General features: G+C 63.4%; 38 protein-coding genes, 1 tRNA gene and 2 pseudogenes. 17 read left to right on the forward strand and 24 right to left on the reverse strand.

The annotated features are described in order from the left end of the window. Both QRN59_RS23405 and glgC read left to right on the forward strand, forming a co-directional pair. Positions 1 to 821: pseudogene (locus QRN59_RS23405) on the forward strand (DUF3417 domain-containing protein); the annotation flags it as partial. Between the two features lie 106 nt (positions 822 to 927). Further along, a pseudogene (gene glgC / locus QRN59_RS23410) lies at positions 928 to 2,226 on the forward strand (glucose-1-phosphate adenylyltransferase); the annotation flags it as partial. A 16-nt stretch (positions 2,227 to 2,242) separates the two neighbouring features. Here the strand turns inward: glgC and QRN59_RS23415 are convergent. The 7 genes from QRN59_RS23415 to QRN59_RS23445 all read right to left on the reverse strand — a co-directional run bounded on the left by QRN59_RS23415 (position 2,243) and on the right by QRN59_RS23445 (position 13,075). After that, a complete protein-coding gene (locus QRN59_RS23415) occupies positions 2,243 to 5,674 on the reverse strand; it encodes an error-prone DNA polymerase (RefSeq protein ID WP_284984820.1) in 3,432 nt (1,143 codons plus the stop codon). A gap of 42 nt (positions 5,675 to 5,716) precedes the next feature. Further along, positions 5,717 to 7,333, reverse strand: a complete 1,617-nt coding sequence (locus QRN59_RS23420) for a DNA polymerase Y family protein (RefSeq protein ID WP_284984821.1) — start codon at positions 7,331 to 7,333, stop codon at positions 5,717 to 5,719. Continuing rightward, positions 7,330 to 7,986: a DnaE2-dependent mutagenesis accessory factor ImuA' gene (imuA', locus tag QRN59_RS23425; protein WP_284984822.1), complete on the reverse strand. Its 657-nt coding sequence runs from the start codon at positions 7,984 to 7,986 to the stop codon at positions 7,330 to 7,332. The genes QRN59_RS23420 and imuA' overlap by 4 nt, the downstream gene beginning before the upstream one ends. Positions 7,987 to 8,062: 76 nt before the next feature. Next, complete coding sequence (locus QRN59_RS23430) at positions 8,063 to 9,895, reverse strand: ABC transporter permease subunit (RefSeq protein ID WP_284984823.1); 1,833 nt, start codon at positions 9,893 to 9,895, stop codon at positions 8,063 to 8,065. Further along, the gene (locus tag QRN59_RS23435) at positions 9,895 to 11,424 is read right to left on the reverse strand and encodes an ABC transporter substrate-binding protein (RefSeq protein ID WP_502871108.1); all 1,530 of its coding nucleotides are present in this window, start codon (positions 11,422 to 11,424) and stop codon (positions 9,895 to 9,897) included. The genes QRN59_RS23430 and QRN59_RS23435 overlap by 1 nt, the downstream gene beginning before the upstream one ends. A gap of 35 nt (positions 11,425 to 11,459) precedes the next feature. Continuing rightward, positions 11,460 to 12,266, reverse strand: coding sequence for an ABC transporter ATP-binding protein (locus QRN59_RS23440; RefSeq protein WP_284984825.1), 807 nt, complete (start codon positions 12,264 to 12,266; stop codon positions 11,460 to 11,462). Continuing rightward, positions 12,263 to 13,075, reverse strand: coding sequence for an ATP-binding cassette domain-containing protein (locus QRN59_RS23445; RefSeq protein WP_284984826.1), 813 nt, complete (start codon positions 13,073 to 13,075; stop codon positions 12,263 to 12,265). Before QRN59_RS23445 ends, QRN59_RS23440 begins: the two co-directional genes overlap by 4 nt. A 134-nt stretch (positions 13,076 to 13,209) precedes the next feature. On the opposite strand from QRN59_RS23445, the gene QRN59_RS23450 reads away from it, so the two are divergent. Further along, positions 13,210 to 13,998 (forward strand): alpha/beta fold hydrolase, encoded by a 789-nt coding sequence (locus tag QRN59_RS23450; protein ID WP_284984827.1) that lies wholly within the window; start codon positions 13,210 to 13,212, stop codon positions 13,996 to 13,998. Between the two features lie 7 nt (positions 13,999 to 14,005). Here QRN59_RS23450 and QRN59_RS23455 read toward each other — a convergent pair whose 3' ends face one another. Continuing rightward, complete coding sequence (locus QRN59_RS23455; protein WP_284984828.1) at positions 14,006 to 14,851, reverse strand: phosphotransferase; 846 nt, start codon at positions 14,849 to 14,851, stop codon at positions 14,006 to 14,008. 158 nt (positions 14,852 to 15,009) lie between these two features. Between QRN59_RS23455 and QRN59_RS23460 the strand changes: the two genes are divergently transcribed. Then, the gene (locus QRN59_RS23460; protein WP_284984829.1) at positions 15,010 to 15,564 is read left to right on the forward strand and encodes a hypothetical protein; all 555 of its coding nucleotides are present in this window, start codon (positions 15,010 to 15,012) and stop codon (positions 15,562 to 15,564) included. 61 nt (positions 15,565 to 15,625) lie between these two features. Continuing rightward, positions 15,626 to 15,985, forward strand: a complete 360-nt coding sequence (locus QRN59_RS23465) for a twin-arginine translocase TatA/TatE family subunit (protein ID WP_284984830.1) — start codon at positions 15,626 to 15,628, stop codon at positions 15,983 to 15,985. A 4-nt stretch (positions 15,986 to 15,989) separates the two neighbouring features. Here QRN59_RS23465 and QRN59_RS23470 read toward each other — a convergent pair whose 3' ends face one another. Together QRN59_RS23470 and QRN59_RS23475 are read right to left on the reverse strand one after the other, a co-directional pair. Then, entirely contained in the window at positions 15,990 to 17,711 is a 1,722-nt protein-coding gene (locus QRN59_RS23470) for an amidase (RefSeq protein ID WP_284984831.1), read from the reverse strand. Beyond that, the gene (locus tag QRN59_RS23475; RefSeq protein WP_284984832.1) at positions 17,708 to 18,754 is read right to left on the reverse strand and encodes an agmatine deiminase family protein; all 1,047 of its coding nucleotides are present in this window, start codon (positions 18,752 to 18,754) and stop codon (positions 17,708 to 17,710) included. Before QRN59_RS23475 ends, QRN59_RS23470 begins: the two co-directional genes overlap by 4 nt. Positions 18,755 to 18,896: 142 nt before the next feature. On the opposite strand from QRN59_RS23475, the gene QRN59_RS23480 reads away from it, so the two are divergent. Then, positions 18,897 to 19,562, forward strand: a complete 666-nt coding sequence (locus QRN59_RS23480; protein ID WP_284984833.1) for a TetR/AcrR family transcriptional regulator — start codon at positions 18,897 to 18,899, stop codon at positions 19,560 to 19,562. Between the two features lie 67 nt (positions 19,563 to 19,629). Here QRN59_RS23480 and QRN59_RS23485 read toward each other — a convergent pair whose 3' ends face one another. Genes QRN59_RS23485 through QRN59_RS23500 form a run of 4 tightly spaced genes read right to left on the reverse strand, consistent with a single transcriptional unit; the run spans position 19,630 to position 23,494 of the window. Next, on the reverse strand, positions 19,630 to 20,466 hold the full coding sequence (locus QRN59_RS23485) for a ribokinase (RefSeq protein ID WP_284984834.1): 837 nt from the start codon (positions 20,464 to 20,466) through the stop codon (positions 19,630 to 19,632). A gap of 46 nt (positions 20,467 to 20,512) precedes the next feature. Continuing rightward, positions 20,513 to 21,022: a nucleoside deaminase gene (locus QRN59_RS23490; RefSeq protein ID WP_284984835.1), complete on the reverse strand. Its 510-nt coding sequence runs from the start codon at positions 21,020 to 21,022 to the stop codon at positions 20,513 to 20,515. Between the two features lie 11 nt (positions 21,023 to 21,033). Then, positions 21,034 to 22,011, reverse strand: a complete 978-nt coding sequence (locus QRN59_RS23495; protein ID WP_284984836.1) for a nucleoside hydrolase — start codon at positions 22,009 to 22,011, stop codon at positions 21,034 to 21,036. Positions 22,012 to 22,060: 49 nt separating this feature from the next. After that, entirely contained in the window at positions 22,061 to 23,494 is a 1,434-nt protein-coding gene (locus QRN59_RS23500) for an MFS transporter (RefSeq protein WP_284984837.1), read from the reverse strand. A gap of 158 nt (positions 23,495 to 23,652) precedes the next feature. Here QRN59_RS23500 and QRN59_RS23505 point away from each other — a divergent pair, with 158 nt between their 5' ends. Further along, positions 23,653 to 24,441, forward strand: a complete 789-nt coding sequence (locus QRN59_RS23505; protein WP_284984838.1) for a GntR family transcriptional regulator — start codon at positions 23,653 to 23,655, stop codon at positions 24,439 to 24,441. A 67-nt stretch (positions 24,442 to 24,508) separates the two neighbouring features. Here the strand turns inward: QRN59_RS23505 and QRN59_RS23510 are convergent, their stop codons facing one another. Together QRN59_RS23510 and QRN59_RS23515 are read right to left on the reverse strand one after the other, a co-directional pair. After that, the gene (locus tag QRN59_RS23510) at positions 24,509 to 25,288 is read right to left on the reverse strand and encodes an SDR family NAD(P)-dependent oxidoreductase (RefSeq protein ID WP_284984839.1); all 780 of its coding nucleotides are present in this window, start codon (positions 25,286 to 25,288) and stop codon (positions 24,509 to 24,511) included. 76 nt (positions 25,289 to 25,364) lie between these two features. Continuing rightward, positions 25,365 to 25,982, reverse strand: a complete 618-nt coding sequence (locus QRN59_RS23515) for a TetR family transcriptional regulator (protein WP_284984840.1) — start codon at positions 25,980 to 25,982, stop codon at positions 25,365 to 25,367. 162 nt (positions 25,983 to 26,144) lie between these two features. On the opposite strand from QRN59_RS23515, the gene QRN59_RS23520 reads away from it, so the two are divergent. Next, positions 26,145 to 27,032 carry a ScbA/BarX family gamma-butyrolactone biosynthesis protein gene (locus tag QRN59_RS23520; RefSeq protein WP_284984841.1) on the forward strand — a complete coding sequence of 296 codons (888 nt, stop codon included), beginning with the start codon at positions 26,145 to 26,147 and terminating at the stop codon, positions 27,030 to 27,032. Between the two features lies 1 nt (position 27,033). On the opposite strand, the gene QRN59_RS23525 is transcribed toward QRN59_RS23520, so the two are convergent. Then, positions 27,034 to 27,690, reverse strand: coding sequence for a ScbR family autoregulator-binding transcription factor (locus tag QRN59_RS23525; RefSeq protein ID WP_284984842.1), 657 nt, complete (start codon positions 27,688 to 27,690; stop codon positions 27,034 to 27,036). 33 nt (positions 27,691 to 27,723) lie between these two features. On the opposite strand from QRN59_RS23525, the gene QRN59_RS23530 reads away from it, so the two are divergent. The 8 genes from QRN59_RS23530 (at position 27,724) to QRN59_RS23565 (ending at position 37,489) form a co-directional block, all read left to right on the forward strand. Beyond that, positions 27,724 to 28,674 (forward strand): NAD-dependent epimerase/dehydratase family protein, encoded by a 951-nt coding sequence (locus QRN59_RS23530; protein ID WP_284984843.1) that lies wholly within the window; start codon positions 27,724 to 27,726, stop codon positions 28,672 to 28,674. A 233-nt stretch (positions 28,675 to 28,907) separates the two neighbouring features. After that, positions 28,908 to 28,980 (forward strand) — tRNA-Ala (locus tag QRN59_RS23535). A gap of 556 nt (positions 28,981 to 29,536) precedes the next feature. Beyond that, the gene (locus tag QRN59_RS23540; RefSeq protein WP_284984844.1) at positions 29,537 to 31,084 is read left to right on the forward strand and encodes a sugar transferase; all 1,548 of its coding nucleotides are present in this window, start codon (positions 29,537 to 29,539) and stop codon (positions 31,082 to 31,084) included. A 247-nt stretch (positions 31,085 to 31,331) separates the two neighbouring features. Then, positions 31,332 to 32,402, forward strand: a complete 1,071-nt coding sequence (locus QRN59_RS23545) for a glycosyltransferase family 2 protein (protein ID WP_284984845.1) — start codon at positions 31,332 to 31,334, stop codon at positions 32,400 to 32,402. After that, positions 32,399 to 33,907 carry an oligosaccharide flippase family protein gene (locus QRN59_RS23550; protein ID WP_284984846.1) on the forward strand — a complete coding sequence of 503 codons (1,509 nt, stop codon included), beginning with the start codon at positions 32,399 to 32,401 and terminating at the stop codon, positions 33,905 to 33,907. The genes QRN59_RS23545 and QRN59_RS23550 overlap by 4 nt, the downstream gene beginning before the upstream one ends. A 140-nt stretch (positions 33,908 to 34,047) precedes the next feature. Next, a complete protein-coding gene (locus QRN59_RS23555) occupies positions 34,048 to 35,154 on the forward strand; it encodes a rhamnosyltransferase WsaF family glycosyltransferase (protein WP_284984847.1) in 1,107 nt (368 codons plus the stop codon). Next, the gene (locus QRN59_RS23560; RefSeq protein WP_284984848.1) at positions 35,151 to 36,644 is read left to right on the forward strand and encodes an O-antigen ligase family protein; all 1,494 of its coding nucleotides are present in this window, start codon (positions 35,151 to 35,153) and stop codon (positions 36,642 to 36,644) included. Before QRN59_RS23555 ends, QRN59_RS23560 begins: the two co-directional genes overlap by 4 nt. Beyond that, positions 36,632 to 37,489 carry a GumC domain-containing protein gene (locus QRN59_RS23565; protein ID WP_284984849.1) on the forward strand — a complete coding sequence of 286 codons (858 nt, stop codon included), beginning with the start codon at positions 36,632 to 36,634 and terminating at the stop codon, positions 37,487 to 37,489. The genes QRN59_RS23560 and QRN59_RS23565 overlap by 13 nt, the downstream gene beginning before the upstream one ends. A gap of 89 nt (positions 37,490 to 37,578) precedes the next feature. Here the strand turns inward: QRN59_RS23565 and QRN59_RS23570 are convergent, their stop codons facing one another. Genes QRN59_RS23570 through QRN59_RS23590 form a run of 5 tightly spaced genes read right to left on the reverse strand, consistent with a single transcriptional unit; the run spans position 37,579 to position 42,594 of the window. After that, positions 37,579 to 38,697 (reverse strand): DegT/DnrJ/EryC1/StrS family aminotransferase, encoded by a 1,119-nt coding sequence (locus QRN59_RS23570; protein ID WP_284984850.1) that lies wholly within the window; start codon positions 38,695 to 38,697, stop codon positions 37,579 to 37,581. Positions 38,698 to 38,720: 23 nt separating this feature from the next. After that, the gene (locus QRN59_RS23575; RefSeq protein ID WP_284984851.1) at positions 38,721 to 39,386 is read right to left on the reverse strand and encodes an acetyltransferase; all 666 of its coding nucleotides are present in this window, start codon (positions 39,384 to 39,386) and stop codon (positions 38,721 to 38,723) included. Positions 39,387 to 39,389: 3 nt separating this feature from the next. Further along, positions 39,390 to 40,535: a DegT/DnrJ/EryC1/StrS family aminotransferase gene (locus tag QRN59_RS23580; RefSeq protein WP_284984852.1), complete on the reverse strand. Its 1,146-nt coding sequence runs from the start codon at positions 40,533 to 40,535 to the stop codon at positions 39,390 to 39,392. After that, positions 40,532 to 41,530, reverse strand: a complete 999-nt coding sequence (locus QRN59_RS23585; RefSeq protein WP_284984853.1) for an NAD-dependent epimerase/dehydratase family protein — start codon at positions 41,528 to 41,530, stop codon at positions 40,532 to 40,534. Before QRN59_RS23585 ends, QRN59_RS23580 begins: the two co-directional genes overlap by 4 nt. Then, positions 41,527 to 42,594, reverse strand: coding sequence for a Gfo/Idh/MocA family protein (locus tag QRN59_RS23590; RefSeq protein WP_284984854.1), 1,068 nt, complete (start codon positions 42,592 to 42,594; stop codon positions 41,527 to 41,529). The genes QRN59_RS23585 and QRN59_RS23590 overlap by 4 nt, the downstream gene beginning before the upstream one ends. Before the next feature lie 294 nt (positions 42,595 to 42,888). Between QRN59_RS23590 and QRN59_RS23595 the strand changes: the two genes are divergently transcribed. Next, positions 42,889 to 44,241 (forward strand): hypothetical protein, encoded by a 1,353-nt coding sequence (locus QRN59_RS23595; RefSeq protein ID WP_284984855.1) that lies wholly within the window; start codon positions 42,889 to 42,891, stop codon positions 44,239 to 44,241. Between the two features lie 20 nt (positions 44,242 to 44,261). Here the strand turns inward: QRN59_RS23595 and QRN59_RS23600 are convergent, their stop codons facing one another. Further along, the gene (locus QRN59_RS23600; RefSeq protein ID WP_284984856.1) at positions 44,262 to 47,117 is read right to left on the reverse strand and encodes a WecB/TagA/CpsF family glycosyltransferase; all 2,856 of its coding nucleotides are present in this window, start codon (positions 47,115 to 47,117) and stop codon (positions 44,262 to 44,264) included. 38 nt (positions 47,118 to 47,155) lie between these two features. Then, the coding region (locus QRN59_RS23605) for a DUF4082 domain-containing protein (protein WP_284984857.1) at positions 47,156 to 47,705 on the reverse strand (550 nt) is incomplete at its 5' end.

Here is a 47,705-nt window from a genome sequence, read left to right on the forward strand (position 1 = left end):
CGCTCCGGCCCCTGGAGGCCTGCGGGACCTCCGGGATGAAGGCCGCGATCAACGGTTCCCTGAACCTCTCGGTCCTGGACGGCTGGTGGGACGAGATGTACGACGGCGAGAACGGCTGGGCGATCCCGACCGCGAACAACGACGCGTCCCCGACCGAACGCGATGACATCGAAGCCGCCGCGCTCTATGAGCTCCTGGAGACCCAGGTGGCCCCGCGCTTCTACGGCTCCACGGTCTCCCCGGAAGCCGGCGCCGCCGGGCCTTCACAGTCCGGCCCGGAAACCATCCCGACGCACTGGGTCTCGATGATCAAGCACACCCTGGCCCACCTCGGCCCGGCAGTCTCGGCCGACCGCATGCTCCAGGACTACGTCAACACCCTCTACCGCCCGGCAGCTGTCGCCGGCAGGCAGGCGGGAACGGCATCGTTCAAGGAAGCGAAGGAACTGGCGGCCTGGACCACCAAGGTCCGCAACGCCTGGCCGCAGCTGATCGTGGAGCACGTCGATTCCGTCGGCGTCTCCGAAGAGCCACAGATCGGGGACACCCTCCAGGTCAACGCCTACATCGCCCTGCACGAACTCACGCCCGAGGACGTGTCGGTTGAGGTGGCGTATGGCCGGGCCCAGGACGGAGACGAACTGGAGGAGGTGGCTCTGGTCGAGCTGACCGAAACGGAGGACCTCGGCAACGGGCGCCACCTGTTCACCGGGTCCATCCTGATCAACCGCTCCGGATCCTTCGGCTACACCGTCCGGGTCTTCCCGAAGCACCCCTCCCTCGCCTCGAAGGCCGAACTGGGGCTCATCGCCAACGCCTGACAGTGCGCGCCCCCGCTGCCGGTCGGGCAGCGGGGGCGCGTTCCACCCTGAGCTTCATCGCTAACGCGCGGTGATCAGATCCATAGCCAACATCAAACACAAGGGAGTGACGATGGCTTCGAAGAAAGTCTTGGCGATTGTGCTGGCCGGCGGTGAGGGAAAACGACTCATGCCGCTGACCGGAGATCGCGCCAAACCAGCGGTCCCGTTCGCAGGGAGTTACCGGCTGATCGACTTCGCCCTGTCCAACCTCACCAACTCGGGCTATTGGCAGATTGTGGTGCTGACCCAATACAAGTCCCACAGTCTGGACCGGCACATTTCAGAAACGTGGCGGATGTCTGCACAATTGGGCAACTATGTCGCGTCGGTGCCGGCCCAACAGCGCGTCAGTAAAAGCTGGTTCCTAGGCAGCGCCAATGCGATCTACCAGTCGCTCAACCTCATCGAAGACGCCCGTCCTGACATCGTCGTCGTAGTGGGTGCTGACCATGTCTACCGGATGGATTTCGAGCACATGGTGCGCAGCCACATCAGCTCCGGCGCAAAGGCCACTGTGGCAGGCGTGCGTCAACCTCTGGCCATGGCCGACCAATTCGGCGTGATCGAGGTGGAGCAGTCCGCTAGTTCCGATAACGCGAGCGACGGCACGGCCAAGAGGATCGCAGCATTTGTGGAAAAGCCAGCTTCGACGCGCGGACTTCCTGAAGACCCTTCCCAGTTCCTGGCGTCGATGGGGAACTACGTTTTCGACGCCGATGCCTTGGTGGGGGCGCTTGAGCACGACGCCACGCGGCAAGACACGAAGCACGACATGGGCGGTGACATCATCCCCTATTTCGTTTCCCGTGGCGAAGCGTTCGCCTATGATTTTTCAAGCAATGACGTCCCCGGGGCCACGGATCGTGACCGCAACTACTGGCGCGATGTCGGTACCATCGACTCATACTTCGAGGCACACCTCGACTTGATCTCGCCGGAACCGGTGTTCAATCTCTACAACTCCGATTGGCCGATCTACACCCGGCAAAGCGCATCGCCCCCGGCCAAGATGGTTCGCGGGGAAGGCGGCACCGTCGGCACGGCCCTAGACTCAATCGTTTCCAACGGCGTCATCGTATCGGGCGGTCTCGTGGAGAATTCGGTGGTTTCCAACGATGCGTTCATTTCCAGTGGTGCTCGCGTTATCGACTCGGTGCTGCTGGACAACGTCACCATCGGCGAAGGGGCGGTGGTCAGGCGGGCCATCCTGGACAAGAACATCAGGGTTCCAGCCGGCGCAACCATCGGCCTGGATCCAGACCAGGACCGACGGCGCGGCTACAACGTCACGGATTCTGGCATCACGGTCCTGAGCAAAGGTCAACACGTACCCCTCCCGGATGAACACGACCGGGAACTCGCTCGTGCGGCACTCCTGACTACCTGAAATCGCGGGAGTTGGATTTCACTGTCAGGACCAAGGGTTCCAGCTTGTCCGCCACGAGATTGGTGACTCCTTCCGGCGATCGTTCAAGGAAACCCCGGACGATCAGTGCGGATGACTCCCGGGCTACGCGCCGATGCCTCTTCCAGAGGCCAACGCTGCAGATGACGTTGAGGATGCCGCTCTCGTCCTCCAGATTGACGAAGGTGATCCCTTGCGCCGTCTGGGGGCGTTGGCGGTGGGTCACGACCCCGGCCACTTCAACACGCGTGCCGGACTCGACCTGGGAAAGCCGGTCCACCCGCAGCACCCCTCTGGAATCCAGGTCCCTGCGGGCATGGCGCATCGGGTGGTCATCGGTACTGATTCCTGTGGCCCACATGTCGTAGGCAACATTTTCCAGGGGGGAGAGCTCGGGCAGCAGTGGCGGCTGGACGGCGACATGGGTCCCTGGCAATTGTCCTTCCCGCTCGAGCGCGGCATCCCCGGCCTGCCACAGTGCTTCGCGGCGGTTCATCCCCAGCGAATCCAGTGCGCCGGCTGACGCGAGTGCCTCCAACTGGTCCGCGCTGAGATTCGCGCGGCGGGACAGATCCGCCATGTCCCTGTAGGCGCCGTGCTCCTCACGTTCGGTGACGATACGCTTCGCCACTTCGGTCCCGATGGACGTGACCCCGTCGAGTCCCAACCGCACCGCATGTGAGCCATCCCGCCGGTGCAGGTGGTCCTCGCGTGGCCGATCCTGCTGGAAGAGGCCGATCTCCGGCTGGTGGAAGTCCAGGCAGGAATCCATGCCGCCCACCTGGCCCGCCTCGGCCCTTGTGGCCTCGTCGAGCACTTCGAGGGTTGCCTCGGCCAAGGAATGGAGTACATCCGGGCGCAATACATGGACCCCGTGCCTGCGGGCATCCGCCACGAGGGTTTGCGGGGAGTAAAAGCCCATGGGTTGGGCCCGAAGCAGGGACGCGAGGAAAGCGCCCGGATAGTGCAGCTTCAGCCACGAGCTTGCGTAGACCAACACCGCGAAGCTCAAGGAGTGGGACTCCGCGAAACCGAAGTTCGCAAAGGCCTGGATCTTGGCGTAGATGGCGTCGGCGTCGTCCTTGCTGATCCCGTTGGCCGCCATCCCCGCATAGAGCTTGGCCTCCAGCGACTCGATCTTCTCCCGGCCCCGTTTGGAGCCCATCGCGCGGCGGAGCAGGTCCGCATCCTCGGCAGTGCAGCCACCCACGGCAACCGCCATCTGCATCAGCTGCTCCTGGAACAAGGGCACACCCAAAGTCCGCTTAAGCACGGGCTCCAGCAATGGATGAAGATATGTGACCTTTTCCGTGCCTGCGCGGCGTCGGATGTACGGGTGGACGGCACCGCCTTGGACAGGACCCGGTCGGATCAGCGCGATTTCGACCACCAGATCGTAGAATTCCCTCGGTTTCAGCCGGGGCAGCGTGCTGATCTGGGCCCGTGATTCCACTTGGAACACCCCGATCGAGTCGGCCCGGCAGAGCATGTCGTAGACGGCCGGTTCTTCCCGCGGGATGGTCTCGATTGTCCAACGCTCCCCGAAATGCTTGTCGATCAAATCAAAGGAGTACTGCAGGGCGGCGAGCATGCCCAGGCCAAGAAGGTCGAACTTGACCAGGCCCATCCATTCGCAATCGTCCTTGTCCCATTGCAGGACAGTGCGGTTTTCCATCCGGGCACGCTCGATGGGTACCACCTCGCCAACAGGCCGTTCGGTGAGGACCATGCCGCCGGAGTGGATGCCCAGGTGCCGGGGGAAGCCCAGTATTTGATCAGCAAGGTCCAGGACCGGGGCCGGGATGTTATTGGTCTTGCCATCGCTGAGGTCACCCCAGTGGTCGAGCCGCTTGGACCAGGCGTCCTGCTGGCCCTGGCTGTAGCCGAGCGCCTTGGCTATGTCCCTGACGGCGTTCTTCGGTCTGTAACTGATGACGTTCGCCACCTGGGCCGCGTTGAACCGTCCGTACTTGCGGTAGACGTATTGGATGACTTCTTCCCGCCGGTCCGAGTCGAAATCGACGTCGATGTCCGGTTCTTCCTCGCGGAGGCTGGAGAGGAAACGCTCAAACGGAAGGTTGTAGAAAATACTGTCGACGGCGGTGATCCCCAGCGCGTAACAGACGGCCGAGTTCGCCGCGGAACCCCGGCCTTGGCAGAGGATGCCGCGGGAACGGGCAAACTGGACGATGTCGTGCACAATCAGGAAATAGCCGGGGAAGTTCTTCGCCTCGATCACTGCGAGTTCCTGTTCGATACGGCTATGGACCCGTTCGTCGGCGTCCGGGTATTTGTCCCTGACGCCTTCTTCAACGAGTTGCCGGAGCCAGGTGATAAGGCTGTGCCCTGCAGGAACATCAAGCTTGGGCAGCTTCGGGCGGGCGGCCCGTAACTGGAACGCAAGCTCGTCAGCGATCTCGACAGTCCGTTCGACCGCGCCGGGGTAGCGGGCGAACCGCGCTGCCATCTCGGAACCGCTCCGCAGATGGGCGCCGCTGTTTGCGGGCAGCCACCCGTCAAGTTCCTCCAGGCTGCGGCGTGCCCGGACAGCCGCCATGGCAGTTGCCAGCGGGTATCCCTCCGGGGACGCATAATGGACGGCGTTGCTGGCGATGAAAGGTATGCCCGCCCGGTCGGCAATGCGGACGAGCGCGTCGTTGTGGCTGGTGTCGAGGGGATTCCCGTGATCGAAGAGCTCCACCACCACATTTTCCCGCCCGAATCTCTCGATCAAGGCCTCAACCTCAAAGGCAGCGGCTTGCTCGCCGTCGCTAAGAAGGGCCCTCCGGACTGAGCCTTTGCGGCACCCGGTCAGCACCAGGCAGTGGTCCCTCAGGGAATGCGCCAGAGCATCGAGGTCGTAGATGGGGTGGCCCTTCTCGGCATCGGCAGCCAGATGCGCGGACGTCATTGCCCCTGCCAAGCGGTGGTAACCCTCTTCCTTGCGGGCGAGGACGAGCAAATGGTCACCTTCGGGGTCGGCTTCCCCTTGCTGGGGTTTGCTGAGTCCGAGCGACAGCTCAGCACCGAACACTGTCTTCAGCTCGTAGGCTTCGGCGGCCTCCGCCATCCGCACGATCCCGTAGAAGCCGTCATGGTCGGTCAGCGCGAGGGCATGGATGCCCAGCCGGACCGCCTCCTCGACCAGTTTCTCGGGTGAGGAGGCGCCGTCCAGGAAGCTGTAGTGCGAATGCGCGTGCAGTTCGGCATAAGGCACGACGGCGGCACCCGCCTTGGACGCGACCCTTGCGGGATCGAGGGGGACCGGGCGGTATGGCCCGCGTTTCCTTGACCAGGCGGGGCTGTCACCGCCGTCTCCTTTGGCCTTGCCGATCTCCGGCACTCGCCGGTCCGACAGCGTGCGTTCGAACTCCGACCATGGGATTGACGGGTTGTTCCAGGCCATCTTTGTCTTCCTGACTAAAAGTTCGGTGTTCGACTCGGGTGTTCAGTCGTAGCGAGCCTCTGCCCACCAGTTCTGCTCGTCCAGGAGAAGGAGCCAGGCCTCCCCGTTTCCGTCCACAAGCTGGAACCGGTCCGCTTCAAGGCGGTGGTCGGCGTCCCACCACCGCTGTTTCAGCGGCCAGGGGCCGGCCCACTGAGCTACGAGTCGTCGTCGTGCAGGGTCTCCGCCGGGACAGAACCACATTGGCGGGGCAATCAATCCGCCTCGATGGTCTGTGCGGACTTTTTCCTTGTCCGCATCAAGAAGCAGGACAGGGATGAGGGAAGCGAACACCGTGGCGGGCTGCGGGTCTGGAATCCTGCCAGGCCACGGCCTGGAGGCCAGGGCGGCCGCTCCCGCGGGCAAGGCATCTCCCCATGGAACCAGGCGGCGCCGCTCGGCCAGCAAGCGACCTCCCGAGATCGCAGGCACTACTACGGCTTCATGTCCCAGCATGCTTTGGATCCGGCTGAGTCCATGATGAATCTGTTCCTCGGCTCCGTCTCCAAAGAGCGCCCGCCCATGATGGGCGATGGAGTCCACCCGGACGGGGACGAACTCGACCCGAGTGACAGGTGACGACAGTCCGCCGCGAGCCATGCCGCCGTCGTGCGTTCCGCCGTCGGGCATTCTGCCCTGGGCAAGGGGCTGTGACTGAAGCTGCCAACGCACCCTGTCCACGACGTCGCTGGCCGTGAAGTGGCGGGGGTGGCCCCACGTCCGTTCGGAGCGGCTTCCTGCTTCGTCAGTGATCAGGACCCTCAGCTCCGTGCAGACCAGGCTTTCAGTCTGCACCCCGGCCACGAAGGCGTCTGCCGTGGCCCGGAGCTGGAAGGCGAGTTGGTCAACCCGGTCCAGGCCGGGTTCGAATTCCGCCCGTTGATCCAGTTTCCGCGGCGGAGTCCGGGGGATCACTTTGCGAGGATCCTGTCCGCTTGCCAAGGCGTGCGCAGTGATTCCGGCAGCTCCGAAACGGGCCCGGACATCTGCAGCAGGAAGATTGGCGAAATTCCCCAAGGTGAGGATGCCAAGGCGTTTGAGCAAGGAAGCCAGCTTCGGCTGGCCTAGTACTCCCACCGGAAATGGAGTCAGGAAATCCCGGGAAGAACCCGGCGGGAGCACAAGAACGGCAGAGAGTTCGCTGGTGCTCCGGGCTGCTTGCTCGGCGGCGAACACGGAATCGGCGATCCCCACCCGGGCTTCCACGCCGAGGCTGTCCGCCGATTCCAGCACGGCACCTGCAGCCGCTTCTTCTCCGCCGTAGTATCGGGCGGCACCCTTGGCCCGGATAGCGCACAGGCCGGGGCGAAGCACTTCCACGCCAGGAGTCCGTTCCTCGAGTGACGATACTACAGGCTCGAATTCCCTCGCATCCCGCACAGGATCGACGGCACATACCACCAGCTCAGGACAACGGGTCTGTGCCTCCCTCAGCCTCAGGCCCCGGACCACTCCCTCTGCCCGGGCTTCCGCGGAGCAAGCAGCTATGACGCCTTGGCCTATGACTGCCGCAGGTACATCAGGCGGCAAGGCATCTGCCAAGCGGGCGGCGACAAGAGGCCAATCCGGGAACCAGGTCACCAACGCGCGCACCGGGGTTTCAAGCTGAAACAGCATCATGCTCCCATCCGATGCCGGGACAGGTCTACCGGACCGCTGTCCGCAAGGTCCACGGAGGCCCTGCGGGAACTGCCCCGCAGGGCGACTTCGAGCTCGAGCTCCTGCTTGGCGAGATGTCCGTGGCCCTGTCCGAGCCCTGCCCACTCGAATCCATTCACTTGCAAGACGGCTTCACTCTGCGGCCATGGTCCCAGGACAAGGAGGACGGAACTCCGCTCCCGGAGCCTGGCTCCCAAACGGGCAGCTTCGGCGGGTGCGATTCTTCCCGGAGCACGCGCGAGCACCACTGAGAGCACGTCCGCCATGGCGGCTATCACCGGCGTCCAACTGGTCCCGGGGTCAGGCACCAGCACCAGCCGGTCGAGCGCAATGCCGAAACCTGCTGCCGCCTCGACCCCGAAGTCAGGCAGCCCTGCAACCCCGCACCATGAGCCATTGAGTGACGGACCTGCCAACAATGCCATGGCCAGCGACATGGATCCCTGTATGGAGTACGCCGCTCCCGGGCGCAGTCCTCCCGGGAGGATCCTGCTGAGTGAGGGGAGTACGGGCAGCGAGCGTTCGCTTCCGCGCTTGCCCTGCATGAGGTGGATCTGCGCCTGTAAGTCATCGCGCAGCGAAGCCGGCGAGGCGGAAGACAGGCGAGGTGACATGCTTCAATTTTCGAACATATATTCGAACGAGTCAATTGCCCGGGATCCCGCTTCGAGGGTTGGCCTCCTCAACGATCTACTGTCTTTGACGCGGGTTCCCCGTTCCGGGCGCGTGGTTCCGGGCCGGCGCGCCAGTGTCAGGGGCGAAACTGGTCGGTTGTTGAGGGCGGCCCTCACTGCTTGACCCCTGCGAGCGCGACCACGCCACGCTCGACAGTGAAACGGCCAGGATCGAGGAGAGAATCAACGCCGACGCCGGGGCGGCAACGGCCCAGGGGGCACGCTCCACGTAGTTGATTCCCTCGGCAAGGATAAGGCCCCACTCCGGCGACGGCTGATGGGGGCCGAGGCCGAGGAACCCCAGGGCAGCCAAGGCGAGCGCGATCCCCGGTATCCGGAGCATGGAATGCCTGAACACCGGGCCGATGACGGCCGGGAGGATATAGCGCCAGAGGATGCGGACCCTTCCCACGCCCAGGACCGGAAGGATCTTCACGTGGGGCTGCGCCCTGGCTTCCTGCGCCAAGGCCGCGGTGTGGGCGGCCAGGGGAGCCCAACTGACCAGGGTGACGGCTATCGCCGCACCTTCGCCCGAAGGACCGGTCATCACGGCAACGATCAGGCCGGCCAGGATGGGCGGAGCGCCGTTGGCTACTTCAAGGGGACCGGTCGCCGCGAGCGGGAAGAGCCCGACGACGATCCCGATCACAAGGCAAGCCAGTACCACGAGCAAAGCCGTTCCCAACGTGGACACGGCACCGTGTCCTACCCGCGCAAGGAGGTCCCGTCCGCTGGCATCGGCCCCGAAGGGCAGCTCGAAGCCCGGGCCTGCAAGCCGCGCATGTCTTGAGGTGAATGGATCGCGAAGCAAGCCCACGACGACGATGAGCAGCAACGCTCCCGCAGCAACGAGCGGAACGGTGGCATCCCGCCGTCGTGATCTTCCCGGCGAGTCCGGAACAAGAAGTGTCCCTGAGCGCAGTGCCGCTCCCAACAGAAGGTATCGGGCCACGGCGCTAAGGGAACCTGCCCCCATGGCCAGCATGAGGAGGGCCAGTACTCCTGCCTGCAGCGCGGGTATGTCCTGGGCGCTTGCCGCGCCCAGGACCGCACGGCCCAAACCCGGAATCGCGAAGACCTTCTCCACCGCAACCGCCCCGCCGGTGAGGCCAATGAGGACAAGCCCGATCTGGCTCATCACCGATGGCAGGGCCCGGCGGAGCACCGCCGCGGTGAGCCTGGCGCGGCTGGCTCCGGCCATGGCCCACGTGGCCACCCATTTTTCGGCGAAAGCCAGGCTGATGGCGTCGGAAAGCAGCCGCCCGATCAGCCCGCCGGCGGGCAAGCCAAGGGAGAGGGCCGGCAACACCGCGTGGTCCAGGCCCTGCCAGCCATACGGCGGGAACCAGCCCAGCCATACCGCACCGACGACGAGGAGCATCGCCGCCAGGAGGAACTCGGGGAGCGCAGTCATGGCCGCCGCCATGACGCCGGAGCCCCGCCCGGGGTTCCCAGCCAGCCCGCGCATCACGCAAGAAACGCACAGCGCGGTGGCCACCACCGTTGCAACGGCCACCGCGCAGGCCATCAGGGTGACGGATACTCCGAGGGTTTCCACGGTGCCGGGGCCGACAGGCGTATTGGTAATCCATGAATTTCCCATGTCCCCGCGCAAAAGGCCTCCGGCCCAGTCGAGGAAGACGTGCAGTGGTCCTCGATCGAGTCCGAGCTCCGCGCGGATCATACCCAGCGTTTCATCAGTCGCTTCCCGGTCGGCGTACCGCGCCCGGAGGATGGTGTATTCCGGCCTTTGTCCCGAAAGCCATGGCAAGAGCCCGATCAGCACAACTATGCCGAAGAGTGCCACGGCCCGGGAAGCCGCGGTTTTGATGAAAGCCGGGCCTTGCATCAGCCGGCGATTCCTGTCTTGCTGGTGATCAGTGCGCGCTCGCGGGGATCACGTTCCACATTGCGGATCCTGGCTGATTCGCCTTGGATGACGCGTTCGTGCAGCAGCGGCACGGCCGCATCCTTCGAGAGGATCAGCGCCTCGGCGGCGGCAATTGCCGCCCGGCGCTCCGGGCCTGCCGGAATGGCTGCGGCCTTGCTCAAGGCTGCGTCCACCTCTGCATCGCAGAACTGGGAGATGTTGAAGGAGCCTTTGCAGGAGAAGTCGCTGAACATGTAGGCGACGGGGTCGCCGGAGTCGAGGACCGTAGCCCGGGACAGGATGAACGCATCGAACTTGCCGGCAAGGGCGTCTGCCTCGATGTGCTGGTACTCGCGGACTTCCTGCTCCACCATGAAGCCGGCGGCTTCGAGCTGCTGCTCAAGCTGCACGGCAACCTCGGGCAGTTCGGCACGGTCCGTGAACGTGCCGAGTTTGATGCGGCGGCCATTGGCGGGCGCCGCTTCCGCCCGCTTCTTCAGGGCTTCAACGTATGAGGTGTTTTCCCGCTCCTTGGCCGCCCAGGGGAGCGCCGGACCCAGGAGGCCTTCGGCGATGTCCGCGCGTCCCTCGTAGACCCGGTCGACAATGGGAGCCCGTTCGACCGAGGTGCGTGCCGCTGCCCGGACCGACGGATCCGCGAAAGGACCCGCCTTGGTGTTCAAGTAGAGGGTATTGGTGCGGGGCATGGGGACTTCGTGAATCAGGTCCGCCTTGATCTGCGCGACCTGGCCTACGGGAATGGCCTCCACGACGTCGGCAGTTCCGGTCCTCAGCGCGGCCGCGCGCGCCGTGCCGTCGGGAACGTATTGGACGTCGACGCCGCTGCTCACCGCTTTTTCGCCCCAGTAGTCGGCGAAGCGGTTGAGCGTTGCCGAACTGGTGCCGTCCACAGACGCAAGGACATACGGGCCCGTTCCGGCGTTGATGGGGCTGACGACGCCGCCTGGCTTGTAGGCGGACGCGGCAAGGATCGAGAGCTGGGGGCTCGAGAGCCGCTGCGGAACCAGCGGGTCGTCCGTCCGGGTGGTAACGACGACGGCGTTCCCGCCGTCCGTGCGGACGCTCAGCTGAACGCCGTCGAGGATCCGCGGCTTGGGCTTTGCGTCGGCCGCCGCCGTCAACGATGCCGCCACCTGCGCCGCCGTCAGGGGCGTTCCGTCATGGAATTTCACGCCCGCGCGGAGTTCGAAGCGCCAGTTCTTGCTGTCCAGTTGCTTCCAGGCTGTTGAAAGCGATGGCTGGGCATCGCCGAGGGCATCGAGGACCACCAGTGTCTCGGCGGTCTTCCAACGTGAGAGCTTGAAGGCATCGTCGCTCAGGGGAGTGAGTCCTGAACGGGGTGGCTGCAACATGGCTACCTTGATTCGGGAGTCTGTACTGTTGCTGGCCGATGATGCACTGCCCTGGGCGAAGCAAGCACTCAGCGCGGCGGCCATTGCGGAGGAGACGAGTATCGCGGCAATAGCTTTTGGACGTGGAATAGCCATGGATGGGCGCCTGTCTTTCGTGAGTGTGAGTGGATTCATGGCTTGTGCTCATCGGTATCCTTGTACCGGCTGAGCCGGGGGATGGAGGTTACGAGCTCCTTGGCTTCCCGGGTCCGCGGTTTGGCGTACACGGCCGCGGTGGGTCCTTGTTCCACGACGCGTCCCCCGGAGAGGACCAGGGTTTGAGGGCACAGGCGGGCGACGGCGGCCAGGTCGTGGGAGACAAGCAGGAGTCCAAGACCGTCCCGGTGGACCAGATGTTCCATGAGCTCCAGGACCGTATTCCTGAGGGGAAGGTCGAGTCCGCTGACCGGCTCATCTGCCAGGAGGATGCTCGGCGCGGGGACCAGGGCCCGTGCAATGGCCACGCGTTGCTTTTGCCCGCCGGAGAGTTCCCGGGGCCGGCGCGTCAGCATGCCCGGATCGAGATCGACTCGCTGCAGGGCGTTCAGGATCATCCCGCGGTGGTCTCCGTCGATGCGCAGTTGTCTCAGGGGTTCCAGGAGGAGGCGCTCCACGCTCATGGCCGGGTCAAGGCTCGCGGACGGATTCTGCGGGATGTATTGCACCGCTCGGCGGTACCACCTCAAGGACGAGGCCGGGCCGGGCACAACCGGGGAGCCACTGAAAGTGACGGTTCCGGCATCCGGCTTCTCCAAAGCAAGCAAGATCCGCAGGAGCGTAGATTTTCCGGCGCCCGAGGCACCTACGAGGCCGACGCTGTCGCCGGCGGCGATGCTGAGGGAAACGTCCCGCAACGCGGGCCGGGCTGACCGTTGCTTCAGGAGCCCTCTGCCCGGGTAGCTCAGACCCAGCTTGTCGGCGCTCAATACTGCATTCATGCGGTGGCTTCCGAGGGAAGGGAATCGAAGTCGGCATGGGCGGCTTCCACCAACTGCTTCGTGTATTGGTGCTTGGGCCGCTCTACCAGCGACCGTATCGATCCCTCTTCGACGATCCGGCCGGAACCCAGGACAAGGGCCTGGTGGCAAAAGGCCGCAGCCACAGGGAGGTCATGTGTAATGAACAACATCGCCCCCGCGGACGCGGATTGCACGGATGTGGAATGCCCGGATTCCGAATACAGGGACAAGGCATCGAGGACCTTGGCCTGGCTGACCATGTCCAGTGCGGTAGTGGGTTCATCCGCCACCAGGACGGTGCTACGGCAGGCGAGGGCGAGGGCGATGCAGACCCGTTGCAGCTGACCGCCCGACAATTCGCCGCTGAAGCTTTCCATGGTCCGTTCGGCTTCCTCTATTCCCGCCGACACGAGGAGTTCAAGTGCCTGTTGCCGTGCCGCGGGCACCGATAGGCCGGCATGCCGTAGTGGGATCTCAAGCTGTTTGCCCAGGCGTACCAAGGGATTGAGCGAGGACATCGGGTCCTGATGGATTGCGGTGATCCCCGCGCGCCTGCTTCGCCTGTTGGACAACGGCACGTCCATTCCGTTGATCTGCAACCGCCCGGAAACACTCATCGCGGCTGGAAGCTTTCCCAGGAGGGCAGCCGCGGTCAGGGACTTGCCTGAACCCGAGGCTCCGAGAAGAGCCAGCCTTTGACCCGGGTCAAGAGCGAAGCTGACTCCGTCAATCAGGGCGCGTCCCCGGAGGGACACCCTCAAGTCTTGAACCAGGAGGGCAGGGTGCATGGGGAACTTTCGGATCGGAGCGATGAATGAGTATTGATGCTATCAATACTCATTCTCATTAAACGAAATGTTGAGGCGCGTTGGGTTCCTCGACCCCTTGCCAAGGAGCCACAGTCGGCGGTTAGGGTGGGGACGTGGACTTTGAGCACGGCTACGCGCACAACGGCTCCCTGCGGATGTATTACGAGGTTCATGGCCAACCTCGTCCGGACCGCACGCCGTTGCTATTGATCCATGGCGGAGGCTCCACGATCGAGTCGAACTTCCGGGAGCTCATCCCCCTGCTGACCGGGACGAGGCAAGTCATCGCCGTCGAAGAGGAAGGCCATGGCCACACCGCGCCGATCGACCGACCCCTCACCGCCGAAAACTCTGCCGCGGACGTCGCTGCGGTGCTTCGCCAGCTGGACGTTCCGATCGCGGATGTGCTCGGTTTCAGCGCCGGCGGGCACACCGCGCTCGCCTTGGCCATGGAACATCCGGTGCTGGTACGAAAATTGATCGTCGCCTCGTCCATGGCCGCACGCGATGGCATGGTGGATGGATTCTGGGATGGGCTCCAGAACGCCACCGCCACAGACATGCCCGAGGTCTACCGGGAGGCCGACCGCAAGCTGAATCCGGACCCGGAGCACCTTGAGAAACTCTTTGTCCTGGACAGCCAGCGAATGCTGGCGTTTCCCGGATGGTCCGACGAGCAATTGGGCTCCATCACGGCTTCGACCCTCGTGGTGCTCGCCGACCGTGATGTGATCAAGCCCGAGCATGGGGTGCAGATGGTCCGTTCCATCCCGGGGAGCCGCCTGATGATCGTGCCGGGAAACCACGGAGACTACCTGGGGGAGCAAGCAGCCAGCGACGGCGATCTCCGGACTATGCGGGCCACCCTTCCTTTTCTCCTGCGCCACCTCGACGAGGTTTAGAGGCCGGTCAGGTTATTGCGGCGTGGAGAACTGCGGCGTTTTCGGCCAGCCACGCTTGGCGGCGAAGAATCTTGTCACCGACGCCTTCGTCCCACATCCTCTTCCAGCCGCCGCCTTGGGTGAGCGCCCTGTGCCGCATCAAATACCAGGAACGGTCGGCGGCGTTCCTGGCCACGTCGACTACTTTGGCGCGATCAATTGGACCCAGGCCATAGGCGTCCACCAGCACGGCAGCCCGGGAGGCGGCGTCGACCTTGCGCATCACAGGATCGCGGTCGGCGTCGGGCATCCAGGCGCCCCACCAGAGGAGCAAGTTCGCGACTTCTTCCGCCCGGTTCGCGGGGCGCATCAAATCGAAGTCGATCAGGGCGACGGCTGCACCCTCCCGGAAGACGACATTCTCCGGGGTGATGTCCATGTGGGCGAGGAATGTCGCCGGTCCCGCAATCGAGCTCGGGCACCCGTGGGGGTCGGCATCCTTGCCCGTGCGTGCCCAGTCGGGTATGCCGAGCGGTTGCACGGCGTCATCGTAGCTCCGGACCAAGCGCGCGACGCTGATGGCGCTCGATTCATCGGCGACCCAGCTTGGCCATGGGCGGCCGGCCGTGTCACCGGGAACGAAACTCAGGGTGTCCCTGCCGCTTTCGTCGATGCCCAGGAAGCGGGGTGCTCCCTGGAATCCGGCCGATTGCAGGAAATCCAGGAGGCGGCGGACCCGCTGCGAAGCATCGCTTACGGGGCGCCGCACTGTATCGCCGACACGGACGAGCCCCTCCGTCACGTCCCCGCCGAGTAGCGGAACGGCAGGTTCCGCCCGCTCGGGCTCGACGTATGGACGGGTATCTGCAGTCATCGTCCGATGCTGCCACGGCCGGGTCGATGGCGCCAGCCGTCGCTGGCTTCCCTGTTCTTGAAGTTTGCTATCGACACGCAGCATGCAGGGTTCTCCCATCCGGAACTGATATGACTGCGGGTGGGTTTCAACCGGAAGCGCAGGAGGAGTGGCAGGGTATGTTCCGAGGTTGGTTTGTAGTGGGCGCTCTGGTGCTGGTTTTCGGGGCAGCGGCTGTGTTGGGGTTCGGAGCCATCTTCCGGGCCAAGAGTGTGGCGGCCCGGATTGACGCAGCCGCAGCAGGGATATTGGCCGCAGGAATGGCGGCGGTAGGGCTCGGATGGGCACCCCTCGGTGTGGTCCCACTGGGAGCGGCGATCGGCCTTGTCTTCCTCTTGTTCGTCGTCAGGATCGTGTATCAAGGGTCTGGAGCAGCCGGGACAGGGCGATGGTCGGCGATCTATGGCGCAGCGGTGGCGGCCCTTTCGGGCTGGGTGTTGCTATCCGCGTCGAGTGGAGCCGGATCGGTGTCGGATCATCCAGGACATCAACTGGGCATCATCCTTGCCGACATCATGGGCGCGTTGCTCATGCTCTTCGCCGCCACGGGGTGGCTGCTGGGCACGTTCGCGATGCCGGCCGAGAGCAAATCACACGCTGTGCCCCGACTGAAGGGTGTCCGTGAGGCGCTGATGGCAGCAGGACTTGCCGTCGCGTTGTACGCGATCTCCTAAACCCGATCTCCTCAACCCCCTGCCGCCCGGAGCGACCGGGCGGTGGATTTAGAATGGAGCCATGATCGATATTTCGGTCGAGAAGGTAGCCCTTCTCCTGATCATTGCCGTTTTGGTCCTTGGACCAACCAAGCTTCCGGAGTATACGAGGAAGCTGGGGCGGCTTATCCGCGAACTGCGGCGCATGGCCTCCGGCGCGCAGGAAAAGATCCGCCAGGAGCTCGGCCCGGAATTCGAGGACATCGATTGGCGGAAAATGGATCCACGCCAATACGACCCTCGCCGCATTATCCGCGAAGCCCTCCTGGAGGACGAGCCGCTTCCCGAGCCGGTTGTCCCCACCCCAGTGCAGCCTCCTGCCCGCCCGGTTGTGCGGTTGGCGGCCGGGCAGAAGGCTCCTTTCGACGACGAGTCCACCTGATCCGTTAGTCGAGGCGCGGCGTGCGCGGGGGAGCAGTGCGGCGCTCGCCTGTTGCTTCGAAGGCCGCGGCCAGGGCCAGCAGTGCGGTGTCGTCGTACGCGCGGCCGGCGAACGTGAGCCCCACGGGCATGCCGATATCGCTCATGGTTCCCATCGGCACGGTGACCGTCGGGATCCCCAGATGCCGCGGAACGAGGTTGCCATTGGCCACCCAGACGCCGTTGCGCCAGCCGAGATCGGCTGAGGATTCGTTGACGTCCATGTCGGCTGGTCCGACGTCGGCGGCGGCCGGGAAGATGACCGCATCCAGGGCGAGACCGTCCATCCATTCCTCAAGGTCTACCCGCCGGGTCTCTTCGAGTCCGCGGAGGCCTTCTTCGAGGGACGGGATGTCGGTAACGGAAGCAACCCTGTGAGCGCGGATGTGCGAAGGGTAGTCGGCGATGTCGTCGTCGAACCCGTCATAGCGGTCCGGAAGCGCGCCGTCAGGGTGCGGGAAGATCGTGGCGCCATCGACGTCGGCCAGGCTGTCAAGCGCCGGATCGGCGTTGGCTGCGAGGAAGTCGTCCCAGGCCCAGGCCGAGAGATCGACGATCTCCCGTTGAAGATATTCCGGGCTGACCATTCCGCGGGTGGCGATGGTGGGTGCTCCCGGGCGGTCGCCTTCGTAGTTGGACACCACGGGGAAATCCACCAACACCACGTCGGCACCGGCGGCTTCGAGGTCGCGCCGGGCAGCCTCCCACAGTTCGATCACGGATTCCCGCGTCTGGATTCGTTGACCGGTCGGGCCGCCGATGCCAGGAGTTCCGCTGGTACCGGCGTCAGGGTCCGCGTTGATGTACATGGCCGGCACCCCGAAGCGTTTGCCCTTCAGTGCCGAGCGCGCGCCGTCGACGCCGGATGGCACCAGGGCCGGGTAGGAAGCCGGACGGACCCGGGACGCGGCCGGGATCTCCACCCACGGCTGCACGCGCCAGAAGTCGCCGCGGGTTTCGGCGTCGTCGGCAACAATGACATCCAGCAGTTCCAAAAGGTCTGCCATGGACCGGGTGTGGGGCACCACGACGTCCATGGTGGGGACCAGCGGCCAGTTGCCGCGCACCGAGATGACTCCGCGCGACGGTGTGTACGCGCACAAGGCATTGTTCGACGCCGGTGCGCGGCCACTGGACCAGGTCTCCTCGCCCAGGCCGAAGGCTCCGAAGCTCGCGGCGGTAGCGGTACCCGAGCCGTTCGAGGACCCGGACCCGAAAGCCGCGGTGAGGAAACCGCCGTTGTAAGGGCTCTCGGCGCGTCCATAGACACCGCGCTGCATGCCGCCGTTGGCCATGGGCGGCATATTGGTCAGGCCGAGGAGCACGGCGCCTGTCGCGCGGAGGCGTTCGATGGTGAAGGCATCGCGTTGCGCGATGAGGTTTTGGAACGCGGGGGAGCCCGCGGCGGCCGTGAGCCCTTTGGCCAGGTAGCTGTCCTTGGCGGTGTAGGGGATGCCGTCGAGGGGCCCGAGGGTGGTGCCGCGTGCCCGGCGCTCGTCGGAGGCCCGGGCATCTGCGAGCGCATGAGGGTTCATTACTACCAGTGAGTTCAGCTTGATGCCGTTGCGGTCGTAGGCGTCGATGCGGTCCAGATAGGCCTGGGTGAGGTCCTCACTGGTCACCTGGCCGGCCTCCAGTGCGGCGCGCAAGTGCGCGATGGAGGCCTCGACGACGTCGAAGCGGCTCATCGTGCGGCCTGGCTGTTGAGTTTGGGCTGCTGTTGCGTGATGCAGTGGATTCCTCCGCCCCGGGCGAGGATTGGCCGGGCGTCCACTGTCACGACGCGGCGGCCCGGGTAGGCCTCCGCCAGGATTTCCGCGGCCAGGGCGTCGGCCCGCTCCTCGCCATAGCCGCACGCGATCACGCCGCCGTTGACCACGAGGTGGTTGACGTAGCTCCAGTCGACGAAGCCTTCCTCGTCGCGCAGGGTTTCAGGCGCGGGAAGCAATGTGATCTCGAACGGCTTGCCCGCGGCGTCCTGCTGGGTTTCGAAGAACCGCTGGAGGGTGCGGCTGACCTCGAAGTCGGGGTGCTCGGGATTGGTCTGCGAGTGCAGGAGGACCCGGCCGGGGGAGGGAAGCGTGGCCACCATGTCAATGTGGCCGCGCGTGCCAAGGTCCTCGTAGTCACGCGTGAGGCCACGCGGTACCCACACGGTGTGAGTAGTGCCCAGCGTGCGTGACAGCTCGGCCTCGACGCGTGCCTTGTCCGCGTAAGGGTTTCGGCGTGGATCCAGCTGGACGGTTTCGGTGACGAGGACAGTGCCTTCACCATCGACGTGGATGGCGCCGCCTTCGTTGACCAGCAAGGAGCTGACCAGTTCCGCGCCGGACCCTTTAGCGACAAAGCGGGCCATGCCGGCGCTCTTCTCCCATTCAGACCAAGCCGGGGCGCCCCAGCCGTTGAAGATCCAGTCAACCGCGCCGAGCACGCCGGGACGCTCGTCGTCGACGACGAACGTGGCTCCGACGTCGCGCATCCAGAATTCGTCGAGGGGAGCCTCAAGCTGTTCGATTCCGGCGCCGAGCATGCGGCTGGCCCGGTCCCGTTCGCTAGGGTCTACCACCATGGTGACGGGCTCGAACTCGGACACTGCATGGGCGACGGCGGTCCAGGCTGCGTAGGCTTCTTCCGCCGAAGCCGGCTCGTCGCCCAAGGTCAGGCCAGTGCGGGGGAACGCCATCCAGGTGCGCTCGTGGGGTGCGGTTTCGGCTGGCATTCTCCAGGCCATGGAAGTCTCCTCTGAGTTGTGAGGTGGTAGTCGCGAGAGCCAGAGCGTCCTTGCCCTGACGTGCGGCTGGCGTTTTGCCTTTCGGCGCGTTCTTGTTGATCGTGTGATCAATAAGAAGAAAACTACTTTAGACTGTTGTGTGATGTCAAGCACCATACAGAAACGCGCTGCGCGGAAGACCCCGGCAGAACGCGCGGCCGAAATAGCCGAGGCCGCCAGGGAAATAGCGCTTGAGCAGGGGCTTTCCGCCATTACCCTGCGCAACGTGGCAGCGCGGGTGGGTGTGGCGTCGGGGCTTGTCGCGCATTACCATCCCAATGTGGAAGCCCTCGTGGCAGGCATCTTTGCGACCATCGTGGCGGCGGAGACCGAGGAGGTCGCGGGCCTTCTGGAGAGGCTGCAGACTCCCTTGGAACAACTCGGGATGCTCCTCGAAACGCTCATGGACGGCAGCCGCCTCGATGTCACCGCCATCTGGGTGGAGGCCTGGACCCTGGGGCGCCGGAACGAGGCGCTCGCAGCCTGCGTCCGTGAGCAGATGGATGCATGGCAAGCCGTGGTGCAGCGCGTCGTCGAAGCGGGGATCGGCACCGGCGAGTTCGAGACGTTCGACGCTCCGTCTGTTGCCTGGCAGATCCTGGGCATGGTCGACGGCCTGAATGCCCAGGCGCTGGTGCGCTGGGACGGCGTCAGCGACCGTGGTACGCACCTCGCCCGCGCGGTCGAAGGCATGGTAGGTGCGGCCCGCGGTTCGCTGCTGCCTGGCGGTGTCCAGCACACCGGGCCGATTTCAAGTTCGGATCCTTAGTTCCGCTGCCGCTGTACCGAACTAGCCGCTGTACCGAACTAGCCGCTGTACCGAACTATGTGGAACGTCAAACCAGGTAGTGTTCCAGCCGCTCGAACTCCGGTTGGGAAAGCTCGCTCGCGACGGCGGCGGCACCCACCGCGCAAGCCGCCGCGAGGCTGCTTTCGTCATCCAGGCCCGACGCGAGTGCCAGCACGAGCGCCGCACAGAAGGCGTCACCGGCGCCCACGCTGTTGACGACGCTCGTCTTCGCCGCGGGCGCATGGGCGGTCCTGACCCCTTGGGTGTACATCGACGCTCCGCCTGCCCCGTAGGTGACGGCTACGCGTTCGGCGCTCCGGAGCTCGGGGATGAGTTCGTACTCGGACTCGTTGACGATCACCAGGTCGCACCGTTCCAGAAGCTCTGCCGGGAGTGCCTGGGCCGGGGCCGCGTTGAGGGCGAAGAACCCGGTGGTCCGGCGCGCGGCTTCCAGCACGGTGTCGACGGCGATCTCCAGCTGGGCCAGTACCGGCCCGCCATCGGAGAAATCGGCGCGATCCAGCGAGACCACGGCGTTGGCTCCAGGCGCCACGCCGATCTGGTTTTCGCCCTCGCTGTCGATCACGATCAGCGCTGTGCCAGTCGGCGCGGAAACCTGCTCCACTGCCGAAACATCAACCCCTGCGCGGTCCAGGGCCTCCGTCAGAAGCCGGCCATCCGGATCTACCCCGACAGCGCCCACCATGCGGGCGGCCCCGGCCAGCCGCGCAGCAGCCGCGGCCTGGTTGCCTCCCTTTCCGCCGGGCTGACGGGTGAGGGTGCCGCCGCCTATGGTTTCACCGGGGGAAGGGAGGCGGTGGACGCGGCACGTGAGATCGACGTTGAGGCTGCCGACAACAGTGAGCGTGCTGGGGATGGGCATGAGCTGTCCTTTAGGTGGTGCTGGATTACGGTGTTGGGTTTCCGGTCTAGTGCCAGAAGCCAAGGTGGACCTCTGCTGCGGCGGGAAGCGGAACGGGGCCGGTCACGCTGACCTTCCTGCCGCCGTGGGCAAGGACTTCGCGGCAGGGGAGGTCAAGCGTGGGCACGCCCGATTGCTCGGTGACAATCGAGGCAAGGTCCTTCTCGGACAAGGCATAGACCACGCGTCCGATTCCAGCCCAGTAGATCGCGCCCGTGCACATGGCACACGGTTCGGTGCTCGTATACAAGGTGCTGCCGGCCAACGCGCCGGCATCGAGCTTCTTGGCACTCAGGCGGACCAGATTGGTCTCGGCATGCCCGGTGGGATCGTGTTCCGTGTTGACGGTGTTCATGGCCTCCACCATGGTTCCGTCCGGAGCCACCAGAAGTGCGCCGAACGGGTGGTCGCCGCGATCCCGGGCTGCCCGCGCGAGGGAAATGGCGCGGTTCAGCAACTCGAGGTCGGCCTGGCTGGGCCCGGTAGGTGAAGAAGCAGTGCCTTCGGAAGTGTTCATCGTTAAGCCCCTCAGTTCGCCGCGGGCAAGGACAGGATCCGCCCCAGGAGATGCGCAGCGGCGTCGCCCTTGACGGACAGCACGACCCGGGACGCCCGTTCCGGCACCGTGCGTACGGCGGCGGCTCCGCCGTCGAGCCGCTCACAGCGGGTCTTGCCGTGAGCCGCACCCGTGCCCGTATCGACGGAAATTCCAACGTACGGGGCGTCGTCGGGCTCAAGGGCACCCACGGCGATTGCCGCCGCGAGAGGATCGTGGAGGGCGGCGCAATGCTCACCGAAAATCGTGTTGTAAAAGGCGAAGTACTGGACGAGCATGCCGGAGAGTGCGCTGGCCACCGGGTGTCCGGCGGTCGCAAGGGCCGCGCGGTGGGCCTCATCGAAGCGGTGGTTCATGGTGACGTCCAAGGGAACCAGGGTGACCGGCCAATCGGCCTCCATCACCACGGCCGCTGCCTCGGCGTCATTGAAGATGTTGGCCTCGGCGACAGGACTGATGTTGCCCGGCACGAACGCGGCTCCGCCCATGATCGTGACATCGCGGACGAGCGACGGGAGCTTCGGGTCCAGCTGCAGTGCGAGGGCCAGGTTGGTGAGCGGGCCGACGGCGATGACGCGCAGGTCGCCCGGGTGCTCGTTGGCGAGCCGCACGAGCATCTCCGCGGCCGTCTCTGATTCCGACTTCTGTGCGGAGTCTTCCAAGGTGACCCCGCCGATGCCGTTGTCGCCGTGAACGTGCGGCGCTCCGCCGTCGAACGTGCCTATGAGCGGATCGTGTGCACCCACTGCAACCGGGATCCCGGCCCTCCCGGCAGCATGGAGCAGGTTCAAAGTGTTGACGGCCCCGGTTGCGGCGCTGACGTTGCCGCTGACGGTTCCGATCCCGGCCAGCTCCACCTCAGGGCTCGCCAGAAGATAGGCGATTGCCAGGGAATCGTCGATGCCGGTGTCGCAATCGAGGTAGAACGGCTGGGGTGTGGTGGTGGTCATGGTGCTCCTTCGTGGGTTGGGTGACTCGGATTCGGATTCGGGTTCGGGCTTAGGCATGGGCGACGACGACGGCGGGTGCCGGAGCGGCGCTCGCAGCCACTGGGCGGAGGATCAGGGAAGCGGCAAAGGCCGCGAGGGCGAAGCCCGCTGAGATCCACAGTGCGGTTTGGTAACCCGCGATGGTTCCGGCGGCGACGGCGGGTGCGACGACGGCGATTCCAACACTGGCTCCGATTCCAAAGCATGCTCCATTCAGGCCGGGCACGGAACCCGGCGCCGATTTGGGTGAATTCAGCACGGCGATGCCGCTGACGGTGCTCTGGAACTGACCGAGATACAGGACTCCCATGATGATCAGCAGGGCGAATACCATCCAGCGGTCCGCGGCAAAGACTGCGACGGCGACCGCTGCCACGACGATCAGGCCGCTGCTGATCCGCAGGGCCTTGAACCAGCCAATGCGCTGCGCGAACCAGCCGGAGAACACCGCCGTGAGCACACCCACGAAGGCTGTCGGGGTCAGGTACAGGAGGGCCGACATGGAGGCGGACAGTCCGTATCCGGCTTTGGCGTCCTGGCTCAGGAGGATCACGGTGAAGTTCAACGCCGAGAAGATACCGGCAAGCGTCAGCACGGTGCTGGCCAAGACCGGCCATACCTGGCGGGACCGCAATTGCTCGATGGCGATCAGCGGACGCGCAACCCGCCTTTCCACGGCAACGAACGCCAGCCCGGCAATCACGGCGCCGGCGAGGTAGCCAAGGGTCCAGACGTCCCCCCATCCGGACGTGGAAGCCTGTCCGATCAGGTTGCTCAAGAGAACCAGGAACGTGCCCAGGGTGCCTGCGCCCCACCAGTCCATGCGTCCCTCACGTGTCCGGGCGGGTCTCTTCGGGACCACGACGGCGACCAAAACGATTGCCAGAACGCCCACGCCGAGGACCAGGACAAAGAGGAATTGCCAGCCGATGGTGTCGGTGATGAAACCGCCCAGGAACCCGTCGAGCCCGCCAATGCCCCCGTTTACTGCAGAAATGACGCCGACGGAAATGCCGAAAAGGCGTTTGCTGAAGCGCTCGGACAGGAGAAGGAAAGAAATGGTGAACGTGGCGCTCGTTGCGCTTTGCAGGACCCGGCCGACGAGAAGAACGGTCAGGTTCGGAGCCAACAGGCAGAGGACTGTGCCGCACAACATCATCGAGAGCACGATCAGCAGGGTGCGGCGGCGTCCCAGGAAGTCGCTCCATCGGGAAAATGCCATGCCCAGGACCGCGCCGGTCAGGAAGAACAATGACTGGACTTTGGCCACGTTTTCCGTGGATTCCTGGAAGTGGGCGGCCATGGCGGGCAGTGCCGCCGAGAACAGGCTGGCGTTGAGCTGGTAACTGAGGATCGAAAGGATCAGCGTGGCGATGAGGACGGGCACTCGGGCTGCTTTTCGCCGACGGGGGAGCCCTGCGGTGGTGGCGGGTTGGGTTGTCATGGACAAACTTCCTTGTTTGAAACAGAACGGCTTCGGGGGCGGCTCGATGCAGGTGTGGCGCAGAGCACAGGATGGCTTATCTGTGAATCATACACGCTTGTTATACAAGCTTGGAATACCCATCGCGTAAACTCTCAATATCGACGAAAGGAACCATCTTGGACCGCAGTGCTGAGGCCGTTCTTTCGGAGCCGTTGGATGCCACCGCCAACATCCCGCTCCGCGTTGCCGTGTACTCGCGCATCATGAATGCGATCCGGGCGGGGCACTTCCCCGTTTCGTCGCTGTTGCCTTCGGAAACGGACCTGGGTTCGGCAATGAAGGTCAGCCGGACGGTGGTCCGTGAGGCTCTCATGCTCCTCGAGGAAGACGGATACGTACGGTCCCGCAGAGGCATTGGGCGTTTCGTGGCCACTCGCCTGCCGCGGGTCGGCCTGGAACGGATCAGGCCCATGGAGGAGATTCTGGCCGAGGCCGGATCCGCTATCCAGGTCAGCCGCACGCAGCATGTCCTGCACCCGTCGTCGTCGGTGTTCACCGCGGAGCCGCTCGGAATCCGCGAAGAGGAAGCATCCTGGTTCTTCGAGAGTGTCCTCACACGGGACGGCTCACCTATTGCCCTGGTCCAGGAGCACGTCGCAAGCAAGGGGGGTCTCGTTGATCGTGATCTTCCTGAAGCGGCGCGGGTCATTGCGGAAGACGCTGGGAGAGAGGCCACGCTGCTGGCCAACTTGATCTCGGCTGTTGGCCCGGCTTTTGGTCCCGGCGAGACCGATATTGCCGCAGGCACGCCGGGCGTCGCGCGCGGCGAGCTGCTTGAGCTGGATGCCAAGGACCCTGTGCTGATCTTGACCCAGACCGTGGAGCACTCCGGCCAGGTCGTCTACTTGGCTAAGACGCTGGTCAACACAGGGGTTGTTCAGATCGGAATCATCCAGGGAACCTGAGCGTAGCGTCACACAGGGAAGGGGGCCGCCGGTTGGCGGTCCCCTTCCCTGTGTGAAGCTTCGATGCTCAGTTGGCCGGGCGCACGGCCCGTCCCGCGGCCGCGATCACCAGCTTCTCCGGGAGTAGCTTGACGGCCACCCGGGCAACAAAGGAGTTGAGCCGGCCATCCACAACGCTCGGCTTGTTCCCGCGGATCGCGGACATGGCGGTCTCCACAACCTGCTCAGGGGTCCGCATGGATCCAGCGGCTGCAGCCTCTCCGGCGATTTCAAAGAAGGGCGTGTCCGTGGCCCCCGGGCAAACGGCGAGGACTTTCACGCCTGTGCCTTGTGTCTCTGCCCACAGCGCCTGGGTGAACGAGAGCACGAAGGCCTTTGTCGCACCGTAGACGGCCATATGGGGTATCGGCTGGAACGCGGCCGTACTTGCGATGTTGATAATAGCCCCGGCACCACGCTCAACCATTCCGGGCAGGTAACGCGTAGAGGTGCCGACCAAGGTGGAGCAGTTCAACTGGATCTGTTCGACGTAGCGGTCAGCGTCTGCATGGAGAACTCGTCCGTGTGTTCCGAATCCCGCATTGTTGACCAGGATGTCCACTTTGAGCCCCAGCGCCTCTGTGGCGAGGTGGAGTTCCTTTCCTGAATCCGGCAGGCTCAAGTCCATTGCCAGGACAGTCACTTCGGTGCCGTGCTCGCGGAGTTCACCCGCAAGCGCGTCAAGTTTGTCCTGGCTGCGGGCAACCAGGATCAAACGTGCGCCCTCGGCAGACAGCCTTCGGGCGAAGACCGAACCAATGCCGGTGGACGCTCCAGTGATGAGGGCTGTTTTTGCTGAGATGTTCATTTCTACTCCTAATAAACTGACTGTGCGGTTTGTTTTTTGGCCAAGTGTCGAACTCTTCGGCCCGTGGGTTGCTGCGTTACTGGCTGGAGATGAACTGCTGTTCTAGAAGTTGCAACAGGAGCGTCGCGCGTCGTTCGAAGGCATCGAGATCTTTGGGGTCAAGGGCGTCGGTGACCGACTTCAACCCATCGAATGCGGCCACAACAACGGTAGCCGCATCGCCGGGGTCCCCTGGAAACGTCAAGACGCCGCTAGCGCGGCCCCGTTGAAGGATGTTGGCCACGAGGTCCACCCACGCAGCGAGGGGGGAGGTGCCTCCGGGGTGCTCTTTCGTGGAGGCCAGTTGATTGGCCAAGTGCACCACTCCCCACGCGGAGGAGTCGCTCAGGACTGTTCTGACCATGAACTCCCCGAGATGGCGCAACTCCTCCAAGGGATTGTTCTTGCTGAGAATTTCCTCTTGCACACGACGCAGCCAACGTGCCTTTTGCTCGTCGACGACGGCCTGGGCCAACGTTGCTTTCGACGAGAAGTGGAAGTAAATGGCGCCCTTCGTGAGCCCGACTTCACGGATGATATCGTCCATCCGGGTCTGCTCGAAACCCTTACGCGCAAAAACGTCCGCGGCAACCCGAAGGATCTCATTCCGGGTGGCCGCGCCCTTGGGCGTACTGCCTGTGTCGCCAAACTCCATATTGTCAAAGCTACAAACCGACCAGTAGGTATGTCAATTCGGGCAGTTCACCTGCTTCGATAATCGGGCGGGCACGGCTTGCCGATAAGATTTGGTCGTTTAATGGGGGCGCAGAGCAGCGTTGGCTGGTCTGGCAGATCCTGGGAGGAGTGGGGGGACCCAATGCGCGATGAAGCGCTCTTCGAGGCTTCCGTCAAGCGGGAGCTCGTTCATAAGCGCTCGGTTTCGGAAGTCTTCTTGACGGACTTTGTTCAATCAAGTTCCAGGCGGTTCATTGCGGGCGCGCAATGGCCGCGATGGCACGTTTTTTATGGCTCGCCGGACGGTTCGCCGGATTCGGCCCTCATGGCTGAGACGTTGAGGCAGGCCGTAATCTTCTTGTCCCATTTGTGCGGGGTGCCCTTGACCTACAAGTTCCTCATGCCGTACATGAGCATCTCGGTAGAACCGGCGATCTTGGATCCCCTGGTACCCGCCCAGGTTGCTGTCGAACTTGACGTCAAGGATATGAAGCTCAGTGGAGGGCAGTTGTCGGCCCTGACTGTGTCTGCGCGGTTCGTTGTTGACGGCGCTCCCGTAGGGGAAGGGGCGGCGGCTGCACGCATTGTGAATCCGGCGAGCTATGAGCGATTTCGCGGGGCGGTCCCTGCTGGGTTGGCCGCCGATGCCGAAGACTTACTGGCGTGTGAAGACGTCGGGCATGCCACCCAGCGGAACGTGATGCTCGGGCAAAGTTCGCGCCCGTTCGTCTGGCCGCTGAGGGTTGATCCAACGCACCCCATTTTCTTTGACCACCCCCTTGACCACGTACCGGGAATGCTATTGGTCGAGGCTGCGCGGCAGGCCGTGCGCGCAGCGTGTTCCCGACCGGATGCCGACTTTGCCCTGTTTGAGGCGGATTTCATGAAGTTGGTCGAGTTCAGCTATCCCGTGGATGTTGCTGTGACGCAACTCGAATCAAAAGGCGCCCATGATGTGATGAGGGTCCGATTGCTGCACGAGGAAGAGACCGTGATGTCCTTGTTGGCCCGGGTCAAAACGCCGCGTTGATTCAGGGAGCCCCTGGGTCTTGCGGGTGAATCGGCACAATGGCCGGCATCATGAAACGCCACATGTCGTCAATCCGTTTGAGAACGTCGCGTCGTTCGGTCAGCACGTTGGATACCATCTGGACGCCTGTGAAAGACGCAACCAAATACCGTGCGAAGTCTGCCGCATCAACGTCGGGCCGCACGTCACCCTCGAGTTGGGCTTGGCGCGTCAGCATCTCCATGGTCGTGACCCAGTCCTGGTAGGGACCTTTGACGTCTCCATTGAACGCCGAAGCTTCAAATGTCAGCCGGATTCCAGCCCTGACGATTGGCTCGTCAAGCAGCTGTTGCCCGAATGTCCGGCACATGGCGATCATAGTCTCCAGCGCCGGCAGTCCGGCGGCGGCGATCTTCTCCCCGGCGACACGCACAATGTTGTGCTGTTCGGCGATGACTGCCAGCGCCAGGTCTTCCTTCGACTTGAAATGGAAATAGAGCGCGCCTTTAGTGACCGAAGCGCGGTCAGTGACGTCGCTGAGGCTTGCATTCCCGTAGCCGACCTCTTCAAAGATCGACGCTGCACCCTGGATGACTGCCGTTCGGGTGGCTTTGGCACGTTGTTGCATGATCCGCGTGGAGACCTCTCCGGTTTCTGCGTCCGGGATACTTGAGTACATGAAACTGACGGACCCTGAGGATCGGTGAAGGCCATGCCAACATATGTTGACCATGTGCCCCGGGTCCTGGTCCTGGGTTCGTCAGGCTTCATTGGAAGTCGGGTTGTAGCCTCACTCGCCGGATCCGGAGAGGCGCACGTTGTGGCACTTTCACGAAAACCGGTTGCAAGACTACGAAACAATAACGCTACCATTGCGACCGCCGACATTTCCGTACCGGGGAGCCTGATCCCCTTCTTGTCCGATACGGATGTTGTCATCCACGCCGCATCATATGTGGGCTCCGACGCTCGACTTGCCCATGCGATCAACGAGGCCGGCACGGGCAACGTCATTGAGCAGTGCCGGCAGTCCGGAGTTGCCCGGCTGATTTATGTCAGTACTTGCAGTGTTTACGGAAGCGGCCCTCACCGCGGCCTGCTTGAATCCGCAGCCGGCTATCACCCGGCCTCGGTGGCCAGCGCCACCCGTGCGGGCGCCGAACAGCTGATACTCAGCTACGGAGGCGAGGTTATTCGTCCCAACCTCGTGTTCGGCGCCGGAGACCGCTGGTTTGTCCCGGGCCTGCGCAAAATGATGAAAGTGGCTGGTGGGTGGCCAGGTGATGGTTCGGCGCTGCTTTCGCTCATCAGTGTGGAGGCGCTCGGAAGTCTGGTCTCCGGGCTTGCCTTGGCGCCGCGACTATCCGGACAAGCTTTCCATGCCGCATATCCGGAACCTGTTCGGGTCTCATTCCTCTTGCAGAGCGTTGCCCAGGTGTTCGGAGTGGAGTATCCGAAGTTCCTGGGAGATGACGAACGTGCCGGCTCGGCCTTGCGCGCTGCAGGATTCAGCGGCCATCAGATTGACTTGGTGACGAAGGATCACTGGTATTCCTCGGAAGGTCTTTGGCGGATCTCCGGGCGGGAACCGGAGACGTTCAACAGTGCCCTTGGTGAATTTTCTTCCGCCTACCAGGTTCCGCGGGAGTCCGCCCGGTCATAAACCGGTTGAACGGTTTGTTTAATGGCCGATCAGTCTCTACACTTCAGTGCAGTGGCTCGTTGTGTTTTGCAGCAACAAGTTAAGGGGCAGTAATGGGGGGAGGTGCGGCCGAGCAATCGACCGCACCTCATCTGTCCTGTTGCCAGCGGTGTTCGATTTCCTATCTCACATCGTTGTGGTTTAGTATTGACGAGTTGCTCCGGCGGGGATCGAAGTCCCTGCGAGCAAAGTTCGGGGCTGTGGCGCAGCTGGTAGCGCACCTGCATGGCATGCAGGGGGTCAGGGGTTCGAGTCCCCTCAGCTCCACTCTGGAGGTCTTATTCGAAACATGGGCGTGTTCCGTGTTTCGGTAAGCCCCGGGTTTTTGATATTGAAAGGACCACTCGTTCGGGTGGTCCTTTCGTATTCTCCGGCGTCGGCAATCAGGTCTGGGAGCGCTGGACAGACGGAAACCCGAAACTTTTAAATAGTTCGTCCGTAAAACGCAGTGGCCCGGAACCTTTTGGTTCCGGGCCACTGCTCGTTTTTGCCGGGGTTCCATCGGTTGGCGGCCGGATCTGGAAAACAAGAGTACTCAAGTGCGATGCAGGTACGGCGGCCGACGTTTCGGGTGTCTTCGATTGAAAATGATAGGTGGGGGTTACTCGTGTGGGGGAAGCCGATTTTTCATAGCCTGAAGTTCCTTCGGTTGGCAATTTCCGACGTCGAGCCAGCCAGACCAAGAACTTGTGGAAGAAGCGGGTGTCGATGTGCCCTGCAACACGGTTGTGACAATAGTGCGCTGCCAATTTGTCTCGAAAAGTGTGGCAACAATTGCCCCTAGATGTAGCGGGCAGGCTCTCCATGCGAAGACGGTGCGGCCGTGAGCCCCTCGGAAGAAGCTGCAACGGGTGACCTTGGGTTCGGGCTTCGTGCATCTTTCGTCAAAGATCCATTGTTCGACCGTTCCCGGCGCGACGGTAAACGTTATGCCAGCGCCGTGTCCGGTGTGTTTTGGGCTCGCCGCTACTATCGTCTTTTGTGGCTCGTTGACGCCATAGTCGTCTTTTCCGTTGCTGCTTTCGCGCAGGTGGCCCGATTCGGATTCGAAAATGCCTTTGTTATTGTTGGCGGCTTTCGTGTGGGGTATTTTCCGATTTCGCTTGCGATCGCCGGCGCTTGGATGGTCGCGTTGGGTGTCTATCGCAGCAGGGACAAGCAAGTCGTTGGAATCGGCCCGGACGAGTACAAACGCGTCTTTAGCGCCACCATAGTCCTCCTCGGGCTGCTCAACATGGCGTGCGTTGTCTTCGAGATAGAGATTGCGCGCGGCTACGTTGCGCTCGTGTTTCCGTTGGGGTGCCTGGGACTGATGACGTCCCGTTGGACGTTGAGGCGGTGGTTGACGCGCCAGCGGGTTCATGGGCATTACCTCTCCAGAGTCGTGGTCCTGGGCGCCCCTGAAGAAGTTCGTTATGTCATCAACCAGATTGAGAAGAAGTCCGGACCGATTTACAAAGTGGTTGGCGTTGCGCTTCAGGGTCCGCAGCAGCCGCCAAGCCTAATGGTCAATGGAAAGGCCGTGCCCGTCGTCGCCGACATCTATTCGGTCGTACACGCGGTCGCGGCGACAGACGCCGATGCAGTCATCATTGCCGGGCAGGTTGAAGGCGGCAGTACTTACATCCAGGAACTCGGCTGGCAGTTGGAGGAAAGTTCAACGGAGCTGATCCTGACGACCGGACTGACAAATGTGGCCGGCCCCAGGATTCATTCGCGTCCTGTGGAGGGGCTGCCGCTCATGCACGTCGAGCTCCCGCAATATGCCGGTGCCAAACATGCGATGAAACGGGTGCTCGACATTATTCTCTCGGCCGCCGCCTTGGTGGTGTTGTTGCCCGTTTTTGCGGTGCTCGCCGTTCTGATCCGGCGGGACAGCCCGGGGCCCGTAATTTTCCGGCAGGAGCGCATCGGGCGAAGAGGACAAACCTTCGTGATGTTCAAATTCCGTTCCATGGTGGAGACCGCGGAGCAGGACCTGGCCGAGTTGCTCGAGCAGAATGAGGGGGCCGGATTGCTATTCAAGATGGAACACGACCCTCGGGTAACCCGGGTCGGTAGGTGGATGAGGCATTATTCCCTCGATGAGCTCCCGCAGTTCTTGAATGTGTTTCTCGGGGACATGAGTCTCGTTGGTCCCAGGCCGCCCCTTCAGCGGGAGGTCGATGGCTACGAGAGGCACGTCCACCGTCGGCTCTATATCAAGCCCGGACTGACCGGAATGTGGCAAATCAACGGCCGCTCGGAGCTTAACTGGCAGGACAGCGTCCGGCTGGATCTGTATTACGTCGAAAACTGGTCGATCGTTGGAGACATCATCATTCTCTGGCGGACGGCGCGGGCGATGATCCGGCCAGTGGGCGCATACTAGGCCGCACCCACAGGCGGTGGGACCTTTGAACAACTTGAGGATCAGAGCTGGATCGAGTTCCTGCTGAGTGGTCATTCCGGCCCGGACGAGTGGCGGATGAAGTCAATTCAAGTGACAGGTACTCGCGCTCCACGGGGCGGACGTCCATAGGCTGAAGCCAATGTTCGATCCGGCTTTCGGTCTCGGTCTCAACTGGAGGGGACGCTCTAACCATGAAATACGTGGATGCGGGGGAACCATGAGAATCATGAGACCGCGTAGCGCCCGGAACACAGCTCAAGTGACCGTCGTCGTACCTTGCTATAACTATGCACAATATTTGCCGGCCGTCACCTCGTCAGTATTGTCCCAGGCCGGCGTCGATGCACAGGTGATAGTCGTTGACGACGCGTCGACCGATAACTCGGCCCAAGTGGCCAGTGATCTGGCGCTACGCGATCCTCGGATTACTGTGGTGGTCCACGAACGAAACATGGGTCACATAGCCACGTATAACGACGGTTTGTCGAGGGTGGTCACCGAGTACGTCGCTCTCCTTTCGGCAGACGACTTGCTGGCCCCGGGAGCCCTGTCCCGTGCCACTGGCTTGATGTCCGCCAACCCGCGGGTGGGGATGGTCTACGGGAGGCCGCTGGAATTCTCCGATGAGCATCAGTTGCCCCGCGCCGACGGCTCAAGGTGGCAGTCGTGGACCGTTTGGGCGGGTCACGAATGGATCAATTGGGCCTGCTGGCGGGGGAGGTGCTTCATCTTGTCCCCTGAGGTGGTCATGCGCACCGAGGTCTTGCAACACGTGGGCTTTTACAATGGATTGCTGCCCCATTCCGGGGATTTGGAATACTGGCTCCGTACGGCGGCCCATTGGGATGTTGGCAGGATCAACGGGCCGATCCAGGCGTTCTACCGGGTCCATGGCGCCAATATGCATTTGATCTCGTTTGCCACCATGGTGGTGGACCTGCGGCATCGGCTCGAGGCTTTCCGGGTGCTGCTGACGTCGGAGGTCTTGCGCGGGTTACCCCAAGCGGACAGACTGCTGGACCGGGCCCAGCGCGCTTTGCGTCGTGAGGCGCTTATTCTCGCGGCTCGCACACTCGACTCAGGTGGTTCGGCCACGGACGCTTCGGCCCTGCAAGATTTCGCGTTGCGAGTCTGGCCGGGACAACCGGCGTCGTTCCGGATCCGTGGAGTCCGTTGGCGTTTGGTACGGGCCGATGAGGGCAAACCGCCGCTCCCCTGGCAGCGAACCGTCGAAATTTTCCGCACCCAGGTGGACCGCGTGCGTTGGCGTGCGTGGCGGCTGGTGGGGATTTCATGAGCGCTCGCGGAGAAGGGACCGGCACGCTGGCTACCAGGCTGCGCAGAGGCACGCTCTGGGGTGCCCTCAATGTTGGCCTATCACGCGTCCTTCAATTCATCACCACACTTGTGGTCGCCCGTCTTGTCGCGCCGGAGCATTTCGGCGCCTTGGCAGTGGCGCTCGTCGTGCAGGTAATTGCCGTGAACATCGCCGAGCTTGGCGCCACGGCTGCCCTCGGCCGCGGTGACCGTGATCCGGATGAGATCGCTCCGACTGTTTTTACCATTTCGCTGGTCACGAGCGTCCTGCTGACTGCGCTCGTGATCCTGCTGGCACCCTTGCTTGCTGCCGCACTGGGGGATTCCGGCGCAACCCCGGTCGTTCAGGTCATGGGGCTGACGGTGTTGCTCTCTGGAATGACATCCGTTCCTACTGCCCTGATATGGCGCGACTTCCTGCAGAAGCGCAGGATCCTGGTTGACGTATTGAACACTGTCGTTGCCCTGGTCCTGGTCGTTCCCATGGCGCTGTGGGGCTGGGGTGCGATGGCTTTGGCGCTCTCACGGGTGGGAGGGCAACTGACCGCGACCATCGGTTACTGGATCATCAGCCCGAAGCGTTACTTGCCAGGTTTCAATATCGTGGAAGCCAGGGGGATTTTCCGCCTCGGGCTTCCACTGGCCATGGCCAATCTGGTCGTTTTTGTCACCCTGAATCTCGACTACATGATCATCGGCCGGGAGCTGGGACCAGTGCAGCTTGGGTTGTATTTGCTGGCCTTCAACTTGGCGAGTATGCCAAGCAGCGTGATTACCGCCGTTATCCGAACCGTTGCCGTGCCGACTTTCGGCAGGCTGAATGCGAACGGAACTCTCGGCGCGGCGGCGTTGAACGTCACGGCCGGAATTGCCTACATCGGCTTCCCGGTCTCGGCCCTCCTGGCAGGGCTCGGCGCACCCCTTATCGTCACCTTCTACGGCGACAAATGGAATGGAGCAGCCGTCGCGATGGTCAGTTTGGGAATCTTTGGAGCCGCGAGGATCCTCTCAGAGATGTTCGCTGATCTCTGTGTGGGTGCCGGCAAGACCGTTGGCCTGTTCTGGGTCCAGGTCATTTGGCTCCTTGCCCTTGTTCCGGCAATGCTCATCGGCGTGCGCCTATGGGGCATTGCAGGTGCCGGGTTCGCCCACGTCGTCGTGACGTGGTTTGTCGTTATTCCCGTTTATCTCGTGCTGGTTGCAAAATCCACCGGTGCAAGAATCCTGTCCCTCTTGAGTACTTGCTTTCCGGCTGCAGCTGCGGCCGCTGTTTGCGGCGTCCTGGCGTGGCTGGTAGCCGCCCAGATCCCGTTTGCTCTTCTCGCGGTTCTGGCCGGAGCGTTCGCTGGCCTCGTCGTCTATGCCCTTGTCACCTTTCGCTGGGCGCAGGCGTTGCTCCGTGGCATCAAACAAGCATCGGCAGGCGAGGCCACCCTCAGTAATCGCGTATTGGCCGGCACTGATCGCACAGGGAACAGGAGTTGACCGTGCTCTTTCGCATTGATGCAACCCAGTTGATCTCGCACCTCAGGAATGAAGGGTGGTCTAGTTTCGGCCGGCGTGGAAGCCAACGGTTCTTTCAAGCTTTGGGTGAACGGCTCTCCTGGGCAGAGTTCGATTTTCCATTGCGCCAAGAAGACATCGCGGACTCCGGCAATCTGCGCTTGCCGGCGCCGCGGCAGATCCTGAAGGACCAACTGCACATCGGCTGGGTATGCACGCCACCGGCCGCCGGATCCGGCGGGCACACGACGCTCTTTCGGATGGTCCAAGGCCTGGAGGAGCGGGGCCATCGCTGTACCTTGTTCCTCTACGACCGGTATGCGGACGATGTGGCGCGACACGAAGAAGTCATCCGCCGCAACTGGCCCGGGATGCGGGCAGAGGTTCGAAGTGCCACCCGAGGCATGGAAGACGTGGACGGGGTTGTTGCGAGCTCATGGGCAACCGCGCACGTCGTTGCATCCCGCGTGATCAGTAAGGCCCACCGTTTTTACTTCATTCAGGACTATGAGCCCTTTTTCTACCCGCGCGGCACCTTGTATGCGTTGGCCGAGGACACCTACCGATTCGGTTTCAAGAACATCGCTCTGGGAAAGATGATCGCCGGGGTGATGGAAAACGAGGTCGGGACCTCCCCGGACGCGATTGTTCCGTTCGGCTGCGACAATGACATCTATCGGATTCTTCCAGAACGCGACGCCGCATCGCGCAGCGGGGTGGTCTTCTACGCTAAGAAAAACGTGGACCGCAGAGGCTATTTGCTCGCGAAGCTGGCGCTGGAGCGGTTCCACCAGGCCCACCCCGAACAAGAGATCCACGTTTACGGTGACAAGGTATCGGGTTGGTCCATCCCTGTCACGGACCACGGAAACTTGACTCCAACGCAGCTGAACGAGCTCTACAACCGCACCCTCGCGGGCCTGGCGATATCCTTTACGAACATTTCGTTGGTTCCGGAAGAACTGATGTCCGCGGGCAATATCCCGGTGCTCAACGAGTCCGCGTATTCCCGGGCTGTCTTGTCCACCGATGATGCCGTTTGGGGGCGTCCCACCCCGTGCGGGATGGCGGACGCACTGGCAGCGGCGGTAGAGGCCACCGACGTCGAGGCGAGGGCTGCGCGAGTGGCCGAAAGAGAGCGCCAGGACTGGGAAGAAACCAAGAAGCAGGTCGCTTCCATCATTGAGACAGCATGTGCCGAGGTTCTTACCGGGGATCGCGCCTCATGACCGCCAGCCAGGAAATGTCCGGGACAAAGAGCCCGAGGAGGGCCAAGCGGTCATCCCGGAGCCCTTTGGCGTTCCCCAAGCCTCCCACGGTCACGTTGCTTGATTTCGACCCTCAGACGTCCAAGCCTGGCCGGACCCCGCTTTTCCTGCGGGTCGTCGCATTCAGCATCTTCTTCTTTCCCTCAAGCATGGTCCTGGCGCCGGTGGGGGCCGCGGGAACGATGCCCCTGATACTCGCGCTGTTCCTCTTTGCGTTCTGGTTTTGCTCGGTGCTCTTCGGCCTGCACGACCCGTTCAAATTCCGGCATCCAGGCAGGATCGGGCTGGCCCTGCTGTTGTTGGGGACGTGCGCTTCCTACGTTGCGCTCTACTTAGGCTTGACCGGCGGCAGCACAATAGCGGCGCGGGCGGCCTCGGATCGATGGGTGATTTTGCTTGTTGCCAGCGCCGGAATCATCCTTGTCACGGCGGAGGTCGTCCGGACCATCGGCGACGTCCTGTTACTGATCCGGGCGGTACTGGCGGGGGCCTTCTTTTGCTGCATGGTGGCTGCGGTCCAGTTCATTTTCCACATCAATCCGATGGATTGGTTCCAACTGGCGATGCCTGGGTTTACCGACAACGGAGCAGGCACGACTTTTCAAGTCCGCGGCACGCTGGTCCGTGTGTCAGGCAGCACCTTTCACTCCATCGAGCTGGCCGTGGTGTCCTCCATGCTGCTTCCGCTCTCCATCTGGCGGGGCCTCTTTGATCCGGCGGGCAGAAAATGGCTGCATTGGACCGGAACGGGCCTCCTCGTGTTTGCCATTGCCGCGACGATCTCGCGGGCAGGCATTATTGGACTGCTGGTCGGGATGATTGCCTTCATTCCGTTCCTGCCGCAACTGGCCCGGCGCTGGGCATTCCTCATCGTTCCGATTGCCGCGGCCGGTCTCTTCCTCGCGGTGCCCGGCCTTATCGCTACGATCGCAGGTTCGTTCAGCACAGCCGAAAGCGACCCGTCAATTTCCACGCGCACCAACAATTATCCGCGTGTAATCGAAATGGTTGGCCAGAACCCGATAGTTGGTCTTGGCCCCGGCAACTACATACCGGATAACGCTTTGCACATTCTGGACAACCAATACCTGAATTCTGCGGTCACCCTGGGCCTGGTGGGCCTGGTCGCCATCACCGCCTACTTTGTTTTGCCAGGAGCCATTACGGTGAGCGTCGCCCGCCGCGCCCGCTCCCAGGCACTGAAATGCCTCGCGGGTGCAGTGGCGGCCGGCGGGCTGGTCGCAGCGGTGTGCTCGCTGACGTTCGATTCCTTGTCGTTCCCGGTCTTCGCACTGACCTACCCCCTTTTCATCGGGCTGGCCGGCGCCGTCTGGATAATGGTCAAACGCGAGATCGAATTGCTCGGACCCCGCAATGGGAATGGCCCACCGTTTCGGAAGACACCAGTTTCGGTACGTTCCACCCCGGAAGGAAGACGATGGATCCCTTAGCAGTACTCAAGACTCTTTGGCACTACAAGTCTGTTGCTTTGCCGGTACTTTTCATTACTCTCATTGCGTCCATCTACGTTTTCCAGTTCGCCCCCCGTTCCTACGAATCCACGATGACGTATGCCTTGATCAACCCGAGTATTCCGACCGAGGCAGACAAAATAAAGAATCCGGCGCTCAAAGATCTCAATTCAAGCAATCCCTATTTGCGTTCATCGGATCCCACGCTGGTTGTGCAGGTGCTGATCACCCGCCTCAAGGACAGTTCGACAGCTGACGAACTCACCGCAGAAGGGCTTAGCAAACAATACGATGTCACCCGGGATGCGGTTGGCGGACAGTACTCATTCCTGGTTGACATCACAGGGGTCAGTTCGACACCGGACCGCTCGATCGCTACGACGCGGCGGCTGGGCGAACTGCTTAAGGAGAATCTTCGCACTATTCAGAAGATCGACGGCGCCGACGATACCTATCTCTTTTCGTCGCTGGTCGTCGCATCCCCGGACAAGGCTACTGAGCAGTTTTCAAGCCGCCTGCGATCCCTTATTGCCGTCCTCGTGGGCGGTGCAGTCCTGATGTTCGGGGCCGTCTCCACAGCCCGCGGGGTCGGATTGGCACGCCGGCGGAAGGCCGCATTGCATGCCGCCGCGGCGTCGGACGCAGGAGGCAGGCCGGAGCGCGATTCATTGTCGTCGGACGGAGGATCCACGGCGGATGGGTGGCTGAGCCCCGAACTCGCCGCGTTCCCCACGGTCCGCGGCCGCCGTCGGGATTCGGGGGCACGCAGTCGAGAGGCCCGGGAAGTTCTTGAGGCTGAGTCCGTGGGCGAACCGTCGCGATGACGGGAACCTGCGAACCGAGAGGACAGCCGGCCTCCGCACCCCGGGGCCGCTGCCCTCGGGCCGAGGGGTTGGATATGGGCGCCCGGACGCTACAGGGCGGCCCGAAGAGTTTCAACCACGAACTTCTGCTGCGCGATTGTGATGTGCGGGTGCAGAGGCAAGGACAGAATTTCGCCCGCTGCATGTTCCGCCACCGGGAAGGCGCCTGGGCCGAGACCCAGGTGGGCGAAGGCCCCGCTCAGATGCAGGGGCGTTGGGTAGTGGATTCCCGCTCCGATTCCCGCTCCGTTCAAGAGGGCAAGGACGCGATCACGGTCTGCCACCCGGATGACGTACAGGTGCCATGCGTCGTCATTGCCTTCAGCACTGATGGGCGCGGAGGCTCCGGGAACATCATCGAGCATTTCGCTATATCTCGCCGCGGCCTCCCGGCGGGAATCATTCCAAGCTGAAAGACGCCGAAGCTTGGCATTGAGGATCACCGCCTGGATCGTGTCCAGCCGTGAATTGAAGCCAACAACGTCGTGGACGTATTTCGTCGCGCTGCCGTGCGCGGCAAGCATCCGGACGCGGCGGGCTACTTCAGGGTCGTCAGTCGTCACCGCGCCGGCATCCCCTGCGGCGCCAAGATTCTTCCCGGGGTAGAAGCTGGTCCCCGCGGCCGCCCCCAGGGATCCCGCCGGACTTCCGTGCCGGGTTGCGCCTTGGGCTTGTGCCGCGTCCTCGATGATCACCGCTCCACATGACTCCGCTAGGGCGCGCAGCTGCTCGACCGGTGCTGTCTGACCGAAAAGGTGGACCGGAACTATGGCCTGCGTTCGTTTCCCAACAGCTTCCGCCACCTGCGCGGGATCGATGAGCAAGTGGACCGGATCGACATCGACGAACACCGGGGTGGCGCCAATCCGGACCACGGCTTCCGCTGTGGCAATGAAGGTATTGACCGGCAGGACGACTTCGCAGCCGGGTCCCACTCCCGTTGCCCGCAGGGCAAGCTCCAGCGCGTCGGTGCCGTTGGCAACACCTATGCAGTGGTCCACGCCTAGCCACGCAGCGTACGCTTCTTCAAACTGCCCGACGGCGGCCCCTCCTATGAACGCCGTGGTCGCGAACACGCCCTCCAAGCCGCTGAGGACCTCGCTCTCGACCTCGGCATGCTGTGCCGCGAGGTCAACCAGGGGTATGTTCGCCGGCAGGGATGCATCCATCAGCTGTACCTTCCGTAGTGGCTTTATGCGGGTTGTTCTTGTTGGTTGTCATTGACGGGCAAGCGAATCGGAGCGGCGGGTACGCCTACCCAGGTCTCACCGGGCGGAAGGTCCTGCAGCAGTACTGCCCCCATTCCCAGGGTTGCCTCTTCGCCCACGCGAACGCCTTGGCGGACGCTGGAGTTCATGCCCAGATAGGCGGCACGCCCAACACGCACGCCGCCGCCCAGGGTCACGCCTGCGGCAACGGTCGCGAAGTCCTCCACGACGTTGTCGTGCGTCAGCGTTACCTGCGGCATGGCGACGACGTGCGTCCCCACGGTGACGTCGGCCGTCAGCACGACATTGCTCAGCAGGATACTTCCGCGGCCCACTGTGGATCCGGGCGGCACCCGCACACCCTGGTCCAGGACCGTCGCGAAGCGTTCGCCCGTGATGCCCTGATGTGCCAGGCGCTGTACTATCTGCTGCCGAGCGGTTCCGGAGCCGACACAGACCAGGAACTGGGTGTAGTTGTACAGCGCGGCGTCCGCGATGGTGCCCAGGACGGTCACCCCGCCAACGAGCCTGCCTTGGATGATGGAGGAATCATCGAGGAAGCCGACCACGCGGTACTGATCGGAGCCCCGGATGACGGCCAGTACTTCCCGGGCCAGTCCACTTGCGGCGATCAGCATCAACTCCTGCACGGTTCACCGTCCCCCGGTTACCGCGGCGCGCACGGAGTGCACAACTCTTGCCTGTTCCGACTCGGTCATCTGATGGAAAACCGGAAGGATGAGGGTATTGTCCGTGAGGCGTTCGGTGACGGGGAGCGGAGCCCCTCCTGTGTCCCGGCCTCGATAAGCTGGCTGACGATGGGCCGCCATGATTCCCCGACGGGCTGATATTTCATCTCCGGCCAGATGTTCGAGTACGCCTTCACGGTCGACGGCGGATCCGGGAAGGACCTCCAACCAGAAGGACTGGAAATTGCTGGTACCCCAGGCCGGGTCCCGCACCACGCGCATCCCCTCGACATCCGCAAACTGCTTGCTGTACTCGGAGGCAATTTCCCGGCGTCTGCGGACTACCTGCGCCAACTTGTCCAGCTGGACCAAGCCGACGGCGGCCTGCAGGTCCGTCATGCGGTAGTTGAAACCCAGCTCCAAATACTCTTCGGCGGGCGCCAGCACGGAGGCGTGCCGGGCGCTCGCGGAGACACTCATTGAGTGCTCGCGCAGCCGGCGGGCACGATCAGCCCAGTCCGGGTGCGGCGTGGTCAACATGCCCCCCTCGCCGGTGGTGAGGATTTTCCGGGGGTGGAAGGACCACGCGGTCACGTCAGCCCCCGCTCCCACCGGCAGGCCCCGATAGCTCGATCCTGCGCCGCAGGCGGCATCCTCAATGACGACAATTCCGAGCGGGTCGCACAGCAGACGGATGGAATCCAGATCAACTGGAACTCCACCCTGGTCCACGGCAATGACAGCCCTGGTACGGTCCGTCAACGCGGCACGGACCGTTTCTGCGGTGAGGTTGCCGGTGGCAAGGTCCACGTCGGCAAAGACCGGCCGCGCGCCTACATAGGTGGCGGCATTCGCGGTGGCGATGAAGGAGAACGACGGAACGACGACGTCATCGCCCGGGCCGATGGAGGCGACTACCAAGGCCAGGTGCAACGCCGTCGTGCAATTCGAGGTGGCGACCGCGAAAGGAGCATGTTGGCTGCGGGCGAAGGCCGATTCGAATTCGGAAACCCGGGGACCTTGCGCGACCCAGCCGGACTCGATCGTTGCACTGACGGCGGCTACTTCCTCTGCTCCGAACCACGGCTGCATGACATTGATGCGGGTCATGAGGAGACCCCGGCGGTTCGCGTAGCGGCGATTTCCGCTCGAAGGGGTTGCCACCACTGCACCAACTGCCGAAGCCCATCCTCGAGGGAGACTTCCGCCGCAAAGCCCAGGTCTGAGTGGGCCGCGGAGATATCCGCCAGCCTGCGGCTAACGCCGTTGACTGCCCGTTCCGGTCCATATTCCACGGCAAGGTCGGAGTCCATTGCGCGCAACAGGGACTGTGCGAGCTGCAAGAGGCTTGTCTCCGTTCCGCTGGCGACGTTGTAGACCCCCTCCGTACGGTCGCTCGCGGCCGCAAGCAGGTTGGCCCTCGCTATGTCGCCGGTGAAGACAAAGTCCATCGTCTGGCGGCCGTCCCCGAAAATCAGCGGAGGTTGGCCGTCCGCAATTCGCTCCATCCAGCGCACCAGGACTTCGGTGTAGAGCCCGTGGACATCCATGCGCGGACCGTAGACGTTGAAGTATCGCAGGATCACGTAGTCCAGTCCGTCCATTGCGCGGAAGCTGCGCAACATGCCTTCGTTGAAGGATTTGGCGGCCCCGTAGAAGGTGTCGTTGTTGTGGTGGTGATGCCGTTCATTGGTGGGGAAGCTTTCCGCCAGGCCATAGACAGAGGCGCTGGAGGCGGCAACCACCTTGTCAACCTTCTGCGCAACCGCGGCTTCGAAAACGTTGAACGTCCCGTTGACCAGGACCTCCAAGGCCAGCCGAGGCTCTTCCGCGCACTGGGTGATCCTGATGGCGGCCTGGTGGAAGACGACGTCCTTACCCCTGGTCAAATCGTGGACGAGGTCCCGGTCACGCAAATCGCCCTCCACCAAAGTGACGCGGCCGCTGATCAGCGCATCGCTCAGGTTGTCCCGGCGCCCGCGCACCAGATTGTCCAGTACGTCGATGCGGGTGACGCCGGCGTCGAGGAGTTGATCCACAATCGTGGAACCGATGGTCCCGGCACCGCCCGTGACGAGAACCTGTGCTCCGGCCAAATTGCTCATGCCGTCTCCTCAAGCTGAAGTTCGGCACCATCAACCAGAGTGGTGCGACCATCCTCGGCCAGGCTCCGCGAAGCGGCCTCGAGCACCGACAGGACGCGCAGGCCCGCCGATCCGTCGGTGCGCGAGAGCCTTTCCTCACGGATGCTGGCCGCGTACTCGCTGACCATTTGGCCGAGCGGTTCATGTTCCGGCAAGGCAGGGGACCAGGTGTCTCCCAGCCGGTACGAGATTGTCGCGGCCGTCCGGTTGGCCCCTTCGGAGGGCTGATGCTGGAGATTGACGCCTCGATCGTAAAGGCTCAGCCGCTGCTGTGGATTCAGGTCATCCCAGACCAGCGTCCGCTTGGATCCGCCAATGACCATCTGCCGGATCTTAGTTGGGCTGAGCCAGTTGACGTGGACGTGCGCCAATCCTCCGGCTGCCAGTGGGAAGCACAAATGACCTACACAGGCCCGGCCGGCACCGAGCGGGTCTGCGCCGTGCGCCGACACATGGGCGGGCTGCAGTCCTGCGGGAAGGATGAAGTCCAGAATCGAGAGGTCGTGCGGGGCGAGATCCCAGAAAACGTCGACATCAGGCTGTATCAAGCCAAGGTTGATACGGACGGAATCGATGAAAAGAATCTCGCCCAACGCCCCGTCAGCGATGAGTTCCCGGATCTTCAGAACAGCCGGCGTATAGCAGTAAGTGTGATCGGCCATCAGCACCAATCCCTTTTGCCGGGCGAGCTCCACCATCTCCTCACCTTTTTCGCGACTATCCGCAAGCGGCTTCTCGACCAGCACATGCTTCCCGGCCAGCATTGCCGCCAGCGCAATCCGGTGGTGGGTTCGTGCGGGTGTCGCAATAGCGACGGCTTCGAGGTCGGGCCAAGCCAGCAGCTCATCCAGATCCGTCACCACGGGCACGTTGCCTACTTGCTCGGAGACACTCCTAGCCCGGTCGGCATCGAGATCGCAGATGGCCGCAAGATCCCAGTCCCCGCTGATTCTGAAATTGCGGGCCAAATTCGGACCCCAGTAACCTGCCCCGATCAGCGCAACTCGCAGCTTCCTGCTTGTCATGGTGGTTGCTCCCCTTCATCCTGAGAACCGGGATCGAACGCTTACATGAATGCTCGCCTCAGCCTATTTGCGGGGTAGAAGGCCAGGCACGAGTGGCTGGTACCCGCATTCGCGACGGTCCGGTACTCACCTCCCACCCGGAAGCTCGTGTTCAGTTCGCTTAGCACTCGACTTCGGCGAGACGGCACTTCTATCGGCAGGAAAGGGTGTTTTGCGCACCTTGATCGGTGGTATCTTTTGGGACGAACTCCGTAGCTGATGGTCTCCGTTTCGGGCTGCTTGCAAGAGTGGCCTGTGAATTTTCCGATGAATCAACGGGAGCCGATGGCGATGACGAAGCACAACATTTCCCTGACCGCTCGAACGAGCGTCCTGTTGGCTGCCTTCTTGGCCCTCTCAGCCTCGGTGGCGAGCTCCACGGTGCCGACCGTTGTGCCGCTGCCGGCCGGAGTGACCGTCCGTGCTGTTGATGGGGGCCAGCAGTACTACGGAAAGTTTCCTAACGGCCTGCCGGCCTCGCCAAACTACTTTCCGGTGGGCATTTGGTTCGAAAGCGTTCTCGCTCCTACCGATGTTCCCTTGGACAGGGCAGCGGGTATTAATTTGTACGTCGAGCTAACTGCCGACTCGAATGTTCAGTACATCAGGGACGCCGGGTCATATGCGATCCCGTCCTGGACATCGCCGCTTGCCTCTGGATTCCTGCTCTCGGACGAGTCTGACATGTGGGCTGGGCCCGGCTCTGCCAGCTGGACCGGAAATTACCCTGGTGCCGGGACGGTTTGCGCTCCCGCCGAAAGCAAGTGCGGATACACGGTGCAGGGAACCCTTGTTAATAGAGCCCCGGCCAACACCATGATCTATGCGAATTACGGGAAAGGCGTGACGTTCTGGGAATCGACGGCTGAAGCGGGGCAATTTGTCAATAACTACCAGCAGGTGGTTTCCGCCGACAATTACTGGTTCACCGATCCCAACATCTGTGCTCCGACTGAAGGCGGAGTGATGCTGGCGACTCCCCGTGCCTTGACCGACTCTGAGTGTCGCAAAGCCTCAAATTACGGCTGGACCGTGGAACGCACCCGTGCCTTCGTCAGCCCGAAGGGGAACCTGCCCGTCTGGGCCTTTGTTGAGCTGGGACACCCATTCACGGAAGCTAGTGCTCCAACAATCACGGCACCGGAAATCAGGGCCGCAGTGTGGAGCAGCATCATTCATGGTGCACGCGGGATCACGTATTTCAACCATAGTTTTGGTGGGAGTTGTATCTCTCAACACGTTTTGCGGGATGCATGCGGCGCCGCGATCCGCCCGACGGTGACAGCCGTCAATCAGCAGATTGCAGAGTTGGCCCCGGTGCTTAATTCGCCGTTTGTGGATGGTGTAGCAACCACCAGTGGCGTCATCGATACCGCAGTAAAGGCCTACAACGGCAGCTTCTACATCATTGCCGGGTCCACACAGACAGGACCGCAATCTGTCGCCTTGAACCTCAAATGTGGCGGCGGAACCAGCGTAACGGTGCTCGGCGAAAACCGCTCCCTGGCTATGGTTGGCGGCTCTTTCACCGACACCTTTGCCGACAGTAACGCCGTGCATATTTATCGGGTGGAAGGCGGCAACGCCTGCGGCATCTCCGGCCAATAGCCGGCGCCGCCGGCTGCCTTTTAGCGCCGGCTGCTCTCGTCCCGTTCCCATGTAGTCGCAGCTGCGGGTCCCTTCCGAAGCCGGGCCGCGACGGCAAAGCCCGCGTAGACGGCGGCGTCGAACGCCGTGAGGGGACCGCGGATTGAACCTAGGAGTTCGCGGAGGCTTTGGCCTGTGCCGCTACCGCCCTCGGCCGGCTGGATATTGAGCAGATGCACATTGCTCCGGTAGTTTCGTCCAAGAACCGTGAGGAGGGCGCGGGCGTCCTTAGGGGTGTGGACCGTGATGGGCCGGCAGGTGACAATTTCCTTTTCGTTGGCGCCAAAGTGCCGGTCAACGAAAACATCATCGGCCTGTACCGGCGGAAACGTGCCAAACCGGGCGCGGGCCTCGCGGGTCAGGGCGAAGGCCCCCGCACCCCATAGGCCGCTCCTGGTTGACGCCATGCGGCCCCGTGCACGATAGAAGGCCTGCACGAGGCCCGTGGCACCGCCGGTGTCGTACTGCGACGCCGGCCGTGCCGCCAGGACATCGCCTTGTGCAAGACGCCTGAAAAGCTGCTCGATGGCCACCGGGTCTATCTCCACGTCCGCGTCGAGATAGAGCCGCGGCCAGGCCGTGGCCAACGCATCGCCGGTGTCCATCGCGACGGTTTTCGATGGCTCGTCGACCTCAACAACTTGGACACCACTAAACCGGCCGGCTAATTCGGCGGTGTTGTCAGTGCAACCGTTGCACACTACGAAGATCTCCACGGCGCCAGTGGCCGCCAGCGGCTTAAGGCCGCTGAGCGTGCGGTCAATGACCGCCGCTTCGTTATGCGCCGGGATGATGATCGAGCCCGCGGGGAAGTCCCTGAGTTGACCGCCGTCGTCGTGGTTTGCTTGTGGAGCGGGCACGGCATGGGGCAGTTGCTCCCAGAGTCGTCTGCTCAGGAGCGCCCGAAGCGCCGGCCGGTGGCCGCGCTGGTATGAGCGTAGTGCCTCAGAGAGCACCGCCGCACCGCGGAATGCGGCAGCGGTAGCAGGAGGGTGGTGCTTTTCCGCGTAGCGGGTCCGGTTCACCGCCATCAAGGCGGTGAGCGCCGCCGAACTGCCGGAGCCGCCCCTGCGATGCCGCATTTTGGCGGCGGGTTCAAACCAGACCTCCGACCCGGCCTCCCGGGCCCGCCGGAAGAAGTCGGTCTCTTCCAAGTAGAGGAAGAACCGCTCGTCCCAGGGCCCGAGTTCGGTCGCCAGGCCTGCGTCGATCAGCAACGCTGCGCCGGTGGCCCATTCCACTGGGTGCGCATGCTGGTAGCTGACCCGGTCATAGTCGATTTCCGAGAGCCAGGCAGGCCGGCCTGGTAGCCGACGGCCCAAGGCAGCGTCCGCCAACGCGCGCGGAAGGGTCGGTTCCCTGCGCAGGGACGGATAGATTGAGCCGTCTTCGTCCAAAAGCGCTGGAACCACAATCCCGGCCCCGGAGTGGCGCTGCCGGGCGATCATGGCCGCAACGGAGCCGCGTTCAATGACCAGATCCGGATTGGCCACCAGCAGGTACCGGACGTCGCCACAGAGGGGTTGGGCGGCGTTGATGCCACCGGAGTAGCCCAGATTGCCTCCGGTGGGGAACGATATGACGTCGTCGTACCGGGAGAGCGCGTCCAGCGTACCGTCCGAGGAGCCGTTGTCCGCGACAATCACCCGGAGCCACTGGTCGGCGGCCTCGGACCGCAGGCTTTCGATTAGCGGTTCGACGTCGTCGGCGTTGTTGTAGGTGACCACCAGGACGGCGACGTCCGCGGCTTGCCCGGCGACGGCAAAGTCCCTGTTGCCTACCGGGGGCGGCGCGAGGGTGGTCGGCGCGGGTCGCTCGGCAGGGTCGCGTCGTGCGTCGCCGGGCACTTCCTCCGGGCCGGAGCTTTTCGACCGAAGCGACGCGTAGGCCATGGGGCCGTCGACCAAGTAGCGGCGGGCGAGGCGTCGTGGTTCCAGCGCGAGGCGCCAGGCCCATTCGAGGCCGTTGGAGCTCACCCATTCCGGGGCCCGCTGGATGCGGCCAGCCAGGAAGTCGACCACTGCGCCGAAGGCCAGCAGTACCCGGGCTTCGGTAAGCGTCCCGTATTCAGCAATCCACAGCTCTTGCCTTGGTTTTCCGAGCCCGACGACGAGGATGTCCACCTTGGCTGCGGCGATGGCCGTTGCCAGGCGGGTCGAAGCCGCAGGATCGGTGAGCTCGTCGCGGCTGGGAGACCAGAAGCCTGCCACCACAAGGCCCGGCCGCTCGCGGGAGAACCTCGACTTCAGTGATTCGTGCGCGGACTCTGCCCCGCCCAAGAAGCCGACCCGGAGCTGAAGGTCCGTGGCAGCATCCAGGAGGGGGCCGATCAGGTCGCTGCCGGCCAGGCGCGGCCAACTGCGCCCGGTCAGTCGCTGCGCTTCGGACACCAGGGGGGCGCCATCGAGCAGCGTGAGCCAATCGATAACCGGGGAACCGTCCACCCTTGGGCGACCGTTTGCGAGAACGGAAGCCCACCTGCTTCCGACGCCAAAGTGGCTGATGTGGTCGAGGTTGGCCGAGGCAATCGCCAGCGGTGGCAACTCCCTGGAAGTCGCCCGCGCAGAAATTAGGCCGATGGCATCGGAGAAGCCCAGAAGGTCGACCATGGCGCCGCCGAGGAGTACCCGTCCCGATGGGGAATTTGGGGAGTTGCCTGTGTGGCGTTCAGGAACGGCGTGTTCACGAAGGCGGGTCCGGGAAACACGAGGTTGAGGAACAACGTGATCTGTGCGGCCGTGGAGCGCCGGGATGGTGCCGACCACGGCCCGGGCTCCGGCGGCTGGCGGAATCAAGAGCTTGGCGGCCATCACTTTGAGGCCTTGAGCTGTTTTCACGCGGAGTCATCCCTTCTTACCCGCTTACACGGTTCCGGCTACGGTGCTGTGAAGACGGCGTCGACCCAGTAGTTGGTGTTGTTGTAGCTGTTGGTGGGGAAGGCGGCGTTGCCGTAGTTGTAGACGCCGTTGGGTCCGTCGGTTCCGCTGGCGAGGCCGTGGAGGGGTGCGTTGTCGGCGGCGCTGCTGAAGTAGCCGCTGTTGGCGGAGTAGAAGCCGTTGGGGGCGTAGTAGGAGACGAGGTAGGTGGTGTTGGCGGCGATGGCGACGGGGCTGGCGAGGGTGGCTTGTTGCCAGCCGGTGGCGGTTTCGGCGGTGAAGGTGACGGAGGCCAGGAGTGATCCGGTGCCGGACCAGAGGTAGCCGGTGTGGGTTCCGGTGTTCTGGCTGCCTTTGTAGAAGCGGATGCCGGTGATGTTGCCGGCGATGTCGGAGCGGAACTTCATGCCCAGTTCCACGCCGCTGGGGTCGTTGACGGTGACGGTGGCGGGGTTGGAGGCGGCGCTGAACACGGTGCAGGGGCAGGCCGGTGCCGCGGCGGTGGTGAAGGTCCAGGTGTAGGGGGCGGTCATGGTTTGGCCGGCGGTG

The sequence above is a fragment of the Arthrobacter sp. efr-133-TYG-118 genome, from assembly GCF_030209755.1.
Lineage (GTDB): Bacteria > Actinomycetota > Actinomycetes > Actinomycetales > Micrococcaceae > Arthrobacter.

Coding starts and splice junctions, on each gene's coding strand:
- QRN59_RS23415 (WP_284984820.1), bottom strand. CDS start 5,674: ATGGCCTGGAACAACCCGTCAATCCCATGGTCGGAGTTCGAACGCACG.
- QRN59_RS23420 (WP_284984821.1), bottom strand. CDS start 7,333: ATGATGCTGTTTCAGCTTGAAACCCCGGTGCGCGCGTTGGTGACCTGG.
- imuA' (WP_284984822.1), bottom strand. CDS start 7,986: ATGTCACCTCGCCTGTCTTCCGCCTCGCCGGCTTCGCTGCGCGATGAC.
- QRN59_RS23430 (WP_284984823.1), bottom strand. CDS start 9,895: ATGCAAGGCCCGGCTTTCATCAAAACCGCGGCTTCCCGGGCCGTGGCA.
- QRN59_RS23435 (WP_502871108.1), bottom strand. CDS start 11,424: ATGGCTATTCCACGTCCAAAAGCTATTGCCGCGATACTCGTCTCCTCC.
- QRN59_RS23440 (WP_284984825.1), bottom strand. CDS start 12,266: ATGAATGCAGTATTGAGCGCCGACAAGCTGGGTCTGAGCTACCCGGGC.
- QRN59_RS23445 (WP_284984826.1), bottom strand. CDS start 13,075: ATGCACCCTGCCCTCCTGGTTCAAGACTTGAGGGTGTCCCTCCGGGGA.
- QRN59_RS23455 (WP_284984828.1), bottom strand. CDS start 14,851: ATGACTGCAGATACCCGTCCATACGTCGAGCCCGAGCGGGCGGAACCT.
- QRN59_RS23460 (WP_284984829.1), top strand. CDS start 15,010: ATGTTCCGAGGTTGGTTTGTAGTGGGCGCTCTGGTGCTGGTTTTCGGG.
- QRN59_RS23465 (WP_284984830.1), top strand. CDS start 15,626: ATGATCGATATTTCGGTCGAGAAGGTAGCCCTTCTCCTGATCATTGCC.
- QRN59_RS23470 (WP_284984831.1), bottom strand. CDS start 17,711: ATGAGCCGCTTCGACGTCGTCGAGGCCTCCATCGCGCACTTGCGCGCC.
- QRN59_RS23475 (WP_284984832.1), bottom strand. CDS start 18,754: ATGGCCTGGAGAATGCCAGCCGAAACCGCACCCCACGAGCGCACCTGG.
- QRN59_RS23480 (WP_284984833.1), top strand. CDS start 18,897: ATGTCAAGCACCATACAGAAACGCGCTGCGCGGAAGACCCCGGCAGAA.
- QRN59_RS23485 (WP_284984834.1), bottom strand. CDS start 20,466: ATGCCCATCCCCAGCACGCTCACTGTTGTCGGCAGCCTCAACGTCGAT.
- QRN59_RS23490 (WP_284984835.1), bottom strand. CDS start 21,022: ATGAACACTTCCGAAGGCACTGCTTCTTCACCTACCGGGCCCAGCCAG.
- QRN59_RS23495 (WP_284984836.1), bottom strand. CDS start 22,011: ATGACCACCACCACACCCCAGCCGTTCTACCTCGATTGCGACACCGGC.
- QRN59_RS23500 (WP_284984837.1), bottom strand. CDS start 23,494: ATGACAACCCAACCCGCCACCACCGCAGGGCTCCCCCGTCGGCGAAAA.
- QRN59_RS23510 (WP_284984839.1), bottom strand. CDS start 25,288: ATGAACATCTCAGCAAAAACAGCCCTCATCACTGGAGCGTCCACCGGC.
- QRN59_RS23515 (WP_284984840.1), bottom strand. CDS start 25,982: ATGGAGTTTGGCGACACAGGCAGTACGCCCAAGGGCGCGGCCACCCGG.
- QRN59_RS23520 (WP_284984841.1), top strand. CDS start 26,145: ATGCGCGATGAAGCGCTCTTCGAGGCTTCCGTCAAGCGGGAGCTCGTT.
- QRN59_RS23525 (WP_284984842.1), bottom strand. CDS start 27,690: ATGTACTCAAGTATCCCGGACGCAGAAACCGGAGAGGTCTCCACGCGG.
- QRN59_RS23530 (WP_284984843.1), top strand. CDS start 27,724: ATGCCAACATATGTTGACCATGTGCCCCGGGTCCTGGTCCTGGGTTCG.
- QRN59_RS23545 (WP_284984845.1), top strand. CDS start 31,332: ATGAGACCGCGTAGCGCCCGGAACACAGCTCAAGTGACCGTCGTCGTA.
- QRN59_RS23550 (WP_284984846.1), top strand. CDS start 32,399: ATGAGCGCTCGCGGAGAAGGGACCGGCACGCTGGCTACCAGGCTGCGC.
- QRN59_RS23560 (WP_284984848.1), top strand. CDS start 35,151: ATGACCGCCAGCCAGGAAATGTCCGGGACAAAGAGCCCGAGGAGGGCC.
- QRN59_RS23565 (WP_284984849.1), top strand. CDS start 36,632: ATGGATCCCTTAGCAGTACTCAAGACTCTTTGGCACTACAAGTCTGTT.
- QRN59_RS23570 (WP_284984850.1), bottom strand. CDS start 38,697: ATGGATGCATCCCTGCCGGCGAACATACCCCTGGTTGACCTCGCGGCA.
- QRN59_RS23580 (WP_284984852.1), bottom strand. CDS start 40,535: ATGACCCGCATCAATGTCATGCAGCCGTGGTTCGGAGCAGAGGAAGTA.
- QRN59_RS23585 (WP_284984853.1), bottom strand. CDS start 41,530: ATGAGCAATTTGGCCGGAGCACAGGTTCTCGTCACGGGCGGTGCCGGG.
- QRN59_RS23590 (WP_284984854.1), bottom strand. CDS start 42,594: ATGACAAGCAGGAAGCTGCGAGTTGCGCTGATCGGGGCAGGTTACTGG.